The 57,110-nt window shown below is 60.9% G+C and carries 53 protein-coding genes (2 of these 53 running past the window's edge); 42 read left to right on the top strand and 11 right to left on the bottom strand.

Annotated features, from left to right (window positions below):
* On the bottom strand, positions 1–261 hold the 5' portion of the coding sequence (locus DUT91_RS06505) for a septal ring lytic transglycosylase RlpA family protein (RefSeq protein WP_114439519.1). 93 nt of this gene lie to the left of the window's left edge; 261 of the gene's 354 nt are visible here — the first part of the coding sequence; the start codon lies at positions 259–261; the stop codon falls past the left edge of the window.
* Positions 262–774: 513 nt separating this feature from the next.
* Between DUT91_RS06505 and DUT91_RS06500 the strand changes: the two genes are divergently transcribed.
* On the top strand, positions 775–1,170 hold the full coding sequence (locus tag DUT91_RS06500) for a YbaN family protein (protein WP_114439689.1): 396 nt from the start codon (positions 775–777) through the stop codon (positions 1,168–1,170).
* Here DUT91_RS06500 and DUT91_RS06495 read toward each other — a convergent pair.
* The 6 genes from DUT91_RS06495 to speB all read right to left on the bottom strand — a co-directional run bounded on the left by DUT91_RS06495 (position 1,127) and on the right by speB (position 6,999).
* Positions 1,127–1,945 (bottom strand): carbon-nitrogen hydrolase family protein, encoded by an 819-nt coding sequence (locus DUT91_RS06495; RefSeq protein ID WP_114439518.1) that lies wholly within the window; start codon positions 1,943–1,945, stop codon positions 1,127–1,129. The genes DUT91_RS06500 and DUT91_RS06495 overlap by 44 nt on opposite strands.
* Complete coding sequence (locus DUT91_RS06490) at positions 1,942–2,742, bottom strand: ABC transporter permease (RefSeq protein WP_114439517.1); 801 nt, start codon at positions 2,740–2,742, stop codon at positions 1,942–1,944. Before DUT91_RS06490 ends, DUT91_RS06495 begins: the two co-directional genes overlap by 4 nt.
* Positions 2,739–3,593: an ABC transporter permease gene (locus DUT91_RS06485; RefSeq protein ID WP_114439516.1), complete on the bottom strand. Its 855-nt coding sequence runs from the start codon at positions 3,591–3,593 to the stop codon at positions 2,739–2,741. The genes DUT91_RS06490 and DUT91_RS06485 overlap by 4 nt, the downstream gene beginning before the upstream one ends.
* Positions 3,590–4,627 (bottom strand): ABC transporter ATP-binding protein, encoded by a 1,038-nt coding sequence (locus DUT91_RS06480; RefSeq protein WP_114439515.1) that lies wholly within the window; start codon positions 4,625–4,627, stop codon positions 3,590–3,592. Before DUT91_RS06480 ends, DUT91_RS06485 begins: the two co-directional genes overlap by 4 nt.
* Before the next feature lie 144 nt (positions 4,628–4,771).
* Positions 4,772–5,857 (bottom strand): ABC transporter substrate-binding protein, encoded by a 1,086-nt coding sequence (locus tag DUT91_RS06475; RefSeq protein ID WP_114439514.1) that lies wholly within the window; start codon positions 5,855–5,857, stop codon positions 4,772–4,774.
* Positions 5,858–5,937: 80 nt separating this feature from the next.
* A complete protein-coding gene (gene speB, locus DUT91_RS06470) occupies positions 5,938–6,999 on the bottom strand; it encodes an agmatinase (protein WP_114439688.1) in 1,062 nt (353 codons plus the stop codon).
* 216 nt (positions 7,000–7,215) lie between these two features.
* Here speB and gcvA point away from each other — a divergent pair, with 216 nt between their 5' ends.
* From gcvA to DUT91_RS06415, 11 genes are all read left to right on the top strand, one after another.
* Entirely contained in the window at positions 7,216–8,238 is a 1,023-nt protein-coding gene (gene gcvA, locus DUT91_RS06465; RefSeq protein ID WP_114439513.1) for a transcriptional regulator GcvA, read from the top strand.
* A 36-nt stretch (positions 8,239–8,274) separates the two neighbouring features.
* Complete coding sequence (locus DUT91_RS06460; RefSeq protein ID WP_114439512.1) at positions 8,275–9,450, top strand: aminotransferase; 1,176 nt, start codon at positions 8,275–8,277, stop codon at positions 9,448–9,450.
* 90 nt (positions 9,451–9,540) lie between these two features.
* Entirely contained in the window at positions 9,541–10,782 is a 1,242-nt protein-coding gene (locus DUT91_RS06455) for a urate hydroxylase PuuD (RefSeq protein ID WP_114439511.1), read from the top strand.
* The gene (gene guaD / locus DUT91_RS06450) at positions 10,779–12,080 is read left to right on the top strand and encodes a guanine deaminase (protein ID WP_114439510.1); all 1,302 of its coding nucleotides are present in this window, start codon (positions 10,779–10,781) and stop codon (positions 12,078–12,080) included. Before DUT91_RS06455 ends, guaD begins: the two co-directional genes overlap by 4 nt.
* A gap of 187 nt (positions 12,081–12,267) precedes the next feature.
* On the top strand, positions 12,268–13,314 hold the full coding sequence (locus DUT91_RS06445; protein WP_114439509.1) for a PstS family phosphate ABC transporter substrate-binding protein: 1,047 nt from the start codon (positions 12,268–12,270) through the stop codon (positions 13,312–13,314).
* Between the two features lie 76 nt (positions 13,315–13,390).
* On the top strand, positions 13,391–14,857 hold the full coding sequence (gene pstC / locus DUT91_RS06440) for a phosphate ABC transporter permease subunit PstC (RefSeq protein WP_114439508.1): 1,467 nt from the start codon (positions 13,391–13,393) through the stop codon (positions 14,855–14,857).
* A complete protein-coding gene (gene pstA / locus DUT91_RS06435; protein ID WP_114439507.1) occupies positions 14,854–16,173 on the top strand; it encodes a phosphate ABC transporter permease PstA in 1,320 nt (439 codons plus the stop codon). Before pstC ends, pstA begins: the two co-directional genes overlap by 4 nt.
* Before the next feature lie 15 nt (positions 16,174–16,188).
* Positions 16,189–17,010, top strand: coding sequence for a phosphate ABC transporter ATP-binding protein PstB (pstB, locus tag DUT91_RS06430; protein WP_114439506.1), 822 nt, complete (start codon positions 16,189–16,191; stop codon positions 17,008–17,010).
* Between the two features lie 61 nt (positions 17,011–17,071).
* Positions 17,072–17,794, top strand: coding sequence for a phosphate signaling complex protein PhoU (gene phoU / locus DUT91_RS06425; RefSeq protein WP_114439687.1), 723 nt, complete (start codon positions 17,072–17,074; stop codon positions 17,792–17,794).
* Positions 17,795–17,923: 129 nt separating this feature from the next.
* The gene (phoB, locus tag DUT91_RS06420; RefSeq protein WP_114439505.1) at positions 17,924–18,610 is read left to right on the top strand and encodes a phosphate regulon transcriptional regulator PhoB; all 687 of its coding nucleotides are present in this window, start codon (positions 17,924–17,926) and stop codon (positions 18,608–18,610) included.
* A 235-nt stretch (positions 18,611–18,845) separates the two neighbouring features.
* Positions 18,846–19,778, top strand: a complete 933-nt coding sequence (locus DUT91_RS06415; protein ID WP_114439504.1) for a cell wall hydrolase — start codon at positions 18,846–18,848, stop codon at positions 19,776–19,778.
* Positions 19,779–19,806: 28 nt separating this feature from the next.
* On the opposite strand, the gene DUT91_RS06410 is transcribed toward DUT91_RS06415, so the two are convergent.
* Positions 19,807–20,079 carry a hypothetical protein gene (locus DUT91_RS06410; RefSeq protein ID WP_114439503.1) on the bottom strand — a complete coding sequence of 91 codons (273 nt, stop codon included), beginning with the start codon at positions 20,077–20,079 and terminating at the stop codon, positions 19,807–19,809.
* A gap of 193 nt (positions 20,080–20,272) precedes the next feature.
* Here DUT91_RS06410 and DUT91_RS06405 point away from each other — a divergent pair, with 193 nt between their 5' ends.
* The 4 genes from DUT91_RS06405 to DUT91_RS06390 all read left to right on the top strand — a co-directional run bounded on the left by DUT91_RS06405 (position 20,273) and on the right by DUT91_RS06390 (position 25,761).
* Positions 20,273–21,532: an aminopeptidase gene (locus tag DUT91_RS06405; RefSeq protein WP_114439502.1), complete on the top strand. Its 1,260-nt coding sequence runs from the start codon at positions 20,273–20,275 to the stop codon at positions 21,530–21,532.
* A 487-nt stretch (positions 21,533–22,019) separates the two neighbouring features.
* Positions 22,020–22,946: a sugar ABC transporter substrate-binding protein gene (locus tag DUT91_RS06400; RefSeq protein ID WP_114439501.1), complete on the top strand. Its 927-nt coding sequence runs from the start codon at positions 22,020–22,022 to the stop codon at positions 22,944–22,946.
* A gap of 218 nt (positions 22,947–23,164) precedes the next feature.
* Complete coding sequence (locus DUT91_RS06395) at positions 23,165–24,703, top strand: sugar ABC transporter ATP-binding protein (protein ID WP_114439500.1); 1,539 nt, start codon at positions 23,165–23,167, stop codon at positions 24,701–24,703.
* Between the two features lie 35 nt (positions 24,704–24,738).
* On the top strand, positions 24,739–25,761 hold the full coding sequence (locus DUT91_RS06390) for an ABC transporter permease (RefSeq protein WP_114439686.1): 1,023 nt from the start codon (positions 24,739–24,741) through the stop codon (positions 25,759–25,761).
* Positions 25,762–25,883: 122 nt separating this feature from the next.
* On the opposite strand, the gene DUT91_RS06385 is transcribed toward DUT91_RS06390, so the two are convergent.
* Entirely contained in the window at positions 25,884–26,171 is a 288-nt protein-coding gene (locus tag DUT91_RS06385) for a DUF982 domain-containing protein (protein ID WP_114439499.1), read from the bottom strand.
* 282 nt (positions 26,172–26,453) lie between these two features.
* Between DUT91_RS06385 and otsB the strand changes: the two genes are divergently transcribed.
* The 17 genes from otsB to DUT91_RS06300 all read left to right on the top strand — a co-directional run bounded on the left by otsB (position 26,454) and on the right by DUT91_RS06300 (position 44,899).
* Positions 26,454–27,257 carry a trehalose-phosphatase gene (gene otsB, locus DUT91_RS06380; protein WP_160113628.1) on the top strand — a complete coding sequence of 268 codons (804 nt, stop codon included), beginning with the start codon at positions 26,454–26,456 and terminating at the stop codon, positions 27,255–27,257.
* Complete coding sequence (locus DUT91_RS06375) at positions 27,254–29,092, top strand: glycoside hydrolase family 15 protein (RefSeq protein WP_245419576.1); 1,839 nt, start codon at positions 27,254–27,256, stop codon at positions 29,090–29,092. Before otsB ends, DUT91_RS06375 begins: the two co-directional genes overlap by 4 nt.
* Positions 29,089–30,513, top strand: coding sequence for an alpha,alpha-trehalose-phosphate synthase (UDP-forming) (gene otsA, locus DUT91_RS06370; protein ID WP_114439497.1), 1,425 nt, complete (start codon positions 29,089–29,091; stop codon positions 30,511–30,513). Before DUT91_RS06375 ends, otsA begins: the two co-directional genes overlap by 4 nt.
* A 91-nt stretch (positions 30,514–30,604) precedes the next feature.
* On the top strand, positions 30,605–31,294 hold the full coding sequence (tsaB, locus tag DUT91_RS06365) for a tRNA (adenosine(37)-N6)-threonylcarbamoyltransferase complex dimerization subunit type 1 TsaB (protein ID WP_114439496.1): 690 nt from the start codon (positions 30,605–30,607) through the stop codon (positions 31,292–31,294).
* Positions 31,291–31,818, top strand: coding sequence for a ribosomal protein S18-alanine N-acetyltransferase (gene rimI, locus DUT91_RS06360; RefSeq protein WP_114439495.1), 528 nt, complete (start codon positions 31,291–31,293; stop codon positions 31,816–31,818). Before tsaB ends, rimI begins: the two co-directional genes overlap by 4 nt.
* Before the next feature lie 4 nt (positions 31,819–31,822).
* A complete protein-coding gene (gene olsA / locus DUT91_RS06355; RefSeq protein WP_114439494.1) occupies positions 31,823–32,650 on the top strand; it encodes a lyso-ornithine lipid O-acyltransferase in 828 nt (275 codons plus the stop codon).
* A gap of 69 nt (positions 32,651–32,719) precedes the next feature.
* Positions 32,720–34,213, top strand: a complete 1,494-nt coding sequence (miaB, locus tag DUT91_RS06350) for a tRNA (N6-isopentenyl adenosine(37)-C2)-methylthiotransferase MiaB (protein WP_114439493.1) — start codon at positions 32,720–32,722, stop codon at positions 34,211–34,213.
* 23 nt (positions 34,214–34,236) lie between these two features.
* Complete coding sequence (locus tag DUT91_RS06345) at positions 34,237–35,265, top strand: PhoH family protein (protein ID WP_425373754.1); 1,029 nt, start codon at positions 34,237–34,239, stop codon at positions 35,263–35,265.
* 43 nt (positions 35,266–35,308) lie between these two features.
* The gene (gene ybeY / locus DUT91_RS06340) at positions 35,309–35,812 is read left to right on the top strand and encodes an rRNA maturation RNase YbeY (RefSeq protein ID WP_160113627.1); all 504 of its coding nucleotides are present in this window, start codon (positions 35,309–35,311) and stop codon (positions 35,810–35,812) included.
* Between the two features lie 2 nt (positions 35,813–35,814).
* Positions 35,815–36,933 carry a hemolysin family protein gene (locus DUT91_RS06335; protein WP_114439492.1) on the top strand — a complete coding sequence of 373 codons (1,119 nt, stop codon included), beginning with the start codon at positions 35,815–35,817 and terminating at the stop codon, positions 36,931–36,933.
* Positions 36,934–37,247: 314 nt separating this feature from the next.
* Entirely contained in the window at positions 37,248–38,846 is a 1,599-nt protein-coding gene (gene lnt, locus DUT91_RS06330) for an apolipoprotein N-acyltransferase (protein ID WP_114439682.1), read from the top strand.
* Between the two features lie 145 nt (positions 38,847–38,991).
* The gene (locus DUT91_RS06325; RefSeq protein ID WP_114439681.1) at positions 38,992–39,405 is read left to right on the top strand and encodes a helix-turn-helix domain-containing protein; all 414 of its coding nucleotides are present in this window, start codon (positions 38,992–38,994) and stop codon (positions 39,403–39,405) included.
* Between the two features lie 252 nt (positions 39,406–39,657).
* A complete protein-coding gene (gene metK, locus DUT91_RS06320) occupies positions 39,658–40,962 on the top strand; it encodes a methionine adenosyltransferase (protein WP_425373753.1) in 1,305 nt (434 codons plus the stop codon).
* 4 nt (positions 40,963–40,966) lie between these two features.
* Entirely contained in the window at positions 40,967–41,668 is a 702-nt protein-coding gene (trmB, locus tag DUT91_RS06315; RefSeq protein WP_114439491.1) for a tRNA (guanine(46)-N(7))-methyltransferase TrmB, read from the top strand.
* Between the two features lie 163 nt (positions 41,669–41,831).
* Entirely contained in the window at positions 41,832–42,782 is a 951-nt protein-coding gene (locus DUT91_RS06310; RefSeq protein ID WP_114439490.1) for a Bug family tripartite tricarboxylate transporter substrate binding protein, read from the top strand.
* Positions 42,779–43,273, top strand: a complete 495-nt coding sequence (locus DUT91_RS06305; RefSeq protein WP_114439489.1) for a tripartite tricarboxylate transporter TctB family protein — start codon at positions 42,779–42,781, stop codon at positions 43,271–43,273. The genes DUT91_RS06310 and DUT91_RS06305 overlap by 4 nt, the downstream gene beginning before the upstream one ends.
* Positions 43,274–43,381: 108 nt before the next feature.
* Positions 43,382–44,899, top strand: coding sequence for a tripartite tricarboxylate transporter permease (locus DUT91_RS06300; RefSeq protein WP_114439488.1), 1,518 nt, complete (start codon positions 43,382–43,384; stop codon positions 44,897–44,899).
* A 91-nt stretch (positions 44,900–44,990) separates the two neighbouring features.
* On the opposite strand, the gene DUT91_RS26125 is transcribed toward DUT91_RS06300, so the two are convergent.
* Positions 44,991–45,155: a hypothetical protein gene (locus DUT91_RS26125; RefSeq protein ID WP_200834908.1), complete on the bottom strand. Its 165-nt coding sequence runs from the start codon at positions 45,153–45,155 to the stop codon at positions 44,991–44,993.
* 330 nt (positions 45,156–45,485) lie between these two features.
* Here DUT91_RS26125 and rimP point away from each other — a divergent pair, with 330 nt between their 5' ends.
* From rimP to DUT91_RS06255, 9 genes are all read left to right on the top strand, one after another.
* Positions 45,486–46,184 (top strand): ribosome maturation factor RimP, encoded by a 699-nt coding sequence (gene rimP, locus DUT91_RS06295; protein WP_114439487.1) that lies wholly within the window; start codon positions 45,486–45,488, stop codon positions 46,182–46,184.
* Between the two features lie 64 nt (positions 46,185–46,248).
* Positions 46,249–47,865 (top strand): transcription termination factor NusA, encoded by a 1,617-nt coding sequence (gene nusA, locus DUT91_RS06290; RefSeq protein ID WP_114439679.1) that lies wholly within the window; start codon positions 46,249–46,251, stop codon positions 47,863–47,865.
* Positions 47,866–47,965: 100 nt separating this feature from the next.
* Positions 47,966–48,607, top strand: a complete 642-nt coding sequence (locus tag DUT91_RS06285) for an RNA-binding protein (RefSeq protein WP_114439486.1) — start codon at positions 47,966–47,968, stop codon at positions 48,605–48,607.
* Positions 48,604–51,237 (top strand): translation initiation factor IF-2, encoded by a 2,634-nt coding sequence (gene infB / locus DUT91_RS06280; RefSeq protein WP_114439485.1) that lies wholly within the window; start codon positions 48,604–48,606, stop codon positions 51,235–51,237. Before DUT91_RS06285 ends, infB begins: the two co-directional genes overlap by 4 nt.
* A 126-nt stretch (positions 51,238–51,363) precedes the next feature.
* Positions 51,364–51,831 carry a 30S ribosome-binding factor RbfA gene (gene rbfA / locus DUT91_RS06275; protein WP_114439484.1) on the top strand — a complete coding sequence of 156 codons (468 nt, stop codon included), beginning with the start codon at positions 51,364–51,366 and terminating at the stop codon, positions 51,829–51,831.
* A gap of 2 nt (positions 51,832–51,833) precedes the next feature.
* Positions 51,834–52,814: a tRNA pseudouridine(55) synthase TruB gene (truB, locus tag DUT91_RS06270; RefSeq protein WP_114439483.1), complete on the top strand. Its 981-nt coding sequence runs from the start codon at positions 51,834–51,836 to the stop codon at positions 52,812–52,814.
* 167 nt (positions 52,815–52,981) lie between these two features.
* Positions 52,982–53,251, top strand: a complete 270-nt coding sequence (gene rpsO, locus DUT91_RS06265) for a 30S ribosomal protein S15 (RefSeq protein ID WP_114439678.1) — start codon at positions 52,982–52,984, stop codon at positions 53,249–53,251.
* Between the two features lie 302 nt (positions 53,252–53,553).
* Positions 53,554–55,704, top strand: coding sequence for a polyribonucleotide nucleotidyltransferase (pnp, locus tag DUT91_RS06260; RefSeq protein ID WP_114439482.1), 2,151 nt, complete (start codon positions 53,554–53,556; stop codon positions 55,702–55,704).
* A gap of 109 nt (positions 55,705–55,813) precedes the next feature.
* Positions 55,814–56,836 (top strand): class I SAM-dependent methyltransferase, encoded by a 1,023-nt coding sequence (locus DUT91_RS06255; protein ID WP_114439481.1) that lies wholly within the window; start codon positions 55,814–55,816, stop codon positions 56,834–56,836.
* A 31-nt stretch (positions 56,837–56,867) separates the two neighbouring features.
* On the opposite strand, the gene fabI is transcribed toward DUT91_RS06255, so the two are convergent.
* Positions 56,868–57,110 carry the end of an enoyl-ACP reductase FabI gene (gene fabI / locus DUT91_RS06250; protein ID WP_114439480.1) on the bottom strand. Its footprint extends 576 nt past the window's final position, so the window shows 243 of its 819 coding nt (coding positions 577–819); its start codon lies beyond the right edge, outside the window; its stop codon occupies positions 56,868–56,870.

The following is a 57,110-nucleotide window of genomic DNA, read 5'->3' as shown; positions in this document are numbered from 1 at the left end:
GATGAAGGGGCCACGATCGTTGATGCGCACGACGAGCGATTTGCCGTTTCTCTGGTTTGTCACCTTCACCTTGCTGCCGAGCGGCAGCGTGCGGTGCGCCGCTGTCATCGCGGCGGGGTTCATCCGCTCGCCGGAGGCCGTACGCGAGGTGAGGGCATACCAGGAGGCGCGGCCGCATTGAGCGGAAGCCTCGATAGCGGTCATCGAGAGAACGCCGGCTGCGGCTGCAGCCAGAAGAGCCATACGCATTTTGAAGTTCATGCCGTCTTCTTTTTGTTATTTCCGGGGGCTTCCGGAAGATCGTTCCCCTTGGAAGCAAAGATTTGCTGCAGTCGAAATGTGGCGAGAAATGGTTTCACGCAGAATTACAGAATGATTCTGAGTTGTGATTACGAAGGAAAATTATCCTATACTATGCAAAATTCGAAATAATTGAGAGGTATATTTTCGATATACTACTTGCTGGTTACATGAAGTTTTTTGTGATGTTTTTAGATCAGTGATATTCATTCGCTGAATGAAAGGGTCGGGTCCGGCTGAATACATGGATTTCGAGTAGATTCAGCCTTTGCGGGGTGCCCCGCCCTTTTCAATCGCGGAACTTTATTTGCAGGCGAAGTTTTTCTCCGGAATCCTTCAAGGACCAGAAGCCGGTATTTTTTTGCGCGCTTTTGCCAGATTCCCTTCTATAGAGCCCCTCCGGAGAGCATATGCTTGGGGAAAAGCGGCAGAGGAACACGCATCGAGATGAAGCCGGATGTCGGAAAAAGCGGTATGCAGCAGGAGAAAGCGGGGCACCGGCAAGTGTCGGGCACGCTGCGCTGGGCCTATCTCGCGCTTGGCTTCCTCATGCTCGTGCTCGGTTTCATCGGGGTCTTCCTGCCCGTCTTGCCGACGACGATCTTCATCATTCTCGCGGCGTGGTTTTTCGGCAGGTCGTCGCCCCGGCTCGAAGCATGGCTGCTCGGCCATCCCGGTTTCGGCCCGACCTTGCGCAACTGGCGAGACAAGGGCGCCATTTCCCCCAGGGCCAAGATGGCCGCCTCGGCGGGTATGATGGCGGGTTACGCGCTGTTCTGGTGGAGCGCTCGACCGGGATGGCCGCTTGCAACAGGGGTGGCGGTACTCATGCTGGGCTGCGCCGCCTTTGTCCTGTCGCGGCCGGATTGAATGAGCCCAAATCGCCGAGATAGCTGTATTCCCTCATCACCGCCGCACGGGCGGCTGGGTCGATATCGGCAAAGCGGAGCGCTTCTTCCGCATCATCGATTTCCACGAGCAGGCCGCCATCCGGCGCGGCGAGCCGTGACATGCCTGCAAAGGTGAAGGTCTCGTCCGCGCCGGCATGGTTCACATAGGCCAGGAATATCTGGTTTTCGAAAGCCCGCACCTGGATCATCTTCTGCGCGATGAATGTCCCGGACGGTCCCGCAGGCAGGGCCGTTGGCACGACCACCATGTCAGCGCCGGCAAGCGCCAGTCGCCGGACATTTTCAGGGAATTCCACGTCGTAGCAGATCAGAATGCCGATCTTCAGCCCGCCATGCCGGAAAAGACACGTCGCCGGCGGCGCCGGTTGAAACAGCCCGCGCTCATAGTCGCCGAAGAGATGCGATTTGCGGTAGATCGCCCGCCCGCCCCTGCCGTCCACGTAAGCGGTGCTGTTATAGACGACCGCGCCATCCCGTTCGGCAAAGCCTGAGACGATGGCGACGCCATGCGCCGCCGCGATCGCTTCGAGTTTTGCGATCTGCGCGCCATCGGCCGGTTCGGCAAGCGAGCGGATCGCATCGCCTGCGCCATAGCCGGTGAGAGCCAGTTCCGGCGCGACGAGCAGGCTTGCGCCATTGTCGGCGGCTTTTTGCGCCGCCTCGGCGATGCTCCCCAGATTGGCCGCCACATTGCCGCTTGCTACTTGCATCTGGAAGAGCGCGATGCGCATCATTTGCCCTCGGCTGAAAGTGCGCCCAGCAGCTTCGGCAGGTCGCCGAACCAGGCGACGAGGCCGAAAATCGCGGCGGAAACGGCAACGAACAGAACCGACACCGACGCCATGGTTGGGGTATAGCCGTAGCGCAGCGCGTTGAAGATCTTGATCGGCAGGGTTTCGAACGTGAAGCCGACGGTCATATAGGCAACGATATACTCGTTGAGCGACAAGACGAAGGCAAAGGCGTAGCCCGAAACGATATAGGGCAGGATCAGGGGCACGATCACTGTCATGAACACCGTCCGGTCGTCTGCGCCCATGGTCGATGCCGCCTCGACCAGCGAGCGGTCGATTGAGGAGAAGCCGAGCGACAAGGTGACGAGCGGCAGCGTGACGAAGAAGATCGCGTGACTGATTACCGCGGTCCAGGGTTGGCCGTAAAAGCCTGTCGTCGCCCAGAAGGTGAGGAGCCCCAGAGCGGTGATGACCGGTGGCAGGGTGAAGGGTGCGATGCCGAGGACCTGGAAGACATTGGTCCATGGCGCGATGCGCCGCCAGGCAAACCATGCAAGCGGCAGGGCGATGGCGACGGCGAGTGCTGCGGAGAGCGCCGCAAGCGTTACGGATGCAAAAAGTGCGTTGCGCCATTCCGGATTGCTGAAGATCTCGCCGTACCAAGAGACCGAGAAGCCCTTGGGCGGAAAGGTCAGGCTCTGGCGTTCGTTCACCGAAACACCGGCAACGACCACGAGCGGCGCGGCGAGGAAAATGCCGATGAGCGTGAAATAGAGCCGCTGCAAGATCCGGTTCATGCGGCTTCTCCCTTGCGACCGAGGAAGAGCGTCAGCGCGACGAGCGCCAGCGTCACGAGGACGAGGAACACCGCCATGGCCGCGGCGAACGGCATGTTCGACTGGTAGATCGCCTGATCGGTGATCAGTACCGAGAGCGTCCAGTGCTGCGGCCGCCCGAGAATCTGCGGCAGGAGATAGGAGCCGAGCGCGAAGATGAACACCATGATCAGCGTTGCGACGATGGTGTTGCGCAGCGCCGGCACGACGACGTTGAAAAAAGCGCGTAGCGGCGAGGCGCCGAGCGTGCGCGCCGCCTCCGTCAGCGTCGGATCGAGCCGCACCAGCGCCGGGTAGAGCACCAGCACCGTATAGGGAAACGCCTGATAGACCATCCCGGTCAGAACCGCGCCGAGGCTTGGAGTGAGCGCCCTTGGGCTATCCATGATGCCGATGGCAACGAGCAGATTGGTGATGCCCGCCGTGCGAGAGAACAACGTCGACCATGCAAAGCCGGTGATGACTTCCGAAAGCGACAGGATCGAGAGCAGCCCCACCAGCCAGAGCACCTGCGCGCGCCGCGACATGCGGGTCAGGAGATAGGTGAAGGGCAGGGCCAGCACCAGGCAGCAAATGGCCACGGCAATGGAAAGCATCAACGAGAAGCCCAGCACATTGGCGAAGAAGGCGCTCAAAAATCGCTCGTAATTGCTCCAGACGAAAGCCGGCGTATAGAAGCCGCCCTGCTGGCGCTGGAAGAAGCTGACCGCGATCATCGTACCGAAGGGAACGACGAAGAAGATCGTCAGCATCGCCGCCGGGAAGAACAGCGGGCCGTAGTCGGTAAGTGTCCGGGGCGGCTCGCGTCTCATCGTTTGAGCACCACGCAGGCTTCATGGGGCAGAACAACGCCCACCTTTTGGCCGACACTGACCTCCGGCCGCGCCCGCGGTGTTGAAACCGCTACAATACTCTGGCCGGAGACATCGACGAACGTCTCGATCGTGCCGCCGAGATCGCGGATGAAGGTGATGGTGCCGTCGATCGCATCCCCGCCGGGCGCCGTCAGATGCACGTCCTCCGGGCGGATCGAGACGGATGCCTTGGCAAGGCCTGCGGGAAGCGCCAGCCCCGCCACCGGCTTGCCTAGAAACGTAGCGCGGCTGGCGCTGTCGGCGGATATCTCCAGGAGATTGGTCGAGCCGATGAAATCGGCAACGAACGTATCGGACGGGTTGCGGTAGATATCGACGGGCGAGGCCGCCTGGCGGATCTCGCCGCCATTCATCACCACCACGGTATCGGCCATGGTCATGGCCTCGCGCTGGTCGTGGGTGACGACGATGGTGGTGATCCCGAGCCGCTGCTGCAGCTGGCGCAGCTCCACCTGCATGGCTTCACGCAGCTTCGCATCGAGCGCCGACAGCGGCTCGTCGAGCAGGAACAGCTTTGGCGAAAGCGCCAGCGCACGGGCGATGGCGACACGCTGGCGCTGGCCGCCGGAGAGTTTCGACACCGGCCGTTCGCCATAGCCCTGCAGATGGATCATCTGCAGGAGCTCGTCGACGCGCTTCTTCTGGTCTTCCTTGGCGATGCCGCGAATGCGCAGAGGATAGGCTATGTTCTCCCCGACATTGAGATGCGGAAACAGCGCCAGCGACTGGAATACCATGCCCAGATTGCGCTTGTGCGTGGGAATAGGCGTGATATCCGCGCCATCGAGCAGGATGGCGCCTTCGCTCGGCTCATCGAGCCCGGCGATCATGCGCAAGAGCGTGGTCTTCCCACATCCAGACGGCCCGAGCATGCAGACGAACGTACCGTGAGGTACGCTGAGATCAACATGGCTGACGGCGGCGAAATTTCCGAACCGCTTGGATATGTCTTTCAGAACCAGTCCGGACATCCGCCCCTCATGTTCATTGTTTCGCAGCCCACTGTTTTAAGATCCCGGCTACCCCCCATTTCTACGGGACATCTCCCCCACAATACGGGAGAGTATACCCCCCTCAAGGAGGGATGTCCCCGGGGCCAGAAGGGGGGTATTCATCTAGCCGACGATCAGTTCAGTCCATTTCTGGTTCAGCCAATCCGACTTGCTCTGGTAGAGATCGTAGCGGGGGATGATCGGCTCGATATCGGAGGAGACGGCGGAAAATTCCTTGTCGGTCAGGTCGAGCAGTTCGCGTCTGACGGTGGGAGCGGTTCCGACCTTGCGCGACAGCGTCGCCTGGATCGTGGGCTGGCTCATATAGTTGATGAAGATATGCGCTTCCTCGCTCTTCTTTGAAGCGCGCGACAACGCCCAGCAGCCCGAATCTTGGATTCCTCCTTCCTTCGGGAAGGTCGAGCGCACCGGATTGCCATCGGCGGCGGCAAGACCGGTCACATCGTGATAATATTGCCCCATCGGGATTTCGCCCGACTTCAGCGCCTGCTCGAACTGCGCCTCGTCACGGTACCACAGCCGCACATTCGGCTTGACCTCGGCCAGCTTGTCGAAGGCCTTGAGCAGGCCCTCTTCAGTACTGAGCGCATCGGTGCCGCCGAAGAAAGTCTTGGCCGTCACTTCAAGGAGGAACGAGTTGGAAACGAGGGCGAGGAGGCCGAGCTTGTCCTCATTCGCCTTGTCCCAGAAGGCCGCCCATGAATCCGGCGCTTCCTTGTAGGTATCCGTGTTGGTGACGAGCGTGATGTACCACGCCACGGCGCCGATACCGGCCACGCGTCCATCCGGATATTTATTGACGAAACGGTCGATGAGATTTCCCGAATTGGGAATCTTCGCCATATCGAGCGGGGTCCACAAATCCGTTGCCTGACCCTTGAGCATGGCAACCTGCGACATCATCGATACGTCAGCCGGCGCCTGTCCGGCGCGTGCTGCCTGTTCGAGCTGCACCAGCCATGCCTCGCCCGTCGGCTCGGCAACCGATTCCACCGCTATGCCGGTCGCCTTGGTGAAGTCGGGGAAGATGTTCTTGTCGAAGGAATCCTTGAAATAGCCGCCATAGACGCCGATTTTCAGCGACTTGTCCTGCGCCCGCAGCACAGATGGCATGGCGAGCATCGCCGCGCCCGCAACGCCGGCGCCAAGAACGGCACGCCGGCTCACCCTGTTTTGAATTTCGTCCATGTTCTCTTCTCCTTTGTCGCCGGCCTGAGATGAACCGGTTTGTTCCCGTTTTTGTGTTTTTTGATTATATCAGTGAAAAATCAATCCCGCTTGCCTGTGATAAAGGGGCTGAAGACCATCAGGCTGAGGATCTCGAACAGTACCTGTGCGCCCGCATGGGCCGTGTTTGTCGTCGCATCATATTGTGGCGCCACCTCCACGACGTCGCCGCCTACCAGATTGATGCCCTTGAGGCCGCGGATCAGTTCCAGCACTTCACGTGTCGTCAGGCCGCCGACTTCGGGCGTGCCGGTGCCGGGCGCAAAGCTCGGATCGAGGCTGTCGACGTCGAAGGAGAGATAGGTCGGCCCGTCGCCGACGATCGTCCGCGCCTTGTCGATGATCGCCGGAATGCCGAGCCCCGTCACCTCTTCGGCATGGATGACGGTCATGCCGGATTCATAGGAAAACTCCCAGAGATATTCGGCCGAGCCGCGAATGCCGATCTGGATGGTGCGCGTCGGGTCGAGCACGCCGTCCAGCACGGCGTTGCGGAACGGTCCGCCATGGTGGAACTTGGTCTGGTCAAAGGCGCCGCCGGTGTCGCAATGCGCGTCGATATGGATCATGCCGACGGGGCGCTCCTTGCCGACAGCTCTCAGGATCGGATGGGTGATCGAATGATCGCCGCCGACCGAAAGCGGCACCACGCCGGCGGCCACGATCTGGCCGATCCGCTTTTCGATATCGGCATGGCTCTGCTCCAGCCGGTAGCGGCTGGCGAAGGGCACATCGCCTATGTCGGCAACGCGCAGGTCGAACACCGGCGCCGTGCCGAGGACGTGATTATAGGGGCCTATGCGTTCGATGGTGCGCATCGCGCGCGGGCCGAAACGCGAGCCGGGCCGATTGGTGACGCCCAGATCCATCGGCACGCCGGTGATCGCCACCTGCAGATTGCCGAAATCGGGTTCGTTCGCATCGACGGGCACATAGGGCGCGGAAAGGAAAGTCGGCACGCCCGCATAGGGCGCAAGCCGCGTTCCGCTCTTGGAGAAGATCTTGTCTGCGACCTTGCGGAATTCCGGATCGAAAAGTTCGCCGCCATGGCTCTCGCCATATTTGGCGCGTAAGGAATCGAGCTTCTTTGCGTCCCAGTTCATGATCGGCCGTCCTGTTTCATTGTTTGAACGCTGGCGGAAATCAGGAGAGGCGGAGCCACGGCGCATCATCGCCGCGATCAGAAATCATTTCATTCCCCTGGGCTTTCAGCCTCGTCTTTTGCCGGATTATCGGTGTAAAACGTTTTGAAATGCAATTGATATTGTTATAGCGTTTCATGTGAAATTTTCTCACATAAAAGTGTCATCAGGTCACACATGCCAAGCCGCCTTCCACCGCTCAATCCGCTCAGGGCCTTCGAGGCGGCGGCGCGTCATGGTTCGGTTTCGCTCGCCGCGCAGGAACTGAATGTCACCCACGGCGCGATCAGCCACCAGATCAAATCCCTCGAGGCGAGCCTCGACGTCAAGCTGTTCGATCGCGCGGCGCAGCGCCTGAAACTCACCGCGCAGGGCGCGCTGCTGCTGCCTTCCGTCTCGCATGCCTTCGCCGAGATCGCAGCGGCGACCGCGATGGTCAAGCGTCCCTCGACCAGCGGGGAACTGAGCGTCACCTGCGTACCGGCGCTGCTTTCCCTGTGGGTCATTCCCCGTCTCAATCAGTTTACCGAGCAATATCCTGACATTCGCTTGACGCTGACCGCATCGAACGATGCCGATCATCTGCGCTCGCCCGACATCGATATCTGCGTTCTTTACGGCGATGGAAACTGGGCCGATTGCTGGACCAGGCTGTGGAGCAATCTCAGGCTTTTCCCGGTCGTCAGCCCGACGCTGCTCAACAGCCGGCCGTTGCGCTCCGTGCGCGATCTGCGCGATCACGCGATGCTGCATGGCGATGACGGGCGCGAATGGAACACCTGGCTTGCCGCCGCCGATGCCTCGGGCGTCCCACGCGGGCCGGAGCATTTCATGAGCGATGCCCGGCTTTCGACCGAGGCAGCATTGCACGGCCAGGGCGTTGCGCTGGGCGACACGATCACCGCGAGCGACCTGATCGCCAGGGGCGATCTGATCGTGCCGTTCGATCTCACCGTCCCCGCGAACGATGCCTTTTACGTGGCCTGTCGCAACGAAGTTCGCGCCGCTCCCATCGTCAAGGTGTTCATCGACTGGCTTTTCGCTTCTCTCGGCGCGGACGCCATCGAACCCCAGACGGCGGCCCGCCGCATCATCCGCCGCCGCAACGGCAAGGCCGAGACCGCCATATCCTCCCCGAGCGGTCTCATCTCGAAGCAGACGCCCGCTGCCCGCAGCCGCAAGCGCCGTATCAAATCCTGATCTCTCCGATACCCGAACTATAAGGACTTTCGAAACATGCCGGCTCCGTTTTTCAATCCCTTGGTGGCCAATCTCTCCGCGCCGCCCATTCCGCTGGTGCAGGCCTGGGCGAGGGATTATTCCGGTACGCACGGACCGCTGATCGATCTGTCGCAGGCCGTTCCGGGCTATCCGCCGCATCGCGACATGTTGCAATGGCTGGGGGAGGCGGCGTCTTCAACGGCCTATGCGGGCTACGGATCGATCGAGGGTGAAACGGTGCTGCGGCAGGCCTATGCCGACCATGTCGCCGGCCTCTACGGCGCGCCGGTCGAGACTGCAAATGTGCACATCACAGCCGGCTGCAATCAGGCGTTCATCGCCGCCATCATGGCAGTGGCAGGTGCGGGCGACACGGTCCTGATGACTAATCCGTTTTATTTCAACCATGAATCGACGCTGGCGATGCTGGGCATCAGGGCGCGTACCGTCGATGCGAGCGCGGCGCGGGGTTTCGTTCCAGAGGTTCAGGCCATCGCCGGCGCGCTGACCCGCGATGTCAGGGCGCTGGCGCTCGTCACGCCGAACAATCCGACCGGCGCCATCTACTCGCCCGAGATGCTGCGGGCCGTCTACGACCTTTGCCGCGCCAACGGCACCTGGCTCATCCTCGATGAGACCTACCGCGATTTCCTGCCCACCGGCAGCGAGGCGCCGCACGGGTTGCTGGCTCTCCCGGACTGGCAGGATACGCTGATCCAGCTCTACAGCTTCTCCAAATCCTTCTGCATCCCCGGCCATAGGCTGGGCGCCATCGTCGCCGGCCCGGATGTGGTGGAGAATGTAGCGAAAGTCATGGACAATCTGCAGATATGCGCACCGCGAGCGCCGCAGGCAGCCGTCGCCCGCGCTATTCTACCTCTCACGGATTGGCGCGAGGCCAACCGGGCGGAAATCGCCAGCCGCGCAGCCGCGCTTCATGAGGTGATGAGCCGTCTGCCGGACTGGAGAATCGAGGCCATCGGCGCTTATTTCGCCTTCATCCGCCATCCCTTTGACGGAATATCTTCCGTGGAGGTGGCGGAACGGCTTGCCAAAGTCGCCGGCGTGGTCGCTCTTCCCGGGGTTTTTTTCGGCGAGGGCCAGGAACAATTCCTGCGCTTTGCCTTCGCAAATGCCGATGTCGCCACGATCCGGCAACTCGATACCCGGCTGGTCCTCGTCCACTCCTGAGGACGAAAGGATATGGTCATCTCCGGGAATTCTCTTCTATAGTTTCCAGCCGATGGGAATCGCATCCCGCGCAATCATTAGGGGAACCGCATGTATGAATATGCCATCGCGTGGGATTGGCTGAGCTTCGCCGCCCGCTGGCTGCATGTCGTCACCGCCATCGCCTGGATCGGCTCGTCCTTCTATTTCGTGGCGCTCGATCTGGGGCTGACGAAGCGCCCCAATCTGCCGGAAGGCGTGCAGGGCGAGGAATGGCAGGTCCATGGCGGCGGCTTCTATCATATCCAGAAATATATGGTCGCGCCCGCTCACATGCCGGAGCATCTCACCTGGTTCAAATGGGAAGCCTACGCGACCTGGCTGTCCGGTTTCACGCTTCTCTGCATCGTCTATTATGCAGGCGCGGATCTCTATCTGGTTGACCCGCAGGTGCTCGACGTGTCGGCGCCGGTGGCGATTGCCATCTCGCTCGCCTCGATCGCTTTCGGCTGGGTGGCCTATGACCTGATCTGCAAATCGCCGCTCGGCCGCAACGACACGCAACTCATGGTGCTGCTCTATTTCGTGTTGGTCGCCATGGCCTGGGGCTATACCCATCTCTTCACCGGCCGCGCCGCCTTCCTGCATCTGGGCGCCTTCACCGCGACGATCATGTCGGCCAATGTCTTCATGATCATCATCCCCAACCAGAAGAAGGTTGTGGCCGACCTGATCGCCGGTCGCCAACCCGATCCCGCCCTCGGCAAGCAGGCAAAGCAGCGCTCGACCCACAACAATTACCTGACGCTACCCGTCGTCTTCCTGATGCTGTCCAACCATTATCCGCTGGCGTTTGCCACGCGCTACAACTGGATCATCGCTTCGCTCGTCTTTCTGATGGGCGTCACCATCCGCCACTGGTTCAACACCCACCATGCCCGCAAGGGCGACCCGACATGGACATGGCTCGTCACGGCAATCCTTTTCATCATCATCATGTGGCTTTCCACCGAGCCGAAGCTCATCCAGAATGGGGCGGGAGAGGCGAAAGCCTCCGCCCTGCAGCAGTCCTTCCTGGCTTCGGATCAATTTCCAAAAGTGCGTGACACCGTGCTTGGCCGCTGCTCCATGTGCCATGCGCGCGAGCCCTCATGGGAGGGGATCATCGCACCGCCGAAAGGCGTGATGCTGGAGACCGATGTGGAAATCGCATCCCATGCCCGCGAGATCTATTTGCAAGCCGGTCGTTCTCATGCCATGCCCCCCGCCAATGTGTCAGGCATCACCGCACAGGAGCGCAGCCTTCTTGCCGCCTGGTATGAGACGGCTGTGCAGCCAGGGAAGAAGAAATGACTGGATTGCTGATCCGCGGCCGCGTTCTGACTTTCGTCGATGAGCCTCGCGATATCGCCGATACAAGTTCCTACCGTTATTTCGAGGACGGCGCCCTGCTCGTCGTGGACGGACGGATTGCGGCGCTGGGCGATTATGCGGATGTGGCGCGGACCGCCGGCGTGGACACGCCCGTCGCCGATCACCGGCCGCACCTCGTTCTCGCCGGTCTCATAGACGCGCATATCCATTTCCCCCAGATGCAGGCGGTCGCGTCCTATGCCGCCCAGCTCCTGGAATGGCTCAACACCTACACTTTCGTCGAAGAACAGAAATTCGCCGACGAGCAGCACGCGCAATTCGTCGCGGAACGCTTTCTGGACGAACTGTTGCGCCATGGCACGACGACTGTCGCCGCCTACTGTTCGGTGCATCCGCAGAGCGTGGACGCCTTCTTCCGCGCGGCGCAGCATCGCAACATGTGCGTGATCGGCGGCAAGGTGATGATGGACCGCAACGCTCCGCCGGCACTCTGCGACACGCCGCAATTGAGCTATGACGATACCACGGCCCTGATCGCCCGCTGGCAGGGCACGGGCCGGCTGCATTATGCCATCACGCCGCGCTTCGCCATCACTTCGACGCCGGAGCAGATGGAGATGAGCGCCGCTCTGGTGCGCGAACATCCCGATTGCTACGTCCAGACCCATCTTTCCGAAAACCGCGAGGAAATCGCGCTTACCCGCTCGCTCTATCCCGATGCCCCGGACTATACCGGCATCTACGAGCATTATGGTCTGCTCGGGCGCAAGACCCTGCTCGGCCATTGCATCCATCTCTCCGAGCGCGAGATGCAAATCATGGCCGAAACCGGTTCGGTCGCGGTCTTCTGCCCGACATCGAACCTCTTCCTTGGAAGCGGCTTGTTCGACCGGGAAAAACTTCGCGATCATGGCGTGCGCATCGCCGTGGCCACCGATATCGGCGGCGGCACCAGCTTTTCCATGCTGAAGACGATGGACGAGGCCTACAAGATCCTGCAACTGCGTGGGCAGCGCCTCTCGCCGCTCCACTCCTTCTATATGATGACGCTGGGCAACGCGCGTGCGCTGTCACTCGAAGACAGGATCGGCACGCTGGAGCGGGGAACCGATGCCGATATCACCATCCTTGACAGCCGCGCGACGCCGGCCATGCGGATGCGCATGGATGCCGCCCGGACGCTCCAGGAGGAGCTGTTCGTGCTCCAGACGATGGGCGATGACCGCGCAGTGGCCGAGGTTTATGTCGCCGGCAGCCCCATGAAGACCGAACTTTAAAAAAGTTTCTCCCAAAACGCCGAGGTTCTAGAACTCGCAAATTATTGGGAAAACCGCAGGGAATCCAGCGAGTCTGGCCGGTTGCTACAGTTCTGTAACATTGCTGTCATATCTCTGTAATATAGATTGCGTAGAGGGCTAGCGACGTCGGAGGCGTCCACTCAACTTTCCAACAGGAGCTGCTCCTATGAACAAGATGATTTACACGACCGCTGCGCTGGCGATTGCCGCCGCGATGTCGGTATCCGCCGCTGAGGCTCGCGACCAGATTCAGGTGGCAGGTTCCTCGACTGTTCTGCCATATGCCAAGATCGTTGCCGAGACCTTCGGCGAAACCTATCCGGACTTCAAGACACCTGTCATCGAGTCGGGCGGTTCGGGCGCCGGCATCAAGGAATTCTGCAAGGGCGTCGGCGAAAGCACCATCGACATTGCCAATGCGTCGCGCGCCATGAAGGACACTGAGCTGAAATCCTGCGTCGACGCCGGCGTCAAGGATGTGCAGGAAGTCCGCATCGGCTATGACGGCATCGTCTTCGCTACCGACATCAAGGGCCCGGACTGGAAGCTGACGCCGAAGGACCTTTACTCCGCTCTCGCCGCCAAGGTCGTCGTTGACGGCAAACTGGTCGACAATCCGAACACCAAATGGAGCCAGGTCAACAAGGACCTGCCGGATTGGGATATTGCCGCTTACATTCCGGGCGAGAAGCACGGCACACGCGAAGTCTTTGAAGAAAAGCTTCTGGCTGTGGGCTGCGAAGAATCGGGCTCCGCCGAGGCCATGAAGAAGGCCGGCATGGATAAAAAGGCTGCCGAGAAGGCCTGCATCCAGGTGCGCAAGGACGGCAAGGCTGTCGACATCGACGGCGATTACAGCGAAACGCTCGCCCGCATCGCGTCGAACAAGACCGGCGTTGGCGTATTCGGCCTCGCTTTCTACGAAAACAACGCCGACAAGCTGAAGGTCGCCACGGTCAATGACGTGGTTCCCACCGTCGAGACCATCTCGAGCGGCAAGTACCCGGTTTCGCGCCCGCTGTTCTTCTACGTGAAGAAGGCCCATATCGGCGTCATCCCCGGCCTGAAGGAATATGTCGATTTCTTCCTTTCCGACCAGATGATCGGACCTGACAGCCCGCTCGCCGAATACGGCCTCGTAGCTGCTCCGGATGCGGAGCGTGAAGCTCAGCGCGCCGCTTTCGACGCCGGCAAGACGATGCAGGCCAAATAAGGTCAGCCACGACATCGGGCACAGGCGGCTTCCGCCTGTGCCCGAATGAACGAGATTAGGCTACCGGGGAAATCTGATGTCCGTATTGCTGGTTTTGCTTATCGTCTTAGGAATAGGTTTCGTTGGCTTCTTCATCGGACGTCGGCGCGCAGGTGCCCAGGACGCCGGCAAGGTGAAGGTCCATTCCCGTGCCCATTATCATGGTTGGTGGGTGTTCCTCGTCTCTGTCCTGCCTGCGGTACTTTTCATAGCCATTTGGTCCGCAGCCTCGTCGATCTACCTTGAGCGTTCCGCCGAGGCGAGCCTTCCTGCCCAGACGGCGGAGAGCGTGGTCGCCAGCCGCAGCCTGGCGCTCGGCATGGTCCAGGGCATTGCTGACGGCCTCGACCGCCTCGATCCCGCTGAAATGCAAAACCTGCCGCAATCCTATGGGGAATTGCGCTCCCTTCTTGGTTCGAAGGGCGTAGCGCTTGCCTCCGAAGGGCAGGACTACATGATCCCGATCGCCCAGCGCTGGCACAGCGGGGCAGCCGTAGCGCGCACGATCGGCGCCGGCATCGCCTTCGCGCTGGCCATCGCCGGGTTGATTTTCGGCCTGTCCGGCATTCATCCACGCGCCCGCGCCCGCAACAATGTCGAGCGGGTCGTGCTCTGGGGCCTGCTAGCCGCATCGACCATCGCCATCCTGACCACCGTCGGCATCGTTTTCTCGATGCTGTTCCAGACGATCAATTTCTTCAGCGTCGTCTCACCGTGGAATTTCTTTTTCGGCACCGTCTGGGATCCGCGCTTTGCGGATGCCGGAGCCGGCGCTACCGCAGGCCAGTTCGGTCTCATCCCGCTCCTGGCCGGTACGCTCTATATAGCCTTGGTCGCCATGCTCTTTGCCGTGCCGGTCGGCCTGTTCGCCGCCATTTACATGGCCGAATATGCCTCGCCGAAAGTTCGCTCCATCGTCAAGCCGCTTCTTGAGATATTGGCCGGCATTCCGACCATCGTCTATGGTTTCTTCGCGCTCGTCACCGTAGGTCCGTTCCTGCGGGATCTGAGCGCCGCGATCTCCGGCGGCCCTGGCTTCATCATGGCCCAGAGCGTGCTGACGGCGGGCCTCGTCATGGGCATCATGCTGATCCCGTTCGTCTCGTCGCTTTCAGATGATATCATTACCGCGGTTCCGGGCACCATGCGCGATGGATCGCTTGGCCTCGGCGCTACAAGGTCTGAGACGGTCAAGCGGGTCATCCTGCCGGCGGCGCTTCCGGGTATCGTCGGTGCGCTGCTTCTGACCGCTTCCCGCGCGATCGGCGAGACGATGATTGTCGTGCTTGCCGCCGGTGTTGCAGCCAGACTGACGGTAAATCCTTTCGAGGCGATGACCACCATCACGGTCAAGATCGTCAATCAGCTAACCGGCGATCTCGAGTTCAATTCACCGCAGACGCTCGTCGCCTTTGCCCTTGGCATCACCCTTTTCTTCCTTACGCTCGCGATGAATATCTTCGCCCTCTATATCGTGCGCAAGTACCGGGAGCAGTACGAATGACCGACACAATGCTCAATTCGAATGTCGCTGCGATAGACCGCCCGGTGCGCCGCGATATCGGCATCAAGCGGCGTTACGCAGCAGAACGACGCTTCCGTTTCTATGGTATCGTCGCCATCGCCATCGGCATCTTCTTCCTGTTCGCGCTGCTTTTCTCGGTTATCTCCAACGGCTATACCGCCTTCTGGCAGACGACGATCGAGCTTCCCGTGAAGCTCGATGAAAAAGTGATTGATCCAAACAATCAGCGCGCATCCAACCCCAATGTGCTGATGACGGCCAATTACCCCGTTCTGGTCCGCAACGCCCTTGCTGAAAAGCTTGGCGTCCCTCTGACGAACCGGCCTGCGATGCGCGATGTGAGCAAATTCGTCTCCGACGGCGTGCGCAATCAGCTTCGAGAGATGGTCGTCGCCAATCCTTCGCTGATCGGCACAACGCAAACCATACCCGTGCTCGCGGGCGCCGATATCGACTCGGCCTTCAAGGGTCAGTTCGATCTCGATGTGGATGAGGCGAACCGCAAGGTTTCCGATCAGCAGGTCGCCTGGATGAAGACGCTTTCCGATGAAGGTGTCATGAAGCAGGAGTTCAATACCGGGCTCTTCACCTACGGCGCATCCAGCCGCCCGGAAACAGCCGGCCTCGGTGTGGCCCTGATCGGCTCACTCTACATGATGCTGATCGTGCTCGCGCTGGCCTTGCCGATCGGCGTTGCTGCCTCGATCTATCTTGAGGAATACGCCCGAAAAAGCCGCCTCACGGATATTATCGAGGTCAACATCAACAATCTGGCGGCTGTCCCGTCCATCGTCTTCGGCCTTCTCGGGCTGGCGGTATTCATTAATCTGGCCGGTCTGCCGCGTTCGGCTTCGCTGGTCGGCGGCCTGGTTCTGACGCTGATGACGCTGCCGACTATCATCATCGCTACCCGCGCCGCATTACGCGCCGTGCCGCCGTCGATCCGTGCCGCAGCGCTCGGCCTTGGCGCCTCCAAGACGCAGATGGTCTTCCACCATGTGCTGCCGCTCGCCGCACCCGGCATTCTGACCGGCACGATCATCGGCCTTGCCCAGGCCTTGGGCGAGACCGCACCACTGCTCCTCATCGGCATGGTTGCCTTCGTCGTCGGCTACCCCACCACACCGATGGACCCGGCCACCGCATTGCCGGTGCAGATATTCATGTGGGCGAACGAAGCCGAGCGGGCCTTTGTCGAACGCACGTCAGGCGCTATCATAGTGCTGCTTCTGTTCCTGGCTGTCATGAACATTGCCGCCATCATTCTGCGTCGCCGCGTCGAGCGTCGCTGGTAAACGGGAGACAAGACAATGAATCTGATGACCGAACGATCTCTCGAGAAAGCGGTAGGAGACAAGATGAACGCTGTTGTCAACGCGACCAAGATGAAGGGCAATAAGGTCTCTGTCTTCTACGGTTCCAAGCAGGCTCTTTTCGACGTCGATCTCGACATTCCCGAAAAGATGGTGATGGCGCTGATCGGCCCTTCCGGTTGCGGCAAGTCCACCTTCCTGCGCTCGCTCAACCGCATGAACGACACCATCGAGGGATGCCGCGTCACCGGCCAGATCACGCTCGACGGCGAGGATATCTACGATCCGAAGATCGACGTCGTGGAGCTTCGCGCCCGTGTCGGCATGGTCTTCCAGAAGCCCAATCCGTTCCCGAAGTCGATCTATGAGAACGTCGCCTATGGGCCGCGCATCCATGGCCTGGCCAAGAGCCGGCATGAGCTCGACGAGATCGTCGAAAGCAGCCTGCGCCGCGCCAGCCTTTTCGAGGAGGTCAAGGACCGCCTGCAGGAATCCGGCACGGGCCTTTCCGGCGGCCAGCAGCAGCGCCTTTGCATCGCCCGCGCCATTGCGGTGAGCCCCGAGGTGATCCTCATGGACGAACCCTGCTCGGCGCTCGATCCGATCGCCACCGCGAAGGTCGAGGAACTGATCGACGAACTCAGGCAGAACTACACGATCGTCATCGTCACCCATTCGATGCAGCAGGCGGCGCGCGTCTCGCAGCGCACCGCGATGTTCCACCTCGGCAACATCGTCGAGGTGGGAGACACCGAGATGATGTTCACCACGCCCAAGGAAAAGCGCACCCAGGACTACATTACCGGGCGCTTTGGCTAGAGCATGATCCCGAGAAGGTCATGCGGCTGAAATGCAAGTCCGAGATACGAGGATGAACGAAATGCAGTCCCAACACACCGTCCGCTCTTATGACGACGAATTGAAGTTCCTGGCCCACAAGATCGCCGAAATGGGCGGCCACGCCGAGCGCATGGTCGAGCAGTCGGTGATGGCCATCGTCAACGCCGACAACGCGCTTGCCCAGCGCGTCATCTCCGACGATCTGATCCTCGATGCGAGCGAGCGCGAGATCGATGACCGGGCGATCACCATCATCGCCAAGCGCCAGCCCATGGCTGTCGACCTGCGCGAGATCATCGGCGCCATTCGCATTTCCTCCGACCTGGAGCGCGTCGGCGATCTCGGCAAGAATATCGCCAAGCGCGTCGCCGCCGTCTCCGACACGCGCCAGTCCATCAAGGTCTATCGCGGGCTCCAGACGCTGGCCGAACTGGCGTTGACGCAGTTGAAGGACGTGCTCGACGCCTTTGCGTCGCGCTCGATTCAACAGATCAACATCGTGCGCGACCGCGACGACGAGATCGACGCCATGTACACCTCGCTGTTCCGCGAGCTCCTGACCTATATGATGGAAGATCCGCGCAACATCTCCGCCTGCACGCATCTTCTCTTCTGCGCCAAGAACATTGAGCGCATCGGCGACCATGCGACCAACATTGCCGAGACGGTCTATTACATTGTCACCGGCCAGCAGATGCCGCCGGACCGCCCCAAGGAAGACATGAGCCATGGCGTCGTCGTCGATGAAGCCAAGCGCGCCTGAGCATAATCCGGAAAAGTTGCAGACTTTTCTAACAAGATCATGCGGCTAAGAAAGCATAATCCCGGAAAGTTGCAGAACTTTCGAACGAGATCATGCGGTTTCAAATGCCGCCTGACCAGGAGTTGAGGAATGGCACACGCACCTAAAGTGGCTGTTGTCGAGGACGAGGAGGCGCTGAGCGTCCTCCTGCGATACAATCTTGAGGCAGAAGGCTATCTCGTCGATACCATCCTGCGTGGCGACGAGGCGGAAATCGCGCTTCGCGAAAACGTGCCGGATCTCCTGATCCTCGACTGGATGCTCCCAGGCGTTTCCGGCATCGAGCTCTGCCGCCGCCTGCGCCAGCGGGTCGAGACGGAACGCCTGCCGATCATCATGCTGACCGCGCGGGGCGAGGAAAGCGAGCGCGTGCGCGGTCTGGGCGTCGGCGCCGACGATTATGTCGTCAAGCCATTCTCCACGCCGGAGCTTCTCGCCCGCGTCAAGGCGATGCTGCGCCGCGCCAAGCCGAGCCTGCTTTCGCATGTGCTGAAAGTCGGCGATCTCGTGTTGGATCGCGAACAGCACCGTGTCTATCGCAAGGAGCGCGAAATCCGCCTCGGGCCGACGGAATTCAAGCTCCTGGAATATTTCATGATGTCGCCGGGCCGTGTCTTCTCGCGCAGCCAGTTGCTTGATGGCGTCTGGGGCCCCGATATCTATGTCGATGACCGCACCGTCGACGTCCATGTCGGACGCTTGCGCAAGGCGATCAATACGGGCCGGGTCGCCGATCCGATTCGCACCGTGCGTGGCGCCGGCTATTCCTTCGGATAGGTATTCAGGCTCAGCAAAGCGGGTGACCGCTTTGCCGGCTGCTTTACGGCAGAAAAAAGAACAAGCCCCGGAAAAACAACGGCAATTTCGCATTTCACGCGCATTAACAAAGAGTTAACGCGAAGCGAAGGCCATTTGTCCGGTTCGCTGATTTGCCGTCTTGCCATTCTTTGGCCTAAAACATGCTCATTCCTAGCAGAAATCCGATGAGGGGTCCAAGCATGAGAACGAGCTTTTGAGCAGCGCCAGGAACTGGAAAATCCTGTTTATGGCTGGCGTGATCGCAACGCCCGTTCTGGTGACGGGATGCACGACGTCGAAGGGCAAGGGCGGCATCGCCGATCTGGCCGCCGGCGTCACCGATAAATCGGTATCGACCAAGACCTATGCCTATACGCCCAAGGACAGGGAATGCCTCAAGCGGGCGATGTTCTTCGAAGCCAATCGCTCCAGCAAGGATGGCCTGATGGCCGTCGGAACCGTGGTCATGAACCGCCTGGCATCCGGCAAATATCCGGGCACCATCTGCGGCGTTGTCGGCCAGAAAAACCAGTTTGCGCCCGGCGTACTGACCCGCAAGATGAATTCCTCGGCCCTGCCGGATGTCGAGGCGGCAGCCGATGCGGTGCTGAAAGGCCAGCGACATCCCAAGCTCAAGAACGCCATGTTCTTCCATACCGCAGGGTTGAAGTTCCCCTACCGCAACATGCATTACGTGCTGGTCGCGGGCGGTAACGCCTTCTACGAAAAGCGCCGCCGTGACGGCAGCCTGGAAACGCCTGTTCCGGCAGCACCGACGCTCATCGCCCAGGCCGATCTCATGCGGGCGCCTGCCATGCCCGATATGAGTACTGTTACAGCCAGTTCGCAAACTGTCCCCCTGCCGATGCCGTCGCCAAAAGACCAGCCGGTGGATCAGGTGCAGGTCGCGAGCCTGACGACGGATCAGGGGTTCGGCCCGCGTGCCAAGGGCGACCGGGTCGCTTCCCGCCCGGCTGCCATGCAGCCACAAATGGTTTCCTACCAGCCCACCCCGTCGCAAGCGGAAGCGCACACCACGACTGTCTCCGGGGAAACCGCGCTGGGCGATGGGGCCGAGCAGAAATCCGTCGATGCGATCGGCGCACTGCTCCTGTCGCAGGATCGTCCCGAACCGGGATTCCAATAGCCCGCATTCCGGTAGCTGGCGCCGAGCTTCAGCGCGGCCTCGCTGCCACCCGAACGGGAAACGGCTGATAGACCACCAGCGGCGGTCCATAAAACGGCCCGTCGTCAAAAGCCGCCCGCCGCGTCGCGCGCCGGTCCAGTTCAAGCTGCAGGAGACAATTGGCGAAAGCGTCGGTCTGTGGGCGGAAGCCGTAGGACCGGCAGGTCTGGCCATCGGCCGCGCGCCGCTCCTCCGGCGTCATCGTCTGGCATCCCGCAAGCGCGGAAACGAAAATGAGGCCGCAGAGCATGGTCTTCTTCATGGGATTGCCTTTCCATCCATGGCTGAAACGGGGGCCTGAATCGGGGACCTGACCGGAGCATATCCCAAGCCACATATATGGCGGATATATAGCAGAGATGGCGTGTCCGCTGATATCGAAAGGCGGGTGGCCAGTCCGGATATAAGGCGATATGAATGAGATATTGGTCCATTTTAGAAGAATCGGGTGTCTTATGACCACACATTCCCGCGAGGTTTCCGCAACCATCGATCCCGTCAAGCTCGACCGGCTGGCGGAAGTGGCCGTCAAGATCGGCCTGCAGCTCCAGGCGGGGCAGGATCTCGTCATGACGGCGCCGATCGCCGCCCTTCCGCTGGTGCGGCTCATTGCCGAGCACGCCTACAAGGCCGGGGCCGGACTGGTGACGCCCTTCTTCTCCGATGAGGACCTGACGCTGGCGCGCTACGCATACGCGCCGGACGCAAGTTTCGATCGCGCCGCCAACTGGCTCTATGAGGGCATGGCCAAGGCATTCGAGGGCGGTGCTGCGCGGCTTGCTATCGCCGGCGACAATCCGCTGCTGCTGTCGTCGCAGGATCCGGCCAAGGTGTCGCGTGCCAACAAGGCCAATTCGATCGCCTATCAGCCGGCCCTGGAAAAGATCGCAAATTTCGACATCAACTGGAATATCGTCTCCTATCCCAATCCGTCCTGGGCGAAGCAGGTATTCCCTGATGACCCCCAGGATGTCGCGACGGCAAAACTCGCCGATGCCATCTTCGCCGCCTCCCGCGTCGATGTCGATGATCCGGTCGGTGCATGGAAGGCGCACAATGCAGCGCTGCGCCGCCGTACCGAATGGCTGAATGCCTATGCCTTCCACGCGCTGCACTTCACCGGGCCGGGAACCGACCTGACCGTTGGGCTTGCCGATGGCCATGAATGGCATGGCGGCGCATCGACCGCCAAGAACGGCATCACCTGCAACCCGAACATCCCCACCGAGGAGGTGTTCACCACGCCGCATGCCCGCCGGGTGGATGGCTATGTCACCAGCACCAAACCATTGTCGCATCAGGGCACGCTGATCGAGAACATCGCCGTGCGCTTCGAGGAAGGGCGCATCGTCGAGGCGAAGGCGAGCCGCGGTGAGGAGGTTCTGAACAAGGTGCTCGATACGGACGAGGGTGCCCGGCGGTTGGGCGAGGTGGCGCTGGTGCCCCATTCCTCGCCGATTTCGAAAAGCGGCCTTCTGTTCTACAACACCCTTTTCGACGAGAATGCCGCCAGCCATATCGCGCTCGGCCAGTGCTACTCCAAATGCTTCCTCGACGGCGCAACGCTGTCAGCCGAGGAGATCGCCGCACGCGGCGGTAACAAGAGCTTCATCCACATCGACTGGATGATCGGCTCCGACAAGATCGATGTCGATGGCGTCGCGAAGGATGGCAGCCGGGTACCGGTGATGCGCGGCGGTGAGTGGGCGGCATAAAGTTACTCCGTCGCGTTCTGATTTTGCCAGCACTCCCTCTTCCCTCTCACCTCGGGGGAGGAGGATGGCTCGGAAGGTCGGATGAGGACGTCGATCCCCAGCGTATCCCCTCATCGTTTTTTCCACAAAGAGAAGGAACGGTGGCAAGCAGTCTTATGCTCCTCCGTTGAAATGACGGTTCTCCGATCCGCTCGGGATCAGGCATTTTCCTGATGCCGCCCTGCCGCTCGGGCAAACACCCACAATCAAATCGCTCCTCTCGCCGTCAACTGCGGAATTGACGGCGCGTCGATAAAATGGAATAAATATTTCACGAAATCAGAAAACGGTCCATTCATTCTGTTTTGTTGATCGACAATTACCGCACGTGGGGAAAACGTCAGGAGCATTTTCCGCTGCGGGAGGAGACGATGAATTCCCCTGGGAGGGGGAGTTTCCGGATATCGGGGGTGCAGCCGGGCACCGGACAAGTGGAGGAGAAACTAAAATGAAAAAATTTCTTTTGGCGGCCGCCATCTCGGCTTTGATGACAGGCTCGGCGCTTGCCGAGAACATCGGCGTGTCGATGGCGCTGTTCGATGACAATTTCCTGACCGTATTGCGCAACGGCATGCAGGATTATGCCAAGACCAAGGACGGACTCAACCTGCAGGTCGAGGATGCGCAGAACGATGTTTCCAAGCAGCTGAGCCAGATCCAGAACTTCATCGCGCAAGGTGTGGATGCGATCGTGGTCAATCCGGTTGATACCGATGCGACGCCGAAGATGACGCAGCTTGCCACCGCCGCCGGCATCCCTCTCGTCTATGTCAACCGCATGCCGGGCGACAAGGAACTGCCGGCGAAGGTCTCCTTCGTGGGTTCGAACGAGGTCAATTCCGGTACGCTCCAGATGAAGGAAGTCTGCCGGATTCTCGGCGGCAAGGGCGAGATCGTGGTGCTTATGGGCGAATTGTCCAACCAGGCGGCGCGCCAGCGCACCCAGGATATCGAAGATGTGATCGCCACCGACGAGTGCAAGGGCATCAAGATTCTGGACAAGCAGACCGGCAACTGGCAACGCACGCTGGGCACCGATCTCGTTACCAACTGGATTAGCGCCGGGTTGAAGCCCAACGCTATCGTCTCGAATAACGACGAAATGGCGATTGGCGCGATCCAGGCCCTGAAGGCATCGGGCATTTCGACCAAGGATGTGCTCGTGGCCGGCATCGATGCGACGCAGGATGCGCTTGCGGCGATGAAGGCGGGCGACCTGCGCGTCACTGTGTTCCAGAACGCCGCCGCCCAGGGTTCCGGCGCCATCGACACCGCACTGAAGCTTGCCAAGGGCGAAACGGTCGAATCCATGGTGTGGGTACCGTTCGAACTGGTCACCCCCGAGAACATGGACAAGTACATGGCGAAGAACTGACCTTTCTCGCTTGAACTTACGGCTGGTGGTGAACGGGTATCCGTTCATCGACCACCCGATGTTAAGCGAGTGGCGGGTCCCCTCGGGCTGCTGGGTGTGAGGGGCGGCCGTGAGGGTAACGTCCCCTCTCCCCTTCATCCTGAGCTTGTCGAGGACGGGGAGAGGGTGGCTCGCGGAGCGGGACACGCGAGGAACGGCCCAAAAAGGGAGGAAGCGGAATGATAAGTCCAGTGACCATGCGCGCCGTACGCACTGCCGGTGCGATTCCCAATTCGGAATTCCTTCTGGAAGTGGAAGGCGTGCGCAAGGCCTTTCCCGGCGTCGTCGCGCTGGATGACGTTTCCTTCCGCCTCAAGCGCGGCAGCGTGCATGCGCTGATGGGCGAAAACGGCGCCGGAAAATCGACGCTGATGAAGATCATCGCCGGCGTTTATTCACCAGATTCAGGCTCATTCAAGCTGCGTGGCAACGAGATCGAGCTCAATTCTCCGCTCGACGCGCTCGAAAACGGCATCGCCATGATCCATCAGGAACTGAACCTGATGCCGTTCATGACGGTGGCGGAGAACATCTGGATCAGGCGCGAGCCGAAAAACGCCTTTGGTTTCGTCGATCATCGGGCGTTGCGCGACAAAACGGAGGAGTTGTTCGACCGGCTCAATATCCGCATAGACCCTGAGATCAATGTCGGCGAATTGTCGGTGGCCAACCGTCAGATGGTGGAGATCGCCAAGGCGGTGTCCTACGAATCCGATGTGCTCATCATGGACGAGCCGACTTCGGCGCTGACCGAGCGTGAGGTCGAGCATCTCTTCCAGATCATTCGCGCTCTCAAGGCCGAGGGAAAGGGCATCGTCTATATCACCCATAAGATGAACGAGCTGTTCGAGATCGCCGATGAGGTGTCGGTGTTCCGTGACGGGCGCTATATCGGCACACACAAGGCGGACGATGTGACGCGCGACGACATCATCCACATGATGGTCGGCCGCGAGATCACCCAGATGTTTCCGAAGGAGGACGTTCCGATCGGGGATGTCGTCCTGTCGGTGAGGGATATGACGCTGAAGGGCGTCTTCCACGACATCTCCTTTGATGTGCGCGCCGGAGAGATACTTGGCCTTGCCGGGCTGGTCGGCTCCGGCCGCTCCAACGTCGCAGAGGCGCTGTTCGGCGTGACGCCGGCCACATCGGGCGAGATATCGATCAACGGGCGGACCGTCGATATCAGGACGCCCGCTATCGCCATGCGCAACGGCATGGCCTTCTTGACCGAGGACCGCAAGGATACCGGGTGCTTCCTGGTGCTCGATATTCTCGAAAACATGCAGATGGCGGTGCTGCGCGACAAATATGTCAGCCGCGGCTTCGTCGCGCAGGCGGAAGTCGAGCGGGAATGCGAGCAGATGCGCGAAGCGCTCCGTATCAAGACGCCCGATCTCAACGAGCGAATAGAAAATCTCTCCGGCGGCAACCAGCAGAAGGTACTGATCGGCCGCTGGCTTCTGACCCGCCCGCGCATCCTCATCCTCGACGAACCGACGCGCGGCATCGATGTCGGCGCCAAGGCGGAGATACACCGGCTGATCTCGAAGCTGGCGAGCGACGGCGTCGCCGTCATCATGATCTCGTCGGAAATGCCTGAAGTGCTCGGTATGAGCGACCGTATCATGGTGATGCATGAAGGCCGCGTGACCGGCTTCCTCGATCGCGCGGAGGCCAGCCAGGTCAAGATCATGGAACTGGCCGCGCAATAAACGCGGCAAATATAACCCGGGAGGGAATAATGGCGATGGAACAGGTGACGCAACCCGCGCAGCGGCTGGAACGGCCGCAACGCCGGCGCAAGCTGCCGTCGGAGGTGAATATCTTTCTGGTGCTGATCGGTATCGCGCTGATCTTCGAGATTCTGGGCTGGATTGTCACGGGCCAGAGCTTCCTGTTCAACAGGCAACGTCTCCTGGTGATGATCCTCCAGGTCTCGGTCATCGGCATCATCTCGGTTGGCGTGACGCAGGTCATCATAACCGGCGGCATCGATCTCTCCTCCGGCTCGGTCGTCGGCCTTACCGCGATGATCGCCGCAAGCCTCGCGCAGACATCCGACTTCGCGCGCGCGGTCTATCCCGCACTCACCGACATGCCGGTCCTGGTGCCCATACTGGCGGGCCTTGCCGCCGGCACTGTCGCCGGCCTCATCAACGGCAGCCTGATCGCGTATACCGGCATCCCGCCCTTCATCGCCACGCTCGGCATGATGGTCGCCGCCCGCGGCGTCGCCAAATGGTATACGCGCGGCCAGCCGGTGAGCATGCTCAGCGACAATTATGCCACCATCGGCTCCGGCATATGGCCGGTGGTGATCTTCCTTGTGGTGGCGCTCATTTTCCATATAGCCCTGCGTTACACGCGCTACGGCAAGTTCACCTATGCCATCGGCGCCAATATGCAGGCGGCACGCGTATCGGGCATCAACGTTGGCAGGCATCTCATCAAGGTCTATGCCATTGCCGGCCTTCTCTCCGGTCTCGCGGGTGTGGTGCTCTCGGCGCGCGCGATCTCCGGCCAGGCGGGCATGGGCGTCGCCTATGAGCTCGACGCCATCGCCGCCGCCGTCATCGGCGGAACCTCGCTGTCGGGCGGCGTCGGGCGGATCACCGGGACCGTCATCGGCACGATCATTCTCGGCGTCATGACATCCGGCTTTACCTTCCTGCGGATTGACGCCTATTACCAGGAGATCGTCAAAGGCATCATCATCGTCGCGGCTGTTGTCGCCGATCAGTATCGCCAGCGCAAAAGGCGCAAGGCGTAAGCCTGAAAAACGGCCGGTTTCCGGTAAAAAAATCGGGAAAAACCGCAAGAAAAAACCCGAAAAGCCAAGGCGCTTTTCGGGTTTTTTCGGACGAAAATTCACAGATTCCTGCCGGGTTTCCCTCAGATTCTGGTCGCCGTCCGGCCGTGGCCAGTGCGATTGTGGGTGGAGCGCAGGATCAGTCCCGCTTCCTCTGCCGCGTGGACAAAAGCCCGCCGCGCCTTGGCTACCGGCTTCAGCCCGTCAAGGACATCAAGACAGGTCTGGAGGGCCTGCCGGTAGGTGCGGCCATGAACCGGCGGCCAATAGGTCTTGAGGCATTCGACGGCCTCCCAGGCGCTGGCGACGACACGGCTGCGCGCATCGCCGATGCGAATGACCACGGGGACGGGGAAACGCTTGTCGTCCATCGTTTTCTCCATTTCTTTGAAAACGTTTTGAGGAAGATGGGTGGCTCCCTAAGCCAAGTCCAGCCTCCCGAAACGCCTGACTCTGTCTTCCGTTCCCTCGCTCATCGATAAAATTTTAATATTTGATCGGCGCCCGGAAATATCGTCCTGATCTGGTAGAAGCGGTCAAACCTCAGCGATATCAATTATTTGCTGCAATGCGATATTTCGACGATCCAGCTGTTGTCTCCACGGATAGTCCGAACTACCTTTAGGCCCATGTCTTCAAAAGAGCACGACCCGATGGACCGTTCTCCCCTGACTGTGCCATCCAGGACCACCTCACCCGAAAACCACGCCATTCCGCATGGGCTGCCCGACGGCAGCCGCGACGTGCTTGCCGACTGGGCGTTTTTTTTCGACATCGACGGAACGCTGCTCGATATCGCGGAAACGCCGGAGGCCGTGTGCGTGCCGGACGGGCTTATCCACGATCTTGTCCATCTCTCGCGTAAGCTTGACGGAGCGCTCGCGCTGGTGACAGGCCGTTCCATATCCTTTGTCGATACGCTTTTTCCCGGTGCGCTCTTCCCCGTCGCAGGCCTGCATGGTGCCGAACGGCGCGATGCGGCGGGTCGCATGAGCGAGATCGAGCTCACATCGGACTTCCTGCGGGCAAAGGACGAACTGAAGAAGCGGGCGCTTTCCTGGCCTGATATCCTCGTCGAGGACAAAAATGCGGCGATCGCCGTGCATTACCGCCAGGCGCCGCAATATCAGCATGACATGCAGATGCTCATGCGCGAGATCGCCGCGATGGCCGGCCCGCGATGGACATTGCAGAACGGCAAGATGGTCACCGAACTGCGGCCTGCCACATCCGACAAGGGCCGCGCCGTCAAGGCCTTCATGGCCGATGCCCCATTCTCGGCAAGGCGGCCGCTCGTCTTCGGCGACGATGTGACCGACGAAGCGATGTTCAAGGCGGCTAACGCCGCGGGCGGACTTTCGGTGAAGATCGGCTCCCCATCCGAAACATCGGCGGCAACGCTTTACATGGAATCCCCTGCCATTCTGCGGTCGTGGATATCGGAAATAGCGCAATGAACGGTTCGGCCAAATCGATGAACAACCCTCCTTTGGATCTCACGCAACGTCCGTCGCTCGATCTGGGCGTCATCGGTAATTCCGCCACCGCCGCCCTCATCGACCGCTACGGCAAATTCGTCTGGATGTGCATGCCGCGTCTCGATGGCGATCCGGTCTTCTGCAGCCTTCTGGGTCAAGGCGAACCGGACAGGGAGGGTGGCGATTGGTCGATCGAGATCGACAATCTCGTCTCGAGCCAGCAAAGCTATGTGCGCAACACCGCGATCCTAGAAACGATACTGACCGACGAGCAGGGCAACAGCCTGCGCATCTGCGATTTCGCCCCGCGCTTCAAGCATCATGACCGCATCTTCCGCCCGATGGCCATTATCCGGCTGGTCGAGCCGATCGTTGGCACACCGCGCATGACGATGCGTCTGCGCCCTCGCTATAACTATGGCGCCGACATTCCCGCGACAACGCGCGGCTCCAACCATCTGCGGTTCCTGATGGGGCCACAGGTGGTGAGGCTGACCACCGACGCGCCGATCAGCTTCATCGAGGAGCAAGTTCCCTTTATCGTCGACCGCCCCTATGCCTTCGTTCTCGGTCCGGACGAGACGCTTCAGGAAGGGCCGATGCGGGTGGCGAAGGATTTTCTCGAAGCGACCCGGGAATACTGGATCGAATGGGTGCGCTATCTCTCCCTACCGGTGGACTGGCAGGATGTCGTCATCCGGTCGGCGATCACGCTGAAACTGTGTGCCAACGAGGAAACCGGCGGCATCGTCGCCGCGTTGACCACCTCCATCCCCGAATATGGCGAAAGCGGGCGCACATGGGATTATCGCTATTGCTGGCTGAGGGATTCCTATTTCACGGTCAAGGCGCTGAACCGGCTCGGCGCGACCAAGACCATGGAAGACTATCTGCGTTATGTCACCAACATCGCCGCCGGTTCTTCCGACGGCTATCTCCAGCCACTGTTCGGCCTTGGCCTCGAGCGCCGGTTCGACGAGGAGCTGATGACGAGCCTACCCGGCTACCGCAATCTCGGGCCGGTGCGCAGCGGCAATGCCGCATATACGCAGGTGCAGAACGATGGCTACGGATCGGTCATCCTCGCCATCTCCCAGTGCTTCTTCGATGAGCGCCTGCCGACCATGGGCGACGAGGCGCTGTTCCGCCGCCTCGAACCATTGGGCGAACAGGCGGCGGCGCGGTGGAACCAGCCGGATGCGGGATTATGGGAGTTCCGCACCCGCAACGGCATTCACACCCATTCCAGCATCATGTGCTGGGCGGCCTGCGACCGACTTTCGCGCATCGCCGCGAAACTCGGCATCGAGGACCGCGCCGCCCATTGGCGCCAGGTGGCCAATGCCATCCGCGAGGAGACGCTTGCCCGCTCGTGGAATTCCGACAGGGGATATTTCGCTTCCGCTTTCGAGGGCGAGGATCTCGATGCCTGCCTGTTGCTGATGCCGGAGATCGGCATCGTGCAGCCGTCTGATCCCCGTTTTCTCGCAACGCTCGACGCGGTTGAAAAACATCTGCGTTTCGGCAATCATCTTTATCGATACCGCACGCCGGACGATTTCGGCGAGCCGGAGACCGCGTTCACGGCCTGCACGTTCTGGCTGATCGAAGCGCTGGCTCGCGTCGGGCGGACGGACGACGCTCGCGCCGTTTTCGAGGAAGTGCTGGCGCACCGCAATCATCTCGGCCTGCTTTCGGAGGGACTGCATGTCGAAACCGGGGAATTGTGGGGCAATTTCCCCCAGACCTATTCCATGGTCGGCCTCGTCAATGCCGCCATGCGCCTTTCACGCTCCTGGGAGGAGGTATTATGAGCCGGCTTGTTGTCATATCGAACCGGGTTCCGCTCCCGGATAAAAGCGGCACGGCCCCTGCAGGCGGGCTTGCCGTCGCGCTCCAGTCAGCACTTGAGGAACGCGGCGGCGTATGGATGGGCTGGTCGGGAAAATCGATACCTTCCCGCGAAAAGCCGGGCCTCAATATTCAGGAGCATGGCAAGATCACCTATGCGCTGGTCGATCTCAGCCGCAAGGATGTCGATGAATATTACGCGGGCTTCGCCAATCGCGTTCTCTGGCCGCTGTGCCATTACCGCCTCGACCTGACTGAATATGCGCGCAAGGACATGGCCGGCTATTTCCGCGTCAACCGCCTCTTCGCTCATCATCTTGCGCCCCTCATCAAGCCCGATGACGTGATATGGGTGCATGATTATCATCTCATTCCGCTCGCTTCGGAACTGCGTCAGATGGGCCTGAAGAACCGCATCGGCTTCTTCCTCCATATTCCGTGGCCGCCGGCGGACGTCCTGTTCACGCTTCCCGTTCACGAAACCATCATGCGCGGCCTTGCCTCCTACGACGTGATCGGCTTCCAGACCGCCCACGATGTGGAGAATTTCGCCGGATGCCTGAAGCGCGAGGGCATCGGCAGGGAACTGGGAGACGGGCTTTTCGAGGCCTATGGCCATGTCTTTCGCGCCGACGTGTTTCCAATCAGCATCGATACCGGGGCCTTTGCCCAGGCGGCACAGAATTCGCAGCGCAACGCCATGGTACAGCGCATGCACAAGAGCCTCGGCGACCGCGACCTCATCATCGGCGTCGACCGTCTCGATTATTCCAAGGGGATCACCAACCGCATCGAGGCTTTCGAGCATTTCATCACCAACAATCCCGCCAGTCAGGGCAAGGTGACCTTTCTGCAGATCACGCCGAAATCGCGCTCCGAAGTGCCGGAATATGAGGATATGCAGCGCACGGTGGCCGAACTCGCCGGCCGGGTGAACGGCGCCATCAGCGCGGTCGACTGGGTGCCGATCCGTTATGTCAATCGCTCCATCGGGCGCAACGTGCTGGCAGGGCTCTATCGCATGGCCCGCGTCGGGCTGGTGACGCCGCTGCGCGACGGCATGAACCTCGTTGCCAAGGAATATGTCGCAGCCCAGCGCTCTGAAGATCCGGGCGTTCTCATCCTGTCGCGCTTTGCCGGTGCTGCGCGCGAGCTCGACGGCGCCCTACTGGTCAATCCCTATGATATCGAAGCGGTATCGAACGCCATCGCCCGTGCCCTTTCCATGCCGCTCGAAGCGCGCCGCGAACGCTGGAACCAGATGATGCCACATCTCCTGGAGCATGATGTGTCCCGCTGGTGCACAAGCTTCCTCGATGCGCTCGCCGAACATGGTGAAACGGGAAAACCCCGCCAACCTGCCGGGAGCGATCAGGCCGCGTGAACCGTAAGCGTTCACAAGAGCCGGATTCCTTGGTCAAACCGAAAGGTCCGCTTGTTTGCGGGCCTTTTCTCCTTTAGGCGGTTGAGCAGCCATGAAGATACTTGCTGTCGATACCGCCGCCAATCTCTGCGCCGCCGCCGTCTATGATTCGGATGGAGCGCGCCTGCTTTCAGTTATCAGCGAGGATATCGGCAAGGGCCATGCCGAAGTGCTGATGGGCTATATCGAGCGCGCGATCAATGAGGCGAAGACGGGTTTTTCCGATATCGGCCGGATCGCCGTCAACATCGGCCCGGGCTCGTTCACCGGCGTGCGGATAGGCGTTTCCGCCGCGCGCGGTTTTGCGCTGGCGCTGAATTGTCCCGCGATTGGCGTCACGGCCTTCGAAGCCCTGGCGATGGAAGCGCGCGGCACACACGAAGGCCAGCCGGTTCTGGTTGCGATCGACGCGCATCGCAGCGAAATCTACGCGCAAGCTTTCGAAACTGATGGAAAAGCCGCAGGCGCGCCGCTGGCGGGAGGGCTGGATGATATATTGGCGCTGCTCGCGCTGAGGCCGCAAAGACCGGTGCTGACCGGATCGGCGGCGCGAATCATCAATGAGGCGCTGGGGGAGGCGCCCTTGACCATTGCCGGCGAAGCGGCCACTGCCGGAATCGAAACCATCGCGCGGATCGCAGCATCGCGAGCGCCGGGGGACGCGCCGAAGCCGCTATATATGCGCGGGCCCGATGCCAAGCCTCAGACCGGGTTCGCACTTCCGCGGAAAAACCAGCCATGATCAACCTGCCCTTCAGTCCGTTCGCGCGCAGGAATTTCGTCGTCGAACCTCTCTCGGCGGCAGACTGCCCCCATCTGCATCAGATCCATGTCCAGACCTTCCGCCATGCCTGGAGCGAGGAAGATTTTTATGCGCTGCTCGGGCAGGAGACCGCCTTCGGCTTCATCGCGCGCCAGGAGGGCAGGCCGGGAAGCGCCGCGGGGTTCGTGCTGGCGCGTCTGGTCGTCGATGAGGCGGAGATATTGACCATCGCCGTTCCCCCTGCCTTTCAGAAACAGGGCGTCGGTCGCGCTTTGATGGACGCCGCCCTGCGCCACCTCCATGGCCAGCGAGCGCGGACGCTCTTCCTGGAAGTCGATCAGGCCAATGTGGCCGCGCAGGCGCTCTATCGTCGTCTAGGATTCGCCAAGGTCGGCGATCGAGCCGCCTATTACGAAACGGGGGAGGGCCGCTCGGCTGCGCTGATTCTGCGCCGCGATCTGGGCTCCGATCAGGCCCCGGATCAAGACCCGGATCGGAAATGACGCGATGATCGGCGGTTTGCGCACAGCGCTCGCGCTGATCGGTTTTGCGGTGCTGGCGCTGGTGCTGGTGCCGTTGCAATATCTGTTCCTGAAAACGGGATCGACGCTGCAAAACCGCCTGCCGCGCCTGTTCCACAGCATCCTGGCGCGTCTTCTCGGTTTCCGCGTCCATATTCATGGCGAAATGGTGAAGGATCGCCCGCTGATGCTGGTGTCGAACCACGTGTCATGGAGCGATATCACGGTTCTCTCGACGGCAGGCGATGTTTCCTTCATCGCCAAGACCGAGGTGCGCGACTGGCCGTTCTTCGGCAGTCTGGCGGTTCTGCAGCGTTCGGTCTTCGTCGAGCGCGAACGGCGAGGCAAAACAGCGGAGCAGGCTTCCGAGATCGCCAAGAGGCTTGCGGTGGGCGACGCCATGGTGCTTTTCGCCGAGGGCACGACATCGGACGGAAATCGCGTCCTGCCGTTCAAGACCTCGCTGTTCGGTGCTGCGTCTGCTGCGATCCGTGAAACCGGCTCTAAATCCGGCCCCGAATCCGGTGTTGAAACCGTGACGGTGCAGCCCGTGGCTATCGCCTATACCAGGCTTCACGGCATGCCGATGGGCCGCTATCTCCGCCCAGTCGCCTCCTGGCCCGGCGATGTCGAATTGCTGCCGCATCTCAAGATTATCCTGAGAGAAGGCGCACTCGATGTCGATATACGTTTTGGCGAGCCGGTGACCATCACGGCGGACACAGACCGCAAGACGCTCGCCCGCACCATGGAAAATAGGGTGCGCGCCATGCTCCAGACCTCGCTTATCGGTCGCGAGATGGGGAGCGAATAGAGCCAGAAGTGCCCTTGCAATGCATGCAACCTATTCTCAATCGCGCCGAAAAGCGCTAGAAGCCCTGGAATGAAGGAAACAACCACCATCCAGATCCACGAAGCTTCCAGTACAGCGGCGGTGTCGCCCGATGCTCCTGCGCGCGCCGATGTTCCTGCTCGTAAGGTGTTCGTCAAGACCTATGGTTGCCAGATGAACGTCTATGACAGCCAGCGCATGACCGACAGCCTGGCGCAGCAGGGCTATGTGACGACGCAGACGCCCGAAGACGCCGATCTGGTGCTGCTCAACACCTGCCATATCCGCGAAAAGGCCTCGGAAAAACTTTATTCCGCACTCGGCCGCCTGCGCAAGATGAAGGACGCGCGAGCTGCCGACGGCCGGGAATTGCTGATCGGTGTGGCGGGTTGTGTCGCGCAGGCCGAAGGCGAGGAGATCATCCGGCGCGTGCCCTCCGTCGATCTGGTCATCGGGCCGCAGACCTATCACCGCCTGCCGCAGGCGCTCACCCGCGTCGGCCGCGGCGAGAAGGTCGTCGAGACCGAATATGCCATCGAGGACAAGTTCGAGCATTTGCCCGCGCCAGGAAAAGAGCAGGTGAGAAGCCGTGGCGTCACCGCTTTCCTGACGGTTCAGGAGGGCTGCGACAAGTTCTGCACCTTCTGCGTGGTGCCCTATACGCGCGGGTCGGAAGTCTCGCGCCCGGTTTCACAGATCGTCGCCGAGGCCGAAAGGCTTGCCGCCGCTGGCGTGCGCGAACTCACGCTTCTGGGCCAGAATGTCAATGCCTGGCATGGTCAAGGTGAAAACGGCCGTGAATGGGGATTGGGCGAATTGCTTTTCCGCCTGGCCGAAACTCCCGGTATCGCGCGCCTGCGCTACACCACCAGCCACCCACGCGACATGGACGACGCGCTGATCGCCGCGCATCGCGATCTCGCTGCGCTGATGCCCTATCTGCATTTGCCGGTGCAGGCCGGCTCAGACCGCATCCTCAAGGCGATGAACCGCAGACATACCGGTGCCGATTATCTCAGGCTCGTGGAGCGCATCCGCGCGGCGCGCGCCGATATCGCTCTTTCCGGCGATTTCATCGTCGGCTTTCCCGGCGAGACGGAAGCGGATTTCGAGGCGACTATGCAACTGGTGCGCGATGTCACCTATGCCCAGGCCTATTCGTTCAAATATTCGCCGCGTCCGGGGACGCCGGGCGCCGATTTGCCCGATCATGTTGACGAAGCGGTCAAGGACGACAGGCTGCAGCGCCTCCAGGCGTTGCTGACCGAACAGCAATACGCCTTCCAGCGCGGCATGGTCGGACAGCGCATGGATGTGCTGCTTGAAAAGCCCGGCCGCATGCCGGGACAGGTGGTTGGCCGGTCGCCCTGGCTGCTACCCGTAATAGTTGGTGAAAACCCCGGAGAAATCGGCGACATTATCGATGTACGAATCATCTCCACCGGAACCAACAGCCTTGTGGCCGAGGCGGTGGCGGCGAAACGGCAAGCCGGCGGCGCCCCAATAGTGCCTGATCCCGTGGCGCTCGCCAGTGTCAATGCTTGATTATCATTCATGAGGAGAGCCGGTTGAACGCCACCGAAAAACTGAAGGCAGCCCCCACGGGGGCCTCGGACATGGCGCATATCGTACTGACATTCGACAACAACCGGCTGGCTAGCGCCCTCTTCGGCCAGTTTGATGAAAATCTCGCCCGCATTGAACAGAAACTCGGCGTCGATATACGCTCGAAAGGCAATCAGCTTTCGATCCGCGGCGAACCGGGCGCCACCGAGCAGGCCCGCCGCACTCTCGACCAGCTCTACGGTCTTGTGCAGAAGGGGCATGAACTGACCGCATCCGATGTCGATGGGGCGATCCGCATGGCGATTGCCGCGGATGATCAGCTGACGCTGCCCACGATGGAAAACAAGAGCAAGATGGCCGCCGCCCAGATAGCGACCCGCAAGAAGACCATCTTCGCGCGCACCCCGACCCAGGACGCCTATATGCGGGCGCTGGATCGCTCAGAACTGGTGTTCGGCGTGGGTCCTGCCGGCACCGGCAAGACCTATCTCGCCGTGGCGCATGCCGCCATGCTTCTGGAACGTGGCCTGGTCGAGCGGATCATCCTTTCGCGCCCTGCGGTGGAGGCAGGCGAAAGGCTCGGCTTCCTGCCTGGCGACATGAAGGAAAAGGTCGATCCCTATCTGCGGCCTCTCTACGACGCACTTTATGACATGATGCCTGCCGACAAGGTCGAGCGGGCCCTGACGGCGGGTGTCATCGAGATCGCGCCGCTCGCCTTCATGCGTGGGCGCACTTTGGCCCACGCCGCCGTCATTCTTGACGAGGCGCAGAACACCACATCCATGCAGATGAAGATGTTCCTCACCCGTCTTGGCGACAATGCGCGCATGATCGTTACCGGCGACCCCAGTCAGATCGATCTGCCTCCGGGCCAGAAGTCCGGGCTTGTCGATGCGCTGCGCATTCTCGACGGTGTATCGGGCGTGGTCACGGTGCGCTTTACGGAGAAGGACGTCGTGCGTCATCCCCTGGTCGCGGCGATCGTCACCGCCTATGACCGGGATGCCAAGGGACACGCGAAGCCATGATTGGGCGAAGTCCTGACGGCCGACATTCGCGGAGCGGTTCGATTTGATCGATATCGACATATTGATCGAGACGGAAGGCTGGCCGGATGAAGCGACGTTGCGCCAGCTAGCCGACCGGGCAGTCGCCGCTGCCTGGAAAGCGCTCTTCAGCACGTCCGCCGCAAACGTCGAGACGGAACTCAGCGTCGTTTTCACTGATGATGCCTCGATCCGGCAGCTCAATGCCGAATGGCGCGGCAAGGACAAGCCGACCAATGTGCTTTCCTTTCCGGCTTTCCCGGTGAGGGCAGGCGACAGGCCGGGGCCGATGCTTGGCGATATTGTCATAGCGCGTCAAACGGTGGAGCGTGAGGCGGCTCTGGAAAAGAAGCCGTTCGATCACCATCTCACCCATCTGGTGGTGCACGGCTTCCTGCATCTCCTCGGCTATGACCATGAGGATGATGTGGAAGCGGAGGAAATGGAGGGCTGGGAACGCAGAATTCTTGAAGTGCTTGCCACCCCCGATCCTTATGCTGTATCGCAGAAAGACTATGAAACCGATTGACCATGCCTGATCTGACAGCCCAACCTCCGTCTGCCGCCGACGCACAAAGCGACACGTCGCAGACAAACGATGCCGACGGGCAGAGTACGCAGCGGCCGCTCCCGGCCGAAAAGCGTTCACTCCTATCAGGCATTTTCCCCTTCCTTCGTGCCCGGCAGGGTAGTTCGTTACGCCAGGATCTGGCCGAAGCCCTTTCCGACAAAACGAGCACCGATGCGGCGTTTTCGCCCGAAGAACGCGCCATGCTGCACAATATCCTGCGGCTGCAGGAGATCCGCGTCGAAGACGTGATGATCCCGCGCTCGGACATCGAAGCGGTCGAGATCCAGACCACGCTCGGCGAGGTACTCGAGCTTTTCGAGCAATCCGGCCATTCGCGCATGCCGGTCTATTCCGATACGCTCGACGATCCGCGCGGCATGATCCATATCCGCGACGTACTGAGCCATATCACCCGCCAGGCTCGCCAGAAGAACGGGCGCCGTCCTGCTGCCCAACGCAAGAATGGCGCAGCCGCACCCAAGGCCACGCCCAGCGTGTTGAAGCTGGATCTGAGCCGCATCGAACTCGCCAAGACGATCGGCGAGCTCAATTTGATGCGCAAGGTGCTGTTCGTGCCGCCTTCGATGCAGGCGAGCAGTCTGATGGCCCGGATGCAGGCAAGCCGCATCCAGATGGCGTTGGTCATCGATGAATATGGTGGCACCGACGGGTTGGTGTCGCTGGAAGATATCGTCGAGATGGTGGTCGGCGATATCGAGGACGAACATGACGATGAGGAGGTCATGATCATCCAGGATGCCGACGGCGTGTTCATCGTCGATGCCCGTGCCGATCTGGACGAACTCGCCGAAAAGATAGGTCCCCAATTCGTCGTCGGCGAGCACGGCGAGGACGTTGATACGGTCGGCGGCCTGATCTTCTCGGTGCTGGGCCGCATTCCTATCCGCGGTGAAGTCGTCCAGGCGGTGAAGGATTATGAATTTCATGTACTCGAAGCCGATCCCCGCCGCATTCGCAAGGTGCGCATCGTGCCGCTGCGCACCGCCGAACGCCGTCGCCGGCTGGCCCGCCCGGTCAAGATGGAGCCGGGGAGCGAGGATATCGCCGCCGATGGCTGAGATCGGTGGGAGACGGAGAGGCTGCCAGGGTCTTTGATAACTAGGGTCTTTGATAAACAGAGCGGTTCAGGTTTGAATGCAATCACTGCCTGCTCGTCCCTCCTCTGGCCAGCCGGCTCTCTCGCCACAAAGGTTTACGCTTTTCCTCTAAGTTAGCTAGCAATTGCCGACGCGAGAGTGGACAGCATTACGTGTGTCAGCCAATCTCCCCTTATGTGAATGATCGGTAAGCCGGAGGGGGAAAAGGGGTTGAAATCGTGCCAATGGCTTTCAATCCGATCAGAAGTGATCCAAGAGGATTTTCGGAGCATGAATTGATCGGGCAGCTTTCCAGCAGGATTATATTGTTGAGCGGATGGCGCCGGGCGCTTGTGGCATTTCTCGCCGGCGCCTTGGCGACGCTTGCGCTTCCCCCTTACGATTTTTTTGCCGTCTGCCTGGTCTCTTTTCCAGTTCTGGTGTGGCTGATCGACGGCGCGGTCGATACGGCCGATGGTGGCTGGCTTCGCCGCGCGCTCCCTGCGGCCGTGGTCGGCTGGTGGTTCGGCTTCGGCTATTTCGTGGCGGGACTATGGTGGATCGGCAATGCGCTTCTGGTCGATGCGCAGAATTTTGCCTGGGCGCTGCCGCTGGCGGTTCTCGGGCTGCCGGCATTCCTCGCCTTCTTCTATGCACTCGCAACACTCATCGCGCGTCTTCTCTGGTCCGACGGGCTTGGCCGGATCTTCGCGATCGCCTTCGGCTTCGGCATTGCCGAATGGCTGCGTTCCTTCGTGCTGACAGGCTTTCCCTGGAACGCCATCGGTTATGCGGCCATGCCCGTGCCGCTGCTGATGCAGTCCGATGCGGCGCTCGGCCTTTACGCCATGAATGCGCTTGCCGTCTTCGTCTTCGCCGCACCGGCGCTGCTCGCCGACAAGCGGCACCGCCGGACGGGGCTGGCGCTGGCGTTGCTTCTCGTTGCCGCCCATCTAGGCTTCGGCTTCTACCGTCTGCATCATGCGCCGGCGGTTGTCGACGAGGCCACCGGCGTGCGCATACGCATCGTTCAGCCCTCGATCGCGCAGAGCATGAAATGGGACGATGCCGCCCGTCGCGCCATCTTCGACAAGCATATCGCCTTGAGCGAAGCGCCGCCGCAGCCGGGCGAGCCAAAGCCGTCCATCATCGTCTGGCCGGAGACCTCGGTCCCCTATATCCTGACGCGAACGCCAGAGGCGTTGTCGCGCATCGGCGAGGCTCTCTCGGATGGTCAGGTATTGCTGGCCGGCGCCGTGCGCGAGGAGGAGGGCGGGGGCGGTACCGGGCCGCTTTATTACAATTCCATCGTCGCCATCGACGACCGGGGCGAAATTATCGATGCGGTGGACAAGGTGCATCTCGTGCCCTTCGGCGAGTACTTGCCCCTGGAGAAATGGTTGCGCGGCCTGGGGCTCCAGGAAGTGGTGGAAATGCCGGGCGGGTTCACTGCAGCGGCGAGCCGCCGCTCCCTCAGTGTGAGTGACGGCTTGGCCTTCCTGCCGCTCATTTGCTACGAGGCGATCTTCCCTTCCGAGCTCGGCTATTCCGGGCCGAAAGCGGCAGCTATCCTCAATGTGACGAACGACGCCTGGTACGGGAACACGCCCGGGCCATACCAGCATTTCCGCCAGGCGCAGCTGCGTGCGGTGGAGCAGGGATTGCCGCTGATCCGCGCCGCAAACAACGGCTTGTCGGCGGTCGTCGACCCCTATGGTCGAATCACTGACGGCCTTGCGCTCAATGCGGTGGGCGTCATCGATGCTTCCCTACCGTCAGGTGTTGACCCGTTTTGGGGCACGCCTCCAGGGGTGGTTCAGACATGGACAATTTTAGTACTCATGGTTGCCGCTTCGTGCGGTTTTCAAGTGCTATCCAGCCGGCGTTTCGATTGACATCCCATATTTGATACTATGTTATGCGCCCGCGACAAATGTTCTAAAACCATTTGCCCGACTACCTCCCAGACCGTAGTATTTTGACCTGTTCGCCGCAGGACAGATGATGCCGAACGCTCGCATCGGCGAGGAGCAACCATTGATGATCGAGAACAAGAAGAAGCCGAATCCCATCGATGTTCATGTCGGAAGCCGCATTCGATTGCGGCGGAACATGCTAGGCTTCAGCCAGGAAAAGCTGGGAGAAAGTCTCGGTATCACTTTTCAGCAGATCCAGAAATACGAAAAGGGAACGAACCGCGTGGGAGCGAGCCGTCTCCAGGCGATTTCATCGATCCTGAACGTGCCGGTGTCGTTCTTTTTCGAGGACGCGCCCGGCAGCGGCCTGCCCGGTACGGGAAGCTTTGGCGAGGACAATGAGGCGACCTATGTCGTCGATTTCCTCAACAGCAATGAGGGTGTGCAGTTGACCCGCTCCTTCACCAAGATTTCCGATCCCAAGGTCAGGCGCAAGATCATCGATCTCGTGAAGTCGCTGGCCGACGACAGCGAGTGATTGCGGCCTTAAAGGCGCAAGGCAGAAAAGTGTGGAGCGCCTGTCAGGCGATATTGTGCTCCAACTGATCGGAATGGTTTTTGGATTCCGGTTATTAAGCCCTCGGATCGGAAGCGTTCCAAGGCTTGAAATGGGCGGCAGGGGAAGAAAATTCCTCTGGCCGACACCTTTCCAAAACGAATCTCCATTGACGGTTCCCGCCTATATTGGCAAAGACATGCTGGCCGTTCCGGCTGTCGTTCTGTCTGCGGAATGCTCCCGCAGGACTTTCAAGAGGGGTTTCCCGTGGCACGCAGTTCTTATCTTTTCACCAGCGAATCTGTATCCGAAGGCCATCCGGACAAGGTTTGCGACCGCATCTCCGATGAAATCGTCGACATGATCTACAAGGAGGCGCGCAAGACGGGCGTCGATCCCTGGTCCGTTCGTATCGCCTGTGAAACGCTTGCAACCACCAATCGCGTCGTCATCGCCGGTGAAGTGCGCGTCCCAGACACGCTTTTGAAGAAAGACAAGGACGGTAACGTCATCAAGGATGCCAAGGGCAATCCGCTGATCAATCCCTCCCGCTTCCGTTCGGTCGCCCGTCGCGCAATTCGCGATATCGGCTATGAGCAGGACGGCTTCCATTGGAAGACAGCCAAGATTGACGTGCTCCTGCATTCCCAGTCCGCCGATATCGCCCAGGGCGTCGACAACGCCGCCGACCGGCAGGGTGAAGAAGGTGCGGGCGATCAGGGCATTATGTTCGGTTATGCCTGCCGCGAGACGCCGGACTTGATGCCGGCGCCGATCTATTATTCCCACAAGATCCTGGAACTGCTCGCCGCCGCCCGCCACAAGGGCGAGGGCGATGCCGGCAAGCTCGGTCCAGACGCCAAGAGCCAGGTGACCGTGCACTATGTCGACGGCAAGGCAGCCGAAGTGACCCAGATCGTGCTTTCGACCCAGCATCTCGATTCGGCCTGGGATTCCAAGAAGGTGCGCCAGGTCGTCGAACCCTATATCCGCGAGGCGCTCGGTGATCTCCCGATTGCCGCCAATTGCAACTGGTACATCAATCCGACGGGCAAGTTCGTCATCGGCGGGCCCGATGGCGATGCCGGCCTGACCGGACGCAAGATCATCGTGGATACCTATGGCGGCGCGGCCCCGCACGGCGGCGGCGCGTTTTCCGGCAAGGATACCACCAAGGTCGATCGTTCGGCCGCCTATGCCGCGCGTTATCTCGCCAAGAACGTGGTCGCCGCCGGTCTCGCCGACCGCTGCACCATCCAGCTAGCCTACGCCATCGGCGTCGCCCAGCCATTGTCGGTCTATGTCGATCTGCACGGCACGGGCAAGGTATCGGAAGCGACAGTGGAGGGCGCGCTCCGCGATGTCATGGACCTCTCGCCATCCGGCATCCGCAAGCATCTCGACCTCAACAGGCCAATCTACGCCAGGACCTCGGCCTACGGGCATTTCGGCCGCAAGCCGGGACGCGATGGCTCCTTCTCCTGGGAGAGGACTGATCTGGTCAAGGCGCTCCGGGCTGCGGTCGCGATAGCAGCCTGAAATCATGACGGATGAACCCCGCCGCAAGCGTGCGACCGAAGCTTTCTTCGGTCGCCGTCACGGCAAGCCTTTGCGGCCGCTGCAGCGCGCCACCCGCGACGATCTCCTGCCACGCTTGGCGGTTGATCTCTCGTCGCCGGCGCCGGCCGACCTGCGGGAGCTTTTCAGCATTTCGGTCCAGGGCGTGCGGCTCGAGATCGGCTTTGGCGGCGGCGAGCATCTCATGCATGAGGCGGGCCGCTTTCCCGATATGGGCTTCATCGGGGTCGAGCCCTTTGTCAACGGCATGGCGAAGCTGCTGACAGCCCTCAACGAAGCTCCGCGTGACAATCTGCGTCTGTACGACGAGGATGCGACACAAATTCTCGACTGGCTGCCGCCCGCTTCGCTCGACGGCATCGATTTGTTCTATCCCGATCCATGGCCGAAGAAGAAACATTGGAAACGTCGTTTCGTTAACGGCAAGAACCTCGATCGCTTTGCCCGTGTTTTGAAACCGGGTAGCCGTTTTCGCTTCGCCTCCGATATCGATACCTATGTCAACTGGACGCTCCTGCATTGCCGTGGGCATGAAGCTTTCGAGTGGCAGGCCGCTTCGTCGGCCGATTGGCATACCCCCTATGATGCCTGGCCCGGCACGCGATATGAGGCGAAGGCGTTCCGCGAGGGACGCCGTGCAGCCTATCTGACGTTTCTGCGCCTTTGAGCTTTCAAGGGCGCCTTCTTCTCTCCGCGGATATTGACAATCCCGCCAGTGCAGGGCTTGCTTGCCGTGACAGGTGGGATATCTCGGAACGTTCTCGCCAGAATGATTCCTGAACAGGAATTGATAAGGATATGGCGGAGAAATCCGCAAGGGAGGAACTGACATGCGCAAATTTTTGCTGACCTTGGCCGCAACGGCAGGCCTGGCACTTTCAACACCGGCCTTTGCCACCGATTACAAGATCATCGCGCCGGCGGCGCCCGGCGGCGGCTGGGACCAGACTGCTCGCACCATGCAGACGGTGCTGCAGGAGGAAGGCATATCAAAAAACGTGCAGGTGGTGAACGTCCCGGGCGCCGGTGGCACGATCGGCCTGGCGCAGTTCGTCAACCAGGCGAAGGGCGATCCTTCGCAGCTCATCGTCGGCGGTTATGTCATGGTCGGAGCTATTCTGACCAACGGCTCTCCGGTAAGCCTTTCCGATGTCACGCCCATTGCCCGCCTGACCGGCGAATATGAGGCGCTTGTGGTCCCCGCCGCTTCGCCGATCCAGTCGATGAAGGATCTGGTCGATAAGCTGAAGGCAGACCCCGGCGCCGTTTCATGGGGTGGCGGCTCTGCCGGCGGCACGGATCACATCGCGGCCGGCCTCATCGCCAAGGCTGTCGGCGTCGATCCCACCAAGGTCAACTATATCGCCTTCTCCGGCGGCGGCGAAGCGCTCGCCGCCATTCTCGGCGGGCAGGTGACGGTCGGCATCTCCGGCTATGGCGAATTCGAATCGCAGATCAAGGCCGGAACGCTGCGCATCATCGGCGTTTCCAGCGAAGAGCGGATTGAAGGCGTCGATGCACCGACCTTCAAGGAAGCCGGTGTCGATGTCGTGGTGCAGAACTGGCGCATGGTCTCGGCCGCTCCCGGCATCACCGCCGAGCAAAAGGCGGCGATCACCGCCGACATCGAAAAGATGGTTCAGTCGAAGAGCTGGAAGGACGCGCTTGCCGCCAAGGGCTGGCAGAATACCTTCCTCGCGGGCGATGCTTTCGACAAGCAACTTGCCGCCGATGTCGAAGCCACGACCGTCATCCTGAAGGACATCGGGCTCGTTAAATGACGAAGCAGATCCAGAACGAGCGCCGTGCCGACAAGGCAAAGCCTGATAAGGCGGCGTTCGTCATCGCTGCCGGGCTGGCCGTCGTAGCGGCCGTCATTTTCTGGAAGACGGCGACGATGGGCGGCGCGGCGAGCTATGCCCGCATCGGGCCGACCGCCTTTCCCTATGTCATATCTGTCGGGCTTTTCATCCTCGCGGTATGGACGGCGTTCGAAGCCTATCTCGGAGATTTTCCCGAGCGCGAGCCGCAGGAAACCAAGCCCATTCTATGGATCGTGGGCGGCCTCGCTGCGCAGATGCTGCTTTTGAACACGGTCGGGTTTTCAATCGCCACCGGGCTTCTCTTCGCCGCAACGGCACGTGCCTTCGGGCGTGGGCCGCTGTGGCAGACCATTCCGATCGGCATCGTGCTCGCCTTTTTCATCTGGCTGGTCTTTGCCAAGGGATTGCAGCTCTCGCTGCCGGCCGGCCCGCTCGAACAACTGATCTAGCACCGGGCCGGTTCGATCCGGCCTGATTTTCAAGGCGCCTGCAGCAGGCGTGGAAATTGGACGGAGTGGTTCCTGAAGTCGGAGCAACTCTGAGGAAACGGCAGCCGCATGGATACATTCGCTCTTCTGGCGCAGGGCTTTCTCGTCGCCCTCGAACCGATGAACCTCTTCTATGCGCTGATCGGCGTCACGCTCGGCACTGCGGTCGGCGTCTTGCCCGGCATCGGCCCGGCGCTGACGGTCGCCCTGCTTCTACCCGTCACCTACAAGCTCGATGCCGCTGGATCGCTGATCATGTTCGCCGGTATCTATTATGGCGGGATGTATGGCGGATCGACCACGTCGATTCTCCTCAATACGCCGGGCGAAAGTGCGTCCATCGTCACGGCGCTGGAGGGCAACAAGATGGCGCGCGCCGGGCGCGGTGGCCCCGCGCTGGCGACTGCGGCCATCGGGTCCTTCGTCGCCGGATTGCTCGCCACCATGGGTCTGGCCCTGTTGGCGCCCTGGGTCGTCAGCTTCGCCTTGTCCTTTGGACCCGCGGAATATTTCGCGCTGATGGTCCTGGCGTTCATGACGGTTTCCGCCGCATTCGGCGATTCCACGCTGCGCGGGCTGACAGCGCTGCTTCTCGGCCTGACGCTTGGCCTAATCGGGATAGATCTCCAGACTGGCCAGGCGCGGCTTGCCTTCGGCATTCCCGATCTGCTCGATGGCGTCGAGGTGACGACGCTTGCCGTGGCGCTTTTCGCCATCGGCGAAACGCTCAGCGTCGCGGCGTCGCGCAACACCGGCAAGGAAGAGATCGAGCCGGTCAAGGGATCGGTGTGGATGAGCCGGGAGGATTGGTCGCGCTCGTGGAAGCCCTGGTTGCGCGGTACGGCGATCGGTTTCCCCATCGGCGCGATGCCGGCCGGCGGTGCGGAGATCGGCACCTTCCTGTCCTATTCCGTCGAAAAGCAGCTCGCCAGGAAGCCCGAGGAATTCGGCAATGGCGCCATTGAAGGCGTCGCCGGCCCGGAAGCCGCCAACAATGCCTCAGCTGCCGGAACGCTGGTGCCGCTCCTGACCCTCGGCCTGCCGACTACGGCGACTGCAGCGATCATGCTGGCGGGTTTTCAGCAGTTCGGCCTGCAGCCGGGGCCGCTCCTTTTCGCCAACAGCCCGCAACTGGTCTGGGGCCTGATCGCCAGCCTGCTCGTCGCCAATCTGATGCTGCTGGTTTTGAACCTGCCGCTGATCGGTCTCTGGGTGAAATTGCTATCGATCCCGCGCCACTGGCTCTATGCCGGCATCGTCGTTTTCGCGACACTCGGCACCATAGGCGCCAATCCCTCGACATTCGAATTGGGAATGCTGCTCGTGTTCGGTTTGATGGGGTATTTCCTGCGTCGCTTCGGCTATCCCATCGCGCCTGTGGTCGTGGGGCTGATCCTCGGACCAATGGCGGAACAGCAATTGCGTCGCGCCCTGTCGATCAGCCAGGGCGATCCGACTGTTCTGGTGCATTCACCGATTGCGATTGTTCTGCTGTTGCTTGCCGCCGCGGCAGTGATCGTGCCGCTGGTCATGCGCGCACGCGGCAAAGGTAAATTGCTTGCGCAATTGGCAAGCGACGAGGATTGATTCTCGCCAAGCTATCCGGCCATGCGGCCGGACGAGCCATGTCCATAAATTGATCAGCCCAGATCAGTCATCAGCCCAGATCAGTCAAAGATCAGCTTTGCCGGATCTTGCGGAACTGCGAAGGTTCGATGCCAAGCACGATGAGATCGCGCGCATGTGGTTGGCGCCCCTCGCGGGTCGCTGAAGCCGCGGCTATCGAGCTGCCGAAAACGGTAAGAAAGCTGCTGATCCGGGAAGGCATGTGCTTGAGTGTCATAATCCAGTCCTTTTCGCCCATTTCATTGGTATGGTGCGATGCAACATAGATAGGCTTGTTGCCTTGAAAGGAGCAGGTCTCATATGGCAGGGCAGCTATGCACGGCGCGCATTGGCTTATTCATGAATTCTTAATCAGTGATGGCTCGAATTCCAGTTAAGTCCGGTATCTTCTCGATGGACCATGTTCTTCCCGTCCGCCCTTGAAAAACTCTGCCCGGTCGGGTATATAAACATCAAATTCTTGGTCGTTAGAACAAGAGTGGGTCCCACCGGTCCCGCTCTTTTTTGTTACCTGACGGTCTGTTATGCAAAAAGGGAATGGGTCCGCGTGACGGAAAAGGCTGTAGAGCTTCACGAAGACAATGGCCTCCAGGAGAATGGAGCGCCCGTCAATGATGAACGGATTATCCGCGAAACGGGCGTTGATGCGCGCGTAGCCGGTATCATTGAGCCGGTGCTTGAGGCGCTGGGTTTTCGCCTGGTGCGGGTCAGGCTTTCCGGCCTCAATGGTCTGACATTGCAGATCATGGCCGAGCGCTTCGACGGAACGATGACGGTCGAGGATTGCGAACTCGTCAGCCGCACCGTATCGCCGGTTCTCGATGTCGAGGATCCGATTGACCGTAAGTATCATCTGGAAGTCTCGTCGCCGGGCATCGACCGGCCATTGGTCCGTAAGTCGGATTTCGCCAACTGGCAGGGCCATATCGCCAAGGTCGAAACCTCGCTCATCCATAGCGGCCGCAAGAAATTCCGTGGCCGTATCGCGGCGGTCACCGAGGAAAACGTGACGCTCGAGAGTGACCAGGCGAGCTATGGCGATGATCCCGTCGTGCAAATCCCGTTCGATCTGCTTGCCGATGCGCGGCTGATACTGACCGATGACCTGATCCGCGACGCGCTCCGCAAGGACAAGGCGCTGCGCGAGGGCCGCATAGCCGATGACGAGTTGGGCCTGCCGGAAGCGGATGCTGATGAAAACGGCCTGGATGCGAGCGGTGCTGAAGGCGACGCAGACAAGAATTGATCTTACCGATCTTCATGTGCCTGGCAATGGAAGCAAGCGCCGGCGCGACACCAAGGAGAGAATTATGGCAGTCAGTGCAAACAGGCTAGAGCTTCTGCAGATCGCAGATGCGGTCGCCCGCGAGAAGTCGATCGACCGCGAGATCGTCATCGCGGCGATGGCCGACGCCATCCAGAAGGCGGCGCGTTCACGCTACGGCCAGGAAACCAACATTCGCGCCGACATCAACGCCAAGACCGGCGAGATCAAGCTGCAGCGTCTCCTTGAAGTCGTGGAGACGGTCGAGGATTATGCCACACAGGTATCGCTCGACGTGGCCCGCGAGCGCAATCCAGATGCGCAGATTGGCGATTTCATCGCCGACCAGTTGCCGCCGATGGATTTCGGGCGTATCGCCGCCCAGTCAGCCAAGCAGGTCATCGTGCAGAAGGTGCGTGAAGCCGAGCGCGACCGCCAGTATGACGAATATCGCGATCGCGTCGGCGAGATCATCAATGGTTCCGTCAAGCGCGTCGAATATGGCAATGTCATCGTCGATCTCGGGCGCGGCGAAGCGATCGTGCGCCGCGACGAACTGATTCCGCGCGAGACCTTCCGCTATGGCGACCGTATCCGCGCTTATGTCTACGACGTGCGCCGCGAGCAGCGCGGCCCGCAGATTTTCCTGTCGCGTACCCATCCGCAGTTCATGGCGAAGCTGTTCACCATGGAAGTGCCTGAAATCTATGATGGCATCATCGAGATCAAGTCGGTTGCCCGCGATCCGGGCTCCCGCGCCAAGATCGCCGTCATTTCGCGCGACGCTTCCATCGACCCGGTCGGCGCCTGCGTCGGCATGCGCGGCTCGCGCGTTCAGGCTGTTGTGGCCGAACTGCAGGGCGAGAAGATCGACATCATTCCGTGGTCGCCCGACGCGGCTTCCTTCATCGTCAATGCCCTTCAGCCCGCCGAAGTGGCCAAGGTTGTGCTCGATGAGGACGCCGAACGTATTGAAGTTGTCGTCCCCGATGACCAACTATCTCTTGCGATCGGCCGTCGCGGACAGAATGTTCGCCTCGCCTCGCAGCTCACCGGCTGGGATATCGACATTCTGACGGAGCAGGAAGAATCCGAGCGCCGCCAGAAGGAATTCGTCGAGCGCTCGAACCTCTTCATGGATGCGCTCAATGTCGATGAGATGGTCGGTCAGGTTCTGGCCTCCGAAGGCTTTGCCTCGGTCGAGGAAATTGCCTTCGTCGAGTCCGACGAGATTGCATCCATCGACGGTTTCGACGATGATACGGCAAGCGAAATCCAGGAGCGCGCCAAGGAATATCTCGATCGCATCGAGGGCGAGCGCGATGCACGCCGCAAGGAACTCGGCGTTGAGGACGATCTGCGCGAACTGCCCGGAATGACCACGGCCATCCTGGTGGCTCTAGGCGAGGACGGCGTCAAGACCGTCGAGGATTTCGCAGGCTACGCCGTGGACGAACTGACCGGATGGCGCGAGCGCAAGGACGGCGAGACTGTCAGCCATCCCGGCGTGCTGTCGTCATTCGATGTCTCCCGCGTCGATGCCGAGCAAATGGTTCTCGCAGCCCGTCTGAAATGCGGCTGGATCACCGAAGAGGATCTGGCGAAGGGCGGCGAAGAGGTCGAGGACACGGAAGAACTGGAAGGCGAGCCGGCTGCCGAATAAAGCCGTCTTCGGCGCCCAAGCCATGCTGGGGCGCCAATCGAATGGAAAATGGTACTGGCGCGGGTTGTGCTAAGAGCGGGAGTGCTGCGTGGAACCGGATATGAACGACAGGACCTGTATCGTTACGCGCGAAAGCGGTCCCGCCGAAAACCTGATCCGGTTCGTGGCTGCACCTGATGGGACGGTGGTCCCGGATATCAAGCACAACCTTCCCGGCCGCGGCTGCTGGGTCAAGGCCGAGCGTCGCCATGTGGATGAAGCGGTGCGCCGCAAGCTGTTCCCCCGCGCGCTCAAGGAGAGCGTGACCGCGCCCGATGATCTGGGCGATCTGGTGGATCGGCTTCTGGCCAAGTCCGCGCTGGGCAGTCTGGCGCTGGCACGCAAGTCGGGCGTTGTGGTGACAGGGTCGGCCAAGGTCGATATCGCCATACGCAACGGCAAGGCGATCATGGTCCTCCATATCATAGGGGCCGCCGCCGACGGTGTCAGAAAGCTCGACCAGGCCCGCCGCGCGCTTGTATATGCGGGGGGACGTGATATCCCCGCCCTGTCTCTTTTTACAGGAGACGAAATGGATTTGGCATTCGGGGGCGGAAATGTGATACATGCTGCCGTGCTTGAAGGAAGGGCGGCAACCGGGTTCGTCACGCGGGCGCGCCTGCTGCATGATTTTCGCGGCGGAAGCGCAACGAATTCGGATAGATATGCGGTAGATGCCGCGAAGGAAACGGAAACGGAATGAGCGATAGCAAATCGACCGACGACAAGACGCTGAGCGTCAATACGAAGAAGACGTTGACCCTGAAGCGGCCCGGCGTCGAGCAGAGCACCGTTCGGCAGAATTTCAGCCACGGGCGCACGAAGTCCGTTGTCGTTGAAACGAAGAAGCGCAAGTTCTCGCGCCCGGACGAAAAGCCCGAGGTTGCTGCGCCTGCGCCGGCTGCGCCCCCGGTGGCGGCCCAGCCCGTGAGCAAGCCGCATGTGGCGCCGCAGGCCAAGCCGCGCACCGAGACCCCGCCGCCGCCGCGCCCGACGCCTGCCGACCGTTCCGGCATGGTGTTGAACACGCTGTCGCGTTCGGAGATCGAAGCCCGCCGCCGTGCGCTTGAAGGCGCGCAGGTGCGCGATGCCGAAGAACGCGTGCGTGCTGCCGAAGAGGCCAAGCGTCGAGCCGAAGAAGATGCCCGCCGTGCCAAGGAGCGCGAGGAATCCGCGCATCGTCAGGCCGAGGAAGAGGCTCGTCTGAAAGCCGAGGCGGCCGCCAAGCAGCGTGCCGAGGAAGAGGCACGCAAGCGCGCGCCCGATCAGGCCGCGACACCGGCCGCTACTCCGCTCACGCCGGCTTCTGCGCCGGTGCGCAAGGGGCCTCTGGTCGCTGATGAGGAAGAAGAACGTCGCGGAGCCGCCGGCGTGCGCCGTGGCGCCGGCGCACCTGCCAAGCCGGAAGTGCGTACGCCCAAGGTCGTCAAGACCGAGGACGACCGCCGCCGTGGCAAGCTGACATTGACCAGCGCTCTCGACGACGACGCCGCTCGCGGTCGTTCGCTGTCTGCGATGCGCCGCCGTCAGGAAAAAGCCAAGCGCGCAATGATGCAGGAGAGCCGCGAGAAGATCTCGCGCGAGGTCATCCTGCCCGAGACGATCACCATCCAGGAACTGGCGCAGCGCATGGCCGAGCGTTCGGTCGATGTCATCAAGTACCTGATGAAGCAGGGCCAGATGATGAAGCCCGGTGACATCATCGATGCGGATATGGCGCAGCTGCTCGCGGAGGAGTTCGGCCATACCGTCAGGCGTGTTGCCGAATCCGACGTCGAGGAAGGCATCTTCAACGTTCAGGATGACACCACGGCTTTCATCTCACGCCCGCCTGTCGTCACCATCATGGGCCATGTCGATCATGGCAAGACCTCGCTGCTGGACGCCATCCGTAATGCCAACGTCGTCTCTGGCGAGGCGGGCGGCATCACCCAGCATATCGGCGCCTATCAGGTCGAGAAGAACGGTCAGAAGATCACCTTCATCGATACGCCAGGCCACGCCGCGTTCACGGCGATGCGTGCTCGTGGCGCGCAGGCAACCGATATCGCCATCCTCGTCGTGGCGGCGGATGACAGCGTCATGCCGCAGACGATTGAATCGATCAATCACGCCAAGGCGGCGGGGGTCCCGATCATCGTCGCCATCAACAAGATCGACAAGCATGAAGCCGATCCGCAGAAGGTGCGCACAGGGCTCCTGCAGCACGACGTCTTCGTTGAATCGATGGGCGGCGAGACGCTTGATGTGGAAGTCTCCGCCAAGACGGGCGCCGGTCTCGACAAGCTTCTGGAAGCGATCCTGCTTCAGGCCGAAATCCTCGACTTGAAAGCCGATCCGGAGCGTACCGCCGAAGGCGTCGTCATCGAGGCGAAGCTCGACCGCGGCCGTGGTTCGGTTGCCACCGTTCTGGTCCAGAAGGGCACGCTCAAGCTGAGCGACATCATCGTCGCGGGTAGTGAATGGGGTCGCGTCCGCGCCCTCATCAACGACCGTGGCGAGAACGTCAAGGAAGCCGGCCCGGCGATGCCGGTCGAGGTTCTCGGCCTCCAGGGACCACCGCAGGCGGGCGATCGTCTCGCTGTCGTCGAAAGCGAAGCCCGTGCTCGCGAGATTTCTGAATATCGTCAGCGTCTGGCCCGCGACAAGGCCGTCGCAAAGCAGGCCGGTTCCCGCGGCTCGCTCGAGCAGATGATGAACCAGTTGCAGGTGAGCGGCGTGAAGGAATTCCCGCTGGTCATCAAGGGCGATGTGCAGGGCTCGGTCGAGGCCATCGTCGGCGCGCTGGACAAGCTCGGCACCGACGAGGTGCGCGCGCGCATCGTGCATTCGGGTGCAGGCGGCATTATCGAGAGCGACGTGTCGCTGGCGGAAGCCTCCGGCGCGGCGATCATCGGCTTCAACGTCCGTGCCAATCCCCAGGCGCGCACCGCGGCCGAGCAGCAGGGCACTGAAATCCGCTACTACAACATCATCTACGATCTGGTGGACGATGTGAAAGCGGCGATGTCGGGCCTTCTGCCGCCGGAACGCCGCGAGACGTTCCTCGGCAATGCGGAGATCCTCGAGGTCTTCAACATTACCAAGGTCGGCAAGGTCGCCGGCTGCCGCGTCACCGAAGGCAAGATGGAGCGCGGCGCGGGCGTTCGCCTCATCCGTGACAACGTCGTCATCCATGAAGGCAAGCTCAAGACGCTCAAGCGCTTCAAGGACGAAGTCTCCGAAGTGCCGGGCGGCCAGGAATGTGGCATGGCCTTCGAGAATTACGATGATGTGCGCGCGGGCGACACCATTGAGGCCTTCCGCGTCGAGCATGTGACACGCACGCTCTAGCGGCAATCGACCGCCTGATATGGCATGATCGCGTCAGCGATGCGATCATGGTTCAGACGGGCAGTGACATGACGGACGCGCTTGCCGGTCTGATCCCGGCGGGCGCGATTTCCCAGGATTATAACAATGCCTCGTTCTTCTTCCTCCGGCCTCTCGCAGCGCCAGCTTCGCGTCGGCGAGCAGGTCCGCCATGTCTTGAGCGATGTGCTTCAGCGCGGCGATATTACCGACCCTGTTCTGGAAACAAGCGTTCTCTCGGTCTCCGAAGTCCGTATGTCGCCGGATCTCAAGATCGCCACCTGTTTCATCGCCCCGATCGGAGCCACCGATGGCGACGCCATCATCGAGGCTTTGAGCACGCACGCGAAATTCATTCGTGGACGTGTCGCTTCGGGATTGCGACAGATGAAATACATGCCGCAGTTCCGTTTCCGGATCGATACCAGCTTCGACAACTTCTCCAGGATCGATGCCCTGCTGCGCTCACCGGAAGTCGCTCGCGACCTGCCCAATCCCCGGGATGACGACGACGGGGAGGATGGCGATGCCGATGGCGCGCCGGGTTCGGATGCAGGTGACGGCGGGAACGAATAATCATGGCACGACGCGGCAAGAAAAAAGGCCGGCCGATCTCCGGCTGGGTGATCTTCGACAAGCCGAAAGGCATGGGCTCGACCGAAGCGGTCTCCAAGATCAAATGGCTGTTCAATGCCGAGAAGGCGGGACATGCGGGAACGCTCGATCCGCTCGCTTCCGGCATGCTGCCGATTGCGCTGGGCGAGGCGACCAAGACGGTGCCCTATGTCATGGACGGCGCGAAGATCTACCGCTTCACGGTCGCCTGGGGACAGGAGCGCGCCACTGACGATCTCGAAGGCGGCGTAACGCAAACCTCTGAGAAGCGCCCGGCTCAGGAAGACATCCTGGCATTGTTGCCGCGTTATACCGGCGTCATCCAGCAGGTCCCCCCGCAGTTTTCCGCCATCAAGATCGGCGGCGAACGGGCCTATGATCTGGCGCGCGAGGGCGAAAGCATCGATATTCCGGCGCGCGAGGTCGAAATCAGCAGGCTCGATCTGGTGGAAATTCCGGACGACGCGCATGCGATTTTCGAGGTCGAATGCGGCAAGGGCACCTATGTGCGGTCGCTCGCTCGCGACATGGGCCGCGATCTCGGCTGCTTCGGCCATATCGCAGATCTGCGTCGCGTCGAAGTCGCGCCCTTCACGCAGGAGGATTTTGTCACCCTTGAAGAACTGGAGGCAGCCTGGCCGCCGCTCCCCGTGAAGGAGACAGCGGAGGAGGATGGCGAGGAAATCATTCTGCCCGTGCGCGATTTCAGCGATATTGACGCGCTCGTCATCGATACCGGCGCGGCGCTCGATAGCCTGCCGCAGGTAGCGCTTTCCGACGACCAGGCCCATCGCATCCGCATGGGCAATCCGGTTATCCTGCGCGGGCGTGATGCGCCTGTCGAGGCGGAGGAGGCTTGCGCCACGGTTCGCGGCCGGCTCCTCGCCATTGGCTATGTCGAACAGGGCCAGTTCAAGCCGAAACGCGTCTTTACGGCCGGGTAATGTGCATGCGCCGCTCCGGGCCGAAATAGAAATAACTGGTGTTATCTCGCCTTTTGGACTATATGCGCCGCATCGATGGGTTTTTACCTCTCGTATTGAACCGGCCCCCGCTGGACGACATCCCGGCCGTGGGCGACTTTTCTCCTCTCAGTAAGAAAGGATTTGCGATGTCGATTACTGCTGAACGCAAACAGACCGTCATTCAGGAATATGCCACGAAGGCAGGCGACACCGGCTCTCCGGAAGTCCAGGTTGCCGTTCTCTCGGAGCGTATCTCCAATTTGACCGAGCACTTCAAAGACCACAAGAAAGACAACCATTCGCGTCGCGGTCTTCTGAAGCTCGTCTCGCAGCGCCGCCGTCTCCTTGATTATCTCAAGGGCGTGGACGAAAGCCGCTACCAGACGCTGATCGGCAAGCTGGGCCTGCGCCGCTAAGCATTTTTGTCGGCGGGCGTCATAACGCCCGCCGATTTTTCATCCGGGCTGATGATCCCGGATTGTGAAGACGAAAATAAGAGCACCTTTCGCTAAAACCGGAACTGCTCTGAAACGCCTCCGTCCATGACGGAAGCACGCCGTGGACCTGTCATGGGGCAGGATTGCAGGCAGCTTGCCGGATGAGCCGACATCCATTCACCCTCAAGCTTTCTGCTGTCTTGCCCATGGCCTGTCCGATAACGAAGCAGGGAAAGCGAAGCGCATGAATGCGCGGCTTTCCCCAATGCCAAGGACTAAAAATGTTCAATACCCATAAAGTCGAAATCGAATGGGGCGGTCGTCCGCTCATTCTCGAAACAGGCAAGATCGCCCGTCAGGCTGACGGCGCCGTGGTTGCCACCTATGGAGAATCGGTGGTTCTCGCCACCGTCGTCTCCGCCAAGGAGCCGAAGCCCGGCCAGGATTTCTTTCCGCTCACCGTCAACTACCAGGAAAAGACTTACGCGGCCGGCAAGATCCCCGGCGGCTATTTCAAGCGCGAGGGCCGCCCGAGCGAGAATGAGACCCTGGTCTCCCGCCTGATCGATCGTCCGATCCGTCCGCTCTTTGCCGATGGCTACAAGAACGACACGCAGATCGTTATCACGGTCCTGCAGCATGATCTGGAGAACAATCCCGACGTTCTGTCGATGATTGCCGCTTCCGCAGCGCTGACGCTTTCCGGCGTACCCTTCATGGGTCCGATCGGCGGCGCACGCGTCGGTTACATCAACGGCCAGTATGTGCTGAACCCGAATATCGACGAAATGCCGGAATCCAAGCTGGATCTCATCGTCGCCGGCACCTCGGAAGCCGTTCTGATGGTGGAATCGGAAGCGCAGGAACTCTCCGAAGACGTCATGCTCGGCGCCGTTGTGTTTGGCCAGAAGGGTTTCCAGCCGGTCATCGACGCGATCATCCAGCTTGCCGAAGTGGCTGCCAAGGAGCCGCGCGATTTCCATGCTGAAGATCTCTCCGCCGTCGAAACCGCGATGCTGAAATTCATCGAGGGCGATCTGCGCGAGGCCTACAAAATCACCGACAAGCAGGCGCGCTATGCCGCCGTCGATGCCGCCAAGGCGAAGGTCAAGGCGCATTTCCTGCCGGAAGGCGCAGAGACGACGGAATTCGCTCCTGAGCAGATCGCGACCGTGTTCAAGACGCTTCAGGCCAAGATCGTGCGCTGGAACATTCTGGACACCGGCAACCGCATCGACGGCCGCGATCTGAAGACCGTTCGGCCGATCGTCTCGGAAGTCGGCATCCTGCCGCGCACCCACGGCTCCGCCCTCTTCACCCGCGGCGAGACGCAGGCGATCGTTGTCGCCACGCTCGGCACCGGCGAGGACGAGCAGTATGTCGATGCGCTGACCGGCATGTACAAGGAAACCTTCCTTCTGCATTACAACTTCCCGCCTTACTCCGTCGGTGAGACCGGCCGAATGGGTTCGCCCGGCCGCCGCGAGATCGGCCATGGCAAGCTCGCCTGGCGCTCCATTCGTCCGATGCTGCCCCCCAAGGACCAGTTCCCCTACACGATCCGCGCCGTCTCCGAGATCACCGAGTCGAATGGCTCATCCTCGATGGCGACTGTCTGCGGCACCTCGCTGGCGCTGATGGATGCCGGCGTTCCGCTGGTGCGTCCGGTGGCCGGCATCGCCATGGGCCTCATCAAGGAAGATGAGCGGTTCGCTGTACTCTCCGACATTCTCGGCGACGAGGATCATCTCGGTGACATGGACTTCAAGGTTGCGGGAACCGAAAACGGCATCACTGCGCTGCAAATGGATATCAAGATCGCTGGCATCACCGAAGAGATCATGCAGGTTGCCTTGAGCCAGGCCAAGGGTGGCCGCATTCACATCCTCGAAGAAATGTCGCGGGCTCTGAGCGGCGCGCGTGCCGAACTTGGCGAGTTTGCCCCGCGCATCGAAGTGATGAACATTCCGACCGACAAGATCCGTGACGTGATCGGTTCCGGCGGCAAGATCATCCGCGAGATCGTCGAAAAGACCGGCGCCAAGATCAATATCGAGGACGACGGCACGGTCAAGATCGCTTCGTCGAACGCCAAGGAGATCGAGGCGGCGCGTAAGTGGATTCATTCCATCGTAGCCGAGCCGGAAATCGGTCAGGTATACGAAGGCACGGTCGTCAAGACCGCCGACTTTGGCGCTTTCGTCAATTTCTTCGGTCCGCGCGACGGCTTGGTCCATATCTCGCAGCTCGCATCCGAGCGTGTCGCCAAGACCTCCGACGTGGTCAAGGAAGGCCAGAAGGTTTGGGTCAAGCTGATGGGCTTCGATGAACGCGGCAAGGTCCGCCTGTCGATGAAGGCCGTCGACCAGGAGACCGGCAAGGAAATTCAGGAAAAGAAGAAGTCTGAAGGCGCCGAAGCCGATTTCGATTGATCTCTTCTCCCGAACAAGAAAAGGCGCGCCTTCCGGCGCGCTTTTTTATTTGTCCGACGAATTATTTGCCCATGTTCCCGAGCGGGACATACCGTAAAAAGGATGCTCCATGGCTTCCGCCGCGCAACAGACACTCTTCATGCCCTTCGAAAACGGCATATTGCCTCCGCCTGCCGGGAGGATGCGCTTTCTCGCGGCCGGCATTGATGCAGATACAGCGCTGGACGATGCCTGGAAAAAGGCGCTCACCTGCCTTCAGCCGTTCCGTCCTGAATATCTGAAGCTTGAGAAGGCCGGGTTTGATGTCGTGGCGCGGCTTGAAGGAAATGCTCGCTTCGATGGCGGGCTCATGCTCCTCGGCAAGCATCGCGGACGCAACGAGGAATGGTTCGCGGAGATGCTTTCGCGCGTCGCGCCTGATGGCATCATCGTCGTCTGCGGCGGCAATAAGCTCGGCATCGACGGTTTTCGTAAATGGGCCGGAAAGATTGTGGCTGTGGAGGACAGGTTTTCCAAGAATCATGCCGTCGTGTTCTGGCTGAGACGCCCCGACGATCTTCCAGATGACGCGATCGCGGCGCTACGCCCGACGGCAAAGCACGTCGAAGGGCAGTTCCATACCGCTGCGGGCATGTTTTCTCATGGCGCAATCGACAAGGGATCAGCCTTGCTCGCCGGCCATCTGGAAGGGCGCGTGAGCGGGGCCGTGGCCGATTTCGGCGCAGGCTGGGGTTATCTCGCGGCTGAATGCCTGAAACATCCAAAAAAGATCCGGAAACTCGATCTTTACGAGGCCGATTTCGAGTCGATCGAGGCCGCGCGCGGCAATCTTCCCAGTCTTTCAGGCGAAATTCCGCTCAGCTTTCACTGGCACGACCTGGTGAGCGAACAGGTAGCGGAAATCTACGATACCGTCGTGATGAATCCGCCTTTTCATGAAGGCCGCGCGACGGATGTCTCGCTTGGCCAGGCCTTTATCGCTGTGGCCGCCCGCCGGCTCAAGCCCGGCGGCAGACTGCTGCTCGTCGCCAACCGTCAATTGCCTTATGAAGCAACGCTGAAGCCGCTTTTCCGCTCGGTCGAGACATTGCAGGAGACTGACGGGTTCAAGGTGATCGAGGCGAAAAAGTGAGACGAGATACCTCGTCCACCCTTGATTGTCGTTAATCGGCGCCGTTTTCGTCTGTCTTTTTCAGCTCGTCGAGATTGGGCATCGAAACGATATTGTAGCCGGAATCGACGAAATGGATTTCGCCGGTAACTCCGCTCGAGAGATCGGAGAGAAGGTAGAGCGCCGACTTTCCAATCTCGTCGATATCCACGGTGCGGCGCAGCGGCGCGTTGCGGCGCTGGTAGCTGAAGATGGCGCGGGCGTCGCCGATGCCTGCACCGGCAAGCGTGCGCAC

Origin of the sequence: Paramesorhizobium salinisoli (assembly GCF_003335045.1) — a bacterium.
GTDB lineage: Bacteria > Pseudomonadota > Alphaproteobacteria > Rhizobiales > Rhizobiaceae > Paramesorhizobium > Paramesorhizobium salinisoli.
Note: the sequence above shows the minus strand (reverse complement) of the source record. Positions and strands in the feature narration are given on the sequence as shown.

Excerpts from the sequence above, each read along its gene's own strand:
- DUT91_RS06480 (WP_114439515.1), bottom strand. The coding sequence starts at position 4,627 with ATGTCCGGACTGGTTCTGAAAGACATATCCAAGCGGTTCGGAAATTTC.
- DUT91_RS06475 (WP_114439514.1), bottom strand. The coding sequence starts at position 5,857 with ATGGACGAAATTCAAAACAGGGTGAGCCGGCGTGCCGTTCTTGGCGCC.
- DUT91_RS06310 (WP_114439490.1), top strand. The coding sequence starts at position 41,832 with ATGCGCAAATTTTTGCTGACCTTGGCCGCAACGGCAGGCCTGGCACTT.
- DUT91_RS06455 (WP_114439511.1), top strand. The coding sequence starts at position 9,541 with ATGTATGAATATGCCATCGCGTGGGATTGGCTGAGCTTCGCCGCCCGC.
- DUT91_RS06285 (WP_114439486.1), top strand. The coding sequence starts at position 47,966 with ATGAACGACAGGACCTGTATCGTTACGCGCGAAAGCGGTCCCGCCGAA.
- olsA (WP_114439494.1), top strand. The coding sequence starts at position 31,823 with ATGATCGGCGGTTTGCGCACAGCGCTCGCGCTGATCGGTTTTGCGGTG.
- phoB (WP_114439505.1), top strand. The coding sequence starts at position 17,924 with ATGGCACACGCACCTAAAGTGGCTGTTGTCGAGGACGAGGAGGCGCTG.
- DUT91_RS06375 (WP_245419576.1), top strand. The coding sequence starts at position 27,254 with ATGAACGGTTCGGCCAAATCGATGAACAACCCTCCTTTGGATCTCACG.
- DUT91_RS06405 (WP_114439502.1), top strand. The coding sequence starts at position 20,273 with ATGACCACACATTCCCGCGAGGTTTCCGCAACCATCGATCCCGTCAAG.
- tsaB (WP_114439496.1), top strand. The coding sequence starts at position 30,605 with ATGAAGATACTTGCTGTCGATACCGCCGCCAATCTCTGCGCCGCCGCC.
- DUT91_RS06395 (WP_114439500.1), top strand. The coding sequence starts at position 23,165 with ATGATAAGTCCAGTGACCATGCGCGCCGTACGCACTGCCGGTGCGATT.
- DUT91_RS26125 (WP_200834908.1), bottom strand. The coding sequence starts at position 45,155 with ATGACACTCAAGCACATGCCTTCCCGGATCAGCAGCTTTCTTACCGTT.
- speB (WP_114439688.1), bottom strand. The coding sequence starts at position 6,999 with ATGAACTGGGACGCAAAGAAGCTCGATTCCTTACGCGCCAAATATGGC.
- DUT91_RS06495 (WP_114439518.1), bottom strand. The coding sequence starts at position 1,945 with ATGATGCGCATCGCGCTCTTCCAGATGCAAGTAGCAAGCGGCAATGTG.
- guaD (WP_114439510.1), top strand. The coding sequence starts at position 10,779 with ATGACTGGATTGCTGATCCGCGGCCGCGTTCTGACTTTCGTCGATGAG.
- DUT91_RS06300 (WP_114439488.1), top strand. The coding sequence starts at position 43,382 with ATGGATACATTCGCTCTTCTGGCGCAGGGCTTTCTCGTCGCCCTCGAA.
- DUT91_RS06255 (WP_114439481.1), top strand. The coding sequence starts at position 55,814 with ATGGCTTCCGCCGCGCAACAGACACTCTTCATGCCCTTCGAAAACGGC.
- truB (WP_114439483.1), top strand. The coding sequence starts at position 51,834 with ATGGCACGACGCGGCAAGAAAAAAGGCCGGCCGATCTCCGGCTGGGTG.
- otsB (WP_160113628.1), top strand. The coding sequence starts at position 26,454 with ATGGACCGTTCTCCCCTGACTGTGCCATCCAGGACCACCTCACCCGAA.
- rbfA (WP_114439484.1), top strand. The coding sequence starts at position 51,364 with ATGCCTCGTTCTTCTTCCTCCGGCCTCTCGCAGCGCCAGCTTCGCGTC.
- metK (WP_425373753.1), top strand. The coding sequence starts at position 39,658 with ATGCTCCCGCAGGACTTTCAAGAGGGGTTTCCCGTGGCACGCAGTTCT.
- pstA (WP_114439507.1), top strand. The coding sequence starts at position 14,854 with ATGACCGACACAATGCTCAATTCGAATGTCGCTGCGATAGACCGCCCG.
- rimI (WP_114439495.1), top strand. The coding sequence starts at position 31,291 with ATGATCAACCTGCCCTTCAGTCCGTTCGCGCGCAGGAATTTCGTCGTC.
- DUT91_RS06490 (WP_114439517.1), bottom strand. The coding sequence starts at position 2,742 with ATGAACCGGATCTTGCAGCGGCTCTATTTCACGCTCATCGGCATTTTC.
- DUT91_RS06335 (WP_114439492.1), top strand. The coding sequence starts at position 35,815 with ATGCCTGATCTGACAGCCCAACCTCCGTCTGCCGCCGACGCACAAAGC.
- miaB (WP_114439493.1), top strand. The coding sequence starts at position 32,720 with ATGAAGGAAACAACCACCATCCAGATCCACGAAGCTTCCAGTACAGCG.
- DUT91_RS06325 (WP_114439681.1), top strand. The coding sequence starts at position 38,992 with ATGATCGAGAACAAGAAGAAGCCGAATCCCATCGATGTTCATGTCGGA.
- DUT91_RS06390 (WP_114439686.1), top strand. The coding sequence starts at position 24,739 with ATGGAACAGGTGACGCAACCCGCGCAGCGGCTGGAACGGCCGCAACGC.
- otsA (WP_114439497.1), top strand. The coding sequence starts at position 29,089 with ATGAGCCGGCTTGTTGTCATATCGAACCGGGTTCCGCTCCCGGATAAA.
- DUT91_RS06460 (WP_114439512.1), top strand. The coding sequence starts at position 8,275 with ATGCCGGCTCCGTTTTTCAATCCCTTGGTGGCCAATCTCTCCGCGCCG.
- DUT91_RS06445 (WP_114439509.1), top strand. The coding sequence starts at position 12,268 with ATGAACAAGATGATTTACACGACCGCTGCGCTGGCGATTGCCGCCGCG.
- rpsO (WP_114439678.1), top strand. The coding sequence starts at position 52,982 with ATGTCGATTACTGCTGAACGCAAACAGACCGTCATTCAGGAATATGCC.
- DUT91_RS06410 (WP_114439503.1), bottom strand. The coding sequence starts at position 20,079 with ATGAAGAAGACCATGCTCTGCGGCCTCATTTTCGTTTCCGCGCTTGCG.
- DUT91_RS06485 (WP_114439516.1), bottom strand. The coding sequence starts at position 3,593 with ATGAGACGCGAGCCGCCCCGGACACTTACCGACTACGGCCCGCTGTTC.
- trmB (WP_114439491.1), top strand. The coding sequence starts at position 40,967 with ATGACGGATGAACCCCGCCGCAAGCGTGCGACCGAAGCTTTCTTCGGT.
- pstB (WP_114439506.1), top strand. The coding sequence starts at position 16,189 with ATGAATCTGATGACCGAACGATCTCTCGAGAAAGCGGTAGGAGACAAG.
- DUT91_RS06400 (WP_114439501.1), top strand. The coding sequence starts at position 22,020 with ATGAAAAAATTTCTTTTGGCGGCCGCCATCTCGGCTTTGATGACAGGC.
- DUT91_RS06500 (WP_114439689.1), top strand. The coding sequence starts at position 775 with ATGCAGCAGGAGAAAGCGGGGCACCGGCAAGTGTCGGGCACGCTGCGC.
- phoU (WP_114439687.1), top strand. The coding sequence starts at position 17,072 with ATGCAGTCCCAACACACCGTCCGCTCTTATGACGACGAATTGAAGTTC.
- pstC (WP_114439508.1), top strand. The coding sequence starts at position 13,391 with ATGTCCGTATTGCTGGTTTTGCTTATCGTCTTAGGAATAGGTTTCGTT.
- DUT91_RS06385 (WP_114439499.1), bottom strand. The coding sequence starts at position 26,171 with ATGGACGACAAGCGTTTCCCCGTCCCCGTGGTCATTCGCATCGGCGAT.
- DUT91_RS06305 (WP_114439489.1), top strand. The coding sequence starts at position 42,779 with ATGACGAAGCAGATCCAGAACGAGCGCCGTGCCGACAAGGCAAAGCCT.
- pnp (WP_114439482.1), top strand. The coding sequence starts at position 53,554 with ATGTTCAATACCCATAAAGTCGAAATCGAATGGGGCGGTCGTCCGCTC.
- gcvA (WP_114439513.1), top strand. The coding sequence starts at position 7,216 with ATGCCAAGCCGCCTTCCACCGCTCAATCCGCTCAGGGCCTTCGAGGCG.
- nusA (WP_114439679.1), top strand. The coding sequence starts at position 46,249 with ATGGCAGTCAGTGCAAACAGGCTAGAGCTTCTGCAGATCGCAGATGCG.
- infB (WP_114439485.1), top strand. The coding sequence starts at position 48,604 with ATGAGCGATAGCAAATCGACCGACGACAAGACGCTGAGCGTCAATACG.